Genomic DNA, 44,079 nt, shown 5'->3' on the forward strand with positions numbered 1-44,079 from the left:
CTGGGTTTCAGCCGTGTGCTCTTCCGATCTCAGAAAGACGGTGTCCGGTGGCGTGCGCAGGATGGCTGAGAGAAAGAAGAAGTGAAAAAGCGCCGAACGTTCACCCGTTCGGCGCTTTTGCAGATACCGCGACAACGCTCAATCAGTGCGTTCGATGATCGCCGAGCCCCACGACAAGCCGACGCCAAAACCACTGAGGGCAACGCGCTTGTGGGTCGAACCCAGCACATGCTTCTCCAGCAGCAACGGAATGCTGGAAGAAACGGTGTTGCCGGTCTCGACCATGTCCTTGACGAACTTGCCCTTGTGCTCGCCCTCATCGAAGCGCGCCGACACCGCATCGACGATAGCTGCGCTGCCTTGATGCAGGCAATACAGGTCGATGTCGTCAGCCTTCAGCTGGCTGGCTTCGAGCAACTGGTTCAGGTGCGCTGGCACCTTGACCAGGGCGAAGTTGTAGACCTGACGACCGTTCATGAAGAACTTGCCATCGGTGGTGCGCAGGTGCTCAGCCCCGCCACCGTCACTGCCAAACAGCGACTTGCCCAGTTGCCAGGCGGCATTCTCGCCCATCCAGGTCGCGGTGGCGGCATCGCCGAACAGCATGGTGGTGTTGCGGTCTTCTGGGTCGACGATCTTCGAGTACGGATCGGCGGTGATCAGCAGGCCATTCTTCAAGCCCGCAGCTTCCATGAAGCCTTTCATCGCGTACAGGCCGTAGACATAGCCCGAGCACCCCAGCGAAACGTCGAACGCCGCGACATGGGTCGAAAGCCCCAGCTTGTGCTGGACGATCGCTGCGGTGTGCGGCAGCCCCTCGGCGTCGCCATTCTGGGTGACGACGATCACTGCATCGATGCTGGCAGGGTCGAGCGAAGGATTGGCGGCGAACAGATTGCGTGCAGCCTCGACGCACAGGTCGGAGGTTTCCTGCTCGCTGTCCTTGCGCGGCAAGAAGGTGGAACCGATCTTGCCGAAGATGAAATCCTGGTCCTTGCCGAATTTTGCGCCCTGGGCGTAGTTGTCTACCCCTTGAGTCGGCAGGTAACTGGCGATGCTTTTAATGCCAATCATGTGGCTTCCCGTTCAATAACAGCGAAGTAGCCCACGGCGTACGCAACGACGAAACGCCAGGAAACACGGGACGCCCCTGTTCCTGACCACGTTTATGGCTGCGCGACGGCGGCTCCTAGTTCGGACAATATACAGTGAAGATGCGCGAAGTGACTCTCAAGTCACGCGTTTTTTGTCGAATGGACACTACAGCGTCACATCCTCACTGCAGACCACCCCTTCAATCGGGTAACCAGGCCCGGCACCAGCTCTCCAGCCGCGCACCTTCGAGCAGCCACTGCCCACGCACAGCCGCCTGCAGCGCATCGCCCAGTGCCGCCGAAGCGTCACGGTCCGACAGGTGCAGACGGATCGCCTGCAGCCATTCGTCGGGCTGGTTGCCCGCGCGCGACAGCGGCAAGGCATCGCCTGCGGCAAAGCCCGGCACTCGGCTGCAGATCACCGGATGAGCACAGGCCGCGTGCTGCAACACACGCAGGTCACCGGAACAGGCGTTTTCCAGGGAATCGGCCATGGGCACCAGCGCCAGATCGAGGTTCAACGCCGCCAGGGCCTCGCCCAGATGCTCAGGCTCGACCGCTGGGTGCGACTCGCTGACGAACGGCCTCAAGCTACCGGCACACTCACCCAGCACCACCCACTCGACTTCACCCGACAAGGCCGGTACTACCTGCTCGAGCAACTCGTCGTCCTTGCCGGCGATCCAGCCAAGACGTGGCAAGGCCCCTGCCTGCCGCTCGCCCTTCAGGCGGCCCCAGCCGACCGGCAAGGCGTTCTCCAGCACCCGGATATCCTGGTGCAGCCCCTGCAGCCACTCGGCCAACGCAGGCGTCGGCACCAGCACGCGGTCAGCCTGGATCAACGCGGCCTGCAGGCGTTGCAGCAGATCCTCGCCGGACTCGAACTGCGCAGGTTCGGGATAACCGTCAAGCGTCACTACCTTCAGCGCTTGGGAGAATGCACTCAGCCGCCGCAAGGCCAGCAGCCCTGCATCATCCAACGGTCGCTGCAGGATCACGCTGGTCGGGGCAAAACGCTCCAGCTCCACCGGCGACAGCAGCCCCACGGTTGCCGCGCCGTCGAGCAACGCGTTTTCGCACAGCGCCCCCAACGGATGGACCAGACGCGACAATGCCCGGTCATCCTGCTCGGCAATGCAAGCCAATACCCGCGGCACCTTGCCCAGCAAGGGTCGCCAGCTCAGGTCATTGCTTTGCAGCATGAAGCCTTGCCCGTCACGCAGCGAGAAATTGCCGTTGTAGGCCGGGTCGTGCGCCAGACGCGGCAACCAGCGCGCATACAACGCATCGTGCTGCTCTTCGCTGGCCAGCACATCGCGTGGCGCATCCAGCAGCAGGCGCGCATGCGGCGTCCAGACATTCAGATAGCCCGCCTGGTGCAGCTTCAGGCACAGGTCGACATCGGCCCAGGGCGCCAGCAACTCGCTGGCATCGAAGCCGCCAGCCTCGAGGAACAGCGCGCGCCGCAGCATCAGGCACTCGCCACCGACCGCAGCGAAGTTCTGCTCCAGCGCCAGGCGCGACATGTAGCCTGTCGACTGCGCAGGCAGACCGGCGAACGCCGCGCCCACCGAACCGTCGATCCCCAGCAGCAGGCCAGCCTGGCGTACCGTGCCGTCACCGGCCAGCAACTTGCCGCCGACTGCACCGACTTCAGGGCGCTGGGCGTGATTGAGCAGCGCCGGCAACCAGTGGCCATCGAGTACCGCGGCGCGGCCGTCGAGCCAGAGCAGATAATCACCCCGCGCCTCCTGCGCAGCCGCGTTGCACAACGCAGCCCATGGCTGGCCAGGCATATAGCGCAGCACCTGGAAACGCCCCTCACCGATCTGCCCGACCATGTCCAGCCATTCGAGCAACGCAGGGTCTTCGCTGCCCGCCTCGATCAGCAATACCTCGAACTGCTCATGGGCGGTGTGCGTCAACAGGGTTTCCAGGCAGCGCTGGAAATCGACCAGTTGCCCGCGCAACGGCACCATGATGCTGACCGAAGCGACATGCGCATGACCGTAGTCGATGCGATAACCGCCCGGCACGTCATCAAGGGCAAAGACCTGCGCCTGCTCATAGCCGCGCAGGCGCAGATGATGCGCGATGACCGCCTGCTCGTCGGCACAGGCCGCCAGCGGCCCACCCTTGCCGATCAATAGCGGCTCGGCGACATGCATGACACTGCCCAGCCCGCGTTCGAGCAGCAAGCCCAACTGAAGGCCGAGCTCGAAGGCTCGCCCACAGTCGCCGGCGAACCCTGCTGCCAGCGCCTCGCGCCGATAGACCCAGTGTCGCGACAGGCTGCCCGGCAGTGCCAGCAGCAGGTCCAGGTTAAGGTCCGGGCGCAGCGCCAGCTCGACATCCCCTCCCTCGCGGCGCAGGCCTTCGTCGGCGTACACCGCCAGGCAGTCCTCGGGCGCATCGAGCAAACGCACCGCCAGCGCCAGCAACCCGCTGGCGACGAAAGTCTCGCCAGCCTCGACCAGCAAGTACCAGTCACTTGCGCAATCGCTCAGCAGCGCATTGATCGTCGCCACCGGCTCACGTGGGTCGCACGCCTGCCATTGCACACCGACGCGCTGCGGGTCGCACTCGCCCAGCACATGCACCTGCACCTGTCGATACAGGCCACGGTCAACACTCTCCAAGGTCCGCAACAGCGCCTGACGGTCGCCGTGATCGCGCACCAGCACGGCAAGCTTCGGCGCCTGCGGCCCGGACAGCTCCTGCTGCAGACGTTGCACTTGCTTGGGCAATGGATAGCGCTGACGCAACCAGTCGAGCATGCCGTGCCGGTTGCCCGAGGCTTCAGCCACGGCTGCGTCCTGGGTCTTGGCGATGAAGGTGTCCAGTTGCTGCCAGAACGATGCGGTGCGCTGCACATAGCGCTGCAGACCATCGCCAACGGTAGCCCGGGCCTGTTCGAGGGCGCGGGGCTGGTCGGCCATGGCAAAGCCGACGCAACCGAAGAAGCTGTTGTCGAGCAACTGCTGGTCAACGCCATGTCCCGGCATGAACAGCACAGGGCAACCACACAGCACTGCGATCACACAGGTCATCGACCATTCGTAGGTGTACAGCACCTCGGCATGGCGCAACACTTCGGCCAACTCCGCCAGGCTCAGGGCATTGGCCACGCTGAGCAGGCGAATGCCGGCAGGCAACTGGTCGTAGTCGATCTGCTCCAGCGGGTGACGGTTCTGGTAGAGGCAGGCACCTTCGCGCACGCAATCGGCAGCGCCCGCAGCGAACAGCTCGATGTCGATGGTGGGCAGGCACAGCAGGTCGACGTTGACATCGCCACGGGCCTCGGCAAGGCGCTCGGCGTAGTAGAAGATCAGGTCGGTCGCCGCCGCGTTCATGCTCTTGCCGCTGATGAAACTCTCGAAGTTGAGCATGTAGCGCGCCACCACCGGGCACTCCAGCGGGTTGCCGCTGACCACTTCGGGATAGACCGCGATCGGCACCTTGCCCTCAGCCAGGTGGCGGCGGGCGATGGCCGGGTCGAACAACGGCGTCTTGAGATCGGGATTGACCACGTCGGTGCCGTAGATGTACGCCTCGCGCCCGTTGAGGTTGAGCATGTGGCAGAGGTAGTGCATCGAAACGATACCGGACGAGGTATCACGGTAGGCAGGTGCCAGCAGGTAGTAGGGATGCCCCGGCTTGGTGAACATCAGGCGCAGGCGCGTCAGCGCCTGTTCGAGCGAAAGAGCATCCAGCTGCGCAGCGGTCGACATTGGGGGGCGAACTCCAGGATCAGGGCAGGCCGCTAACCATCGCGGCGGCAGCCTGTCAATAATTTGCCAGCGGGCATGAAAAAGCCGGGCTTAACCCGGCTTTTTTGCAATTAGCGCGCCAGTCATCCCAGCTGTGCTAGCCACTGCGGTGCACCCGCGGCGCCCTGGGCGTCGAGCCGCGCCCGCCCCTGGAACGCGCCAGGCCATTGCTCGGCCAGCGCCTGCACAGCCTGCCCGGCGGGCACCACCAGTTCGTTGCCCATCAGCCTGGCACGCGGCGTCCACACCACCATCAGGCCGTTGCTGCGTACCGCCAGGCACAGGGCCAGGTCTGCCGCACCTGTTGCCGGCAGGCCACCGCACTGCTCGAAGGTTTCGCGGCTGATCATCAGGCAGTCGCCGGACACCGCCGGGCAGTCGCGTACCGACAGCGGCCAGCGCGCCGCAGCACTGCGTGCCGCCGAGGTGCCGGCCCAGGGTGCATTGACCTGTCCGCCGTCGAGCAGCTCGTAGCCTGCATGCAGCAGGATTTCGCCACGACCCCACAAGCTGGCCCCGACAATCCCCACCTCGGGGCGCTGGGCCTCGTTGAGCAGCGATTCGATCCAGGCCGGCGTAATCACATGGCAGCGCTCGGAGAGCAGCACCAGGTAATCGCCGCGCGCCTGCCCGGCGGCCAGCGCCAGCAGTTGCTGGCGCGAGGCATGGGCCTCACCGGCAATCAGCCGCACGCGCGTGCCGAAGGCCTGGGCAATCGACGCCTGTCCTGCGCTGTCGTGCCCCGGCAAGGCCACCACCACTTCGAAGCGCGGGTAACGGGTGCGCTGGAAGATCCCGGTCAGCGATACCTGCAACTGCGCGGTATCGCCCTCGCCTGCCAGCAGGATGCTGACCAGCGGCGTGGCGGTATGACGGAAATCGACGGTCAGGCCTGCGCTGCCTTGGTCACTGATCTGGGCGCGGTAGCCCAGTTCGGTCAGGTGACGGTTGAGGACCTTGGCCGCTTCGTCTGTCAGAGCCTGCTCGGGCTGCTGGCCGATGACCAGGTAGTCATCCATGTGCGCCAGGCAGCCAACACCCTGCTGCTGGACCAGGCGCAGCAACAGGTCGTATTCCTGCGCATGACGGTAGGACTCGCTGTAGCCACCCAGATCGAGCACGGCCTGGCGACGTACCAGCCAGTGCCGCGACATCAGCCCCGGCTGGCTACGCAGCAGGTCCAGGTCGCTGCCCGGACGGATCACGTCGAGCAGGCGGCCATCGCTGTCACGCTGCACTTCGTCAGCAGCGATTGCCTGGCACCCCGGCGCCTGGGTCAACTCCACCGCCAGACGCAGCAGGCCACCGGCCAGCAGCACGTCGCCGGCATCGAGCAGCAGCAGCCACTCGCTGGAAAGCTGTTTCACCACCTGGTTCAGGTGGGTCGCCCAGTTGCCGTCGTTGACCTGGATGAAGTGCAGGGTGTCGCGCGCAGTGGTAATCGCCGGAGGCTTGCCGCCCTTGAGCACCACCAGCTTGAAGTTGCGCAGGCCGCTGGCCAGCAGGCTGTCGAAGGTGGCCTGCAGTGCCTGGTCGTCATTCTCCAGGTCCAGCACCACGAAGGCGATCTGCGCAGCCGGGTGGCGCGCCAGGTAGGCCTGCGCGCGGGCGCGGTCGGCCTCGGCCGGGGTCGCGGCGGCAATCGCGGCCAGCAACTTGCCGGACGGCGTCGTCTCGAGCAATGCGCGGGCATCGGGTGCCGGAACGCTGCCCAGGCGGGTCAGCCAGTCCTGCATTTCGCGAACATGGTGGACGTCCTTGGCACCGGCCAACAGCGGCATCAGGCGCTGGCATACGTCCCGGTTGAACAGGCCCAGGCCCAGCGCGTGCAGGTAGCGCTGCTGCAGGCTGTCGTTGGTGTCGTTCGGATGTACTTGCAGCAAGTCGTGCTGGCGCACCCAGGCGCCTTCGAGCGCATGCAGGTGACGCTCGCCGGTCGGCCAGGCATGGCAGAGGAACTCGATTTCGCTCAGGCGCTGGAACAGCTTGCCGTTGTAGTACGGCAGCTCGACATACTGGCGCGGCTCGAAGGTCTGCTCAGGGTCGTCAATCACGCTGGCCCAGTCGGAGCTGAACAGCAGCGGCGTCTCGCGCTGATCGTAGCTGCTGCGCACGAAGCGGTTGAGCACCACGAAACCTTCTTCGCCGGCACACACACCCGCCGCCTCATCCCACTGGCGCAGGCTGCGTACGGTCTGGGTCAGGCGCTCCTCGCGGGCGGCTGCGCCCAGGTCGTTGTCCAGCAGTTCGCAGACCACATCGGTCTGCTCGAGGCTGCCGATCTCGCCTTGCAGCAGGATCGCGTAGCCCAGCGCTACACGCCAGTCCGCGGCATCCAGCTCTCGCGGCAGGCCTGCCAGCGCGGTCTGCAGGGTAGCCACACGCAGTACGGCACGCCAGGCCTGCTGGCCGCTGTGGCCATAACGACGCAGGCGCGCCAGAGCGTCTTCTGCGGCCTGGGGCGCGACGAATGCACCGAGCTTGTGGTAGCTCAGCTTGCAGTTGCCCGCCGCATAGGCCAGGGCATGCCCCTGCACCCCCTTCACCTGCGGCTGTGCAAGCAGATGGGCGGCAGCCTTGCCCAGCGCATCGGCGAGCACGAAGTCGGCATCCAGCGCCAGGCAGACGAAAGGCGTGTTCACCTGCTCGAGCAGTGCACCGAGTTGGCCTGCCGGCTCCAGCGCCAGGCATGGAACGCCCTGGCTGGCGTAGTAGTGGAGTGCGCGGGCGCGGTGATCCGCCTGGTCATGCCCAAGCAGGACAACGGTCACTTCAGTGTGCGAGCCAGTTGCGGTATCGATCATAAGGCACCTGTTCAAGAGTTCGGTTCTGCGCAGGGCCTGGGCCCTGCGCCTGGATTTCAGTCAGCCAGCCAGGCGTTGGCCCAGTGCTGCAGATGGTGTTCGGTAAGGACATAGTCGCTCAGTACCGCCTCGCGCAACGCATCGCCCTGGCGGTAGCTGGCGGCCGGGTCGTCGAGGTGCATGCGAATCGCTTCCAGCCACTGCGCCGTGGTGTTGTCGGCCACCCGGGTGCACGGCAGGTAGCCGGCATAGGCCTTGGTGTCGGTGCAGATGACCGGGAAGCCGCAGGCGCCATACTCGAGTAGCCGCAGGTTGCTCTTGCAGTCGTTGAACAGGTTCTGCTCCAACGGTGCCAGGGCCAGATCAAGGTTGAGGCTGGCCAGCTTGCGCGGGTAGTCACCGAACGAAATGGCCGGGTGAAACTCCTTCACGTAAGGCAGCAGCATCTCGGGGCACATGCCGAAGAACACCCAGTCGACTTCGTCGGCCAGTGTGCGCACCACCTCCAGCAGCAACTCCAGGTCGCCTCGGTGACTGGTGCCGCCCGCCCAGCCTACACGCGGCCGCGCGCTGGTCTGACGCTCACTGCGAAGGCCCGTCCACAAGGAGGCGGCGAGCATGTTGGGGACCACGCGGATGTCGCTGTGCATGCTCGACAGGGCATCGGCCAGCGGTTCGGTAGAGACCACCACGCGATCGCACAAGCCGATGGCTTCGCTGACCAGCTCGCGCATGTTGCGCGGCAGGTTGCGAGCGTGATCGTTCTTCTTCGGCGGATCGATGATGTAGTCGTCCAGCTCGTAGATGCGCCGGGTGTTGGAGAAGCGCTTGAAGCGGGCGATATCGCGCAGGCTGGCCGGGGTGTAGCGGCACTGCAGGATCACCACATCAGGTTTTTCGCGCTCCAGCTCGATCAGGCTCGGTGCGCTGTAGTCGATGCGCCCCTGGATCCAGCCGGCCTTTTCCAGCTCGGCGAACGGCTGCGATACACGGTAGTGACCGATGGCCGAGGTGCTGCTGGGCAGCCCCATCACCGACGGCATGGCGCGTGCGATGAACGGATCCCAGCCACCGCGCAGGCCCGGCTCGAAGTTGAAGTTCGGCAGCTTCAGGCTGAGGTTGCGATTGTAGGCGGGATCGAAAGCAACCCATGCCAGCCAGCGCTCATACAGCCGCTCCTGATCGGCCAGCAGGCTTTGCGGTGCGGGCTGTTCCTGAGCGGGCACCGGCACCTGGGCGACCCGCGAGAACGGCGTCCACACCGACAGGTAGCCTGCTTCGCGCGCCCGCAGGCAGAAATCGGCATCGAACAGCGACACCTCGAATGCCGCAGTATCCAGCCCACCCAGCTCGGCGAACAGCGCGGCGCGCACCAGCAGGCAGTCAAGGCTCAGCGCGCTCCAGTTCTGTACCAGGCTCAGGCGGTTCATGTAGCCGTCGGCATTCACCGCGCAGCTCAGGAACGGCGTGCCGGCAGTGCCATTCATGCCCATCACCAGGCCGGCCGAGAGCACCGAGCCATTGTTGTCGAACAGCTTGGGGCCAACCAGGCCGACTTCCGGGCGCTGCCCCAGTTGCATCAATTCCTGCAGCCATCGGCCGTCGAACAGCACACAGGCAGCATCGAGCAGCAGCAGGTAGTCGCCACGCGCCTGACGGCTGGCTTCGTTGAAGCTCTGCGCCCGCCCGGTGGCATCCGCCTGGCACACGCGTAACTGGTCACTGCCCAGCCCCTGCAGGCCGCCCAGCCAATCGCGCACCTCGGGGGATGTCTCGCCGCTGGCCACCAGCAGTACTTCGAAATCGGCGTAGGCGGTATGGGCGAACAGCGATTCGACGCAGCGCATCAGCACCGCCAGCTCGCCTGCGGCGTGGATGAGGATCGAGACACTGGCGGCTTGCGGGTGCAGGTAGGTGACTCGCGTCATCATGCTGCCTTCGATACCCGTGACCTGCGCCTGTACGCCCAGACGCTCGAAGTGCGCTTGCAGCACGCGAGGGGCCTGCACATGCGCCTGCGCATCGTTGAGCCAGTCGGCATAGCGGTGGTGACACTGCACCAGCACTTCGGCGATATGCTCGACCACCTGCAGGCCGTGGACCTCGACCATGCGCCAGAGCAGGTCGTGAGGGGCGAGCGTGGCGAAGCTGGCGTCGAAGCCGCCCAGTTCGCGCAGCGCCTTGGCATCGAAGGCGAGCAGCCGACCGACATAGGGCAGGCTGCGCATCAGATCGAGGTTGAAGTCGGGTTTGAAGATCGGACACGACGGCGCCAGGTTGTCGTTGGCGCCTTCGTCGATGTACAGGCACAGGCTATCGCCGCGCAGGGCCACGCGCTCGGCCATGATCACCAGCGCATGAGGGTGCGCGCGATCACCGGCGCGCAGCAGCAACAGCCAGTCGATGTCCTGCGCGGTGGCCAGCCACTGGCCAAGCTCGACAAAGTGATCACCCTGGCTGTGCAGGTGACGGGCCTCGCCCTGTACCTGGGCAGCCAGCGCCGCCGGGCCCAGCACCAAGGTATGGCGGGCTGGATAGGACTGCCCCTGCAGGCTCTGCAAGGTGGTGCGCAAGACCTTCTCATCGCCCGCCTCGGCCAGCACCGCCACCGCGATACGCGGCTGGCGCGGCCACTGCTCGATGCGCTTGGGCAGCAGGCTGACCTGGCCCGCCGACAACTGGCGCGACTCCAGCCATTCGGCATACAGCTCGTCGAAGCTGATGCTGTCGGTACCAATCTGCTGGCCGAGGTTGGCCATCTGCCCGGAGAAGAAACGGCGCAGGTCCATTTCCTCCCAGACCTGATCGGCTGCCCCGGTGTATTCGGCCAGCGGCAGCGTACGCACCCAACCATCGGCCGGCGCTGGCTCGCCGGTGGACTCGGCGAGCATCTGCAGCAGCCATTCGGATTCAGTCTTGGCAGCTTCGACCATGCTGCCCTGGTGGCTCAGGCGTCCGGCATGCATGCGCTCGAGGCTCAGCACCTGATCCAGGCTGCACAGGTGGCCACGGCGCAGCAGGCAGGCGTACAAGGCCAGGTCCAGGCGTGCGGCAAAGCCCTGCCCTTCCCCGACCAGCGCCGGCAGGTAGGCCTGCACCTCGTCACGGCGCAGCAGCGCATGGCTGATCCCGCCGAACAGATTGGGCACGCCGTCGGCGACGCTTTCGAGCAGGTCGGTGCCATTGATCACGGCACTGTTCAGGGAAATGACGAAGTTCAGCGAACGCGCCGGCAGCAGCACATCGTCGGCAGCGCACAGCAGGCGCTGGCAGATGACCATGCTGACCTGGGAGTGATCGCTGAGTACTCTGGCCTGCTGGCTGATGCAGGTGCCGAACAGCACGTCGTCGTCGCAGAGAAACTTGATCAGCTCGCCCGAAGACTGCTCCAGGCAACGCTGCAGGTTGCGGGCAAACCCCAGGCGCTCGGGGTTGCGCACATGACGCAAGGGCACTGTGCAACCGGCACGCAGCTCGTCGCAGATCGCTGCGATCTGGTCACCGCGACTGTCGTCGCAGACCACGATCTCCAGGTTCGGGTAATCCTGGCCGATGGCGCTGGCCAGCGTGGCGCGAAAGAACTCGGGATTGAACGCGGGGATGGCGATGCTGACGAGGGGATGTGCGTTCACTAGGACTCACTCAAGCGATTGAACCGCGGGACCGGCTGCCACCCAGTCCGGCGCTGACCGGCGGGTGGCGAGGCAGGCTCGTGGGACGATCACCCCGCGATCACCCGCACCTGGGTTCAGATGTAGTTGACCAGCGACAGGCCGGCGATCTTGGCATAGGACTGCAGCGAGGCCTGGAGCATGTTGGTCTGCATTTGCAGGCGCAGCATCACCGTGGCCGGGTCGCTTTCGCGGATCGAGCTTTGGGTCTTGCTGTTTTCATTGCCCAGTGCTTCGTTGGTTTCGGCCTGGACATCCAGCGCCGCGCCGCGACCACCGATGGCGCTGATCGAGGAGCTCACCTGGTTGGTGGCGCTGGCGATGTTGCCGATTGCCGAGTCCAGCGAGGCGAGGAAGTTCTGGCGCGCCTTGGGATCATTGTCCATCGGCACGCTCAACGCGGTGCGCAGTTGGCCAATGGTGTTGAGCATGTTCTGATTCTGGTGGGTGTCGACCTTGATCGCGAACGAGTCACCAGCATTGGGTGCACCGGACAACTGGAAGCTCACGCCCGAGGCCGTGGCAGTGTTGCCCGCCAGGGTGCCGGTGGAGATCGGCCGGCTGTTGTCGGTGAGCGGCGCTGCATACAGCTCGAAGTCGGTAGCGCTGGTGAACTTGAGCACCGCGCCGCCACCTGGGAACGAGGCGTTGTACTGCGCCTGGTTGCTGATGGTGGCGTTGTTGACCTGGGTGCCGGAGGTGTTGCCTGGGCTACGCGAGCCAGCGATGGCATCGGGCTTGGAGCTCAGGTTGAAGGTGTGGCCGGCAATCGCGGTGTCCGGGTTGTCACCCGGCTGCAGGGTGATCTTCAGGCGCAGGTCGACACCGCGGAAGGAGATCGTGCCATTCTCGGCATTCGGGTTATAGGTCCCGCCCTGCGAGGCTTCCAGGGTCACGTCGTTGTTGCCCGAATCGAGGATGCGGTACTGAGTGCTGCTGAGGAACTCGATACGGTACGGCTCGCCACTGCGGAAACGGTCGTTGAACGTCGCGCTGCCGGATACCTGGCCGTTGGACAGGCTGACCCGACCATCGTCCACCGCCGGAGCGGTCAGGGTGGTCTGGCTGCGGCTGGTGTTGAGCGCCTGCTCGAAGGCGTCGAAACCGGTCTCGTTGGCCGCCAGGCTGAGCATGTCGCCCACCTGCAGTTTCAACTGGCCCTGGTCGCCCTGATAGCTGTAGGTGCCGTCGGCGTTGCGCACGTAGGGCGGGGTGTCGCCCTTGGAACCGGAGAACAGGTACTTGCCGTTCTCGTCCTTGCTGTTCATCAGCGAGAACAACTGCTCTTCCAGCGAGCCCAGCTCGTCGGCGTTGGCCTTGCGGTCGGCGTCGGTAAAACCGGCGTTGCCCGAGCTGATCGCCAGCTCGTTGACCCGCTGCAGCACCTTGCCGATGGCATCGAGGGTGCTTTCGGAGGTGCTCAGCGAGTTGCGCACATTGGTGATGTTGCTCTTGTACTGGTCGAGCATGTTCTGTTGCTGCTCGAGCTGCAGCAGGCGCGAGGCGCCCACCGGATCGTCGGCTGCAGTACGCACGCGGATGCCATCGCTGGATTCCTGCTGGGTTTTCACCACGTTGCTGAAGCCGCGCTGATAGTTGGCGCTGCTGGTGTTGTAGAACTGCGAAGTGGAAATGCGCACGGTCTACGGCTCCTTAAAGGCTGTTGATCAAGGTGGCGAAGGTTTCCTGGGCCGCCTTGATGATCTGCGACGACGCGGTGTAGTACTGCTGGAACTTGATGAGGTTGCCGGTCTCTTCGTCGATCGACACCCCGGAGACAGCGTTGCGGCCATCGAGCGCCGACTTCTGCAGGGCATTGGTGGCGTCGGAGTCCATGCTCGCCTGGCCAGCCTTGCCGCCGACGTTGGACACAAGCTTGGCGTAGGCATCGGTCAGGCTGATGCCCTTGCCGTCGGCGCCGACTTCCACGGTGGACTTGGTCTGCAGGTCGATCACCGACTTGGCGTTGCGGTTGTCGGAAGAGCCTGCACCGGTCAGCGAGACGGTGAAGCTGTCACCGTTCTTCGGTGCGCCGGCCACTTCCATCTCGAAGGTGAACGAACGCTGGGTGGCGCCATCCATGATCGGGTTGCCGGCGCCATCGACCATCGGCACCGAGAGCTGCAGCTTGTTGCTCTGGCCGGGCACGATGGTGCCGGTGCCGATGGAGTTGCCCTTGGCGTCGTACAGGGTGTAGCCCTGCGGAGACGCGCTGTCGTCGCCGAACACCAGCTTGACCGGGGTCGAATATTTCAGGCCGGTCTGCAACTGAGTGCGATCGGTGGCGTTGTAGATGTCCAGCTTGGAGGTCAGGTTAGGCTGGGTGATCTGCCCGGTGCCCTTGTTGCCCGAGCCGCTCACTGCACCCAACGGCGCGGACAGCGCCAGGCGCTTGGGATCGGTGAGCACCGACTCGATACCGGCTGCGGCGTTGCGGGTCGGGGTGATCTTGAAGCTGTCGCCAGCGGCAACGGCGCCACCATTGAGCGAGAGGCTGAAGCCATCGATCACTTTCGGTGGGTTGTCGTTGAGGTCGAAGTTGCCCATGTCGGTGCCTTCGGGCAGCTTGCGCACGTTGTAGCCGGTGGCACTGGTGAAGGTCACCTGGTAGTCGCTGGTGCCCAGCTTGCCGGTGTCCTTGATGGTCACATCGAGGTTGCCGGAGCCTGCACTGTTGCCCTGGCGGGCGATGCTGCGCTCGCTGATGGCCTTGGCGCTGTTGATGTCGCCGAACAGCAGCGCGCCGAATTCACCATTCTTGTCGACGCCTTGGCCGAGCTGGCTGTTGATCGCATCGGACACCACCAGTGCCACCCGGCCCAGCTCGTTGAGCGCAGGATCCAGGGTGTCCTTGCGGTAGCGCAGCAGGCCACCGAGCTCGCCACCGGTGGTGGTGTCGGTGATGTCCATCTTGGTGCTGCCGCGGTTGATCATCAGGCTCATGCGCGTCGGATCGTTGCGGTTTGGCGCGACCTCGAGGGTCTGGGTGGTCTTGCCCAGTACCAGTGCCTGGCCGTTGGGCAGGTAGATGTCGTAGTTGCCTTCGCGCTCCACAACCTGGCTGCCGATCAGCTTGTTCAGTTCGCGCACGGCGCCGTCGCGCTGGTCGAGCAGATCGTTCGGCTGGCCCTGGATCGCCGACACGCGCGCGATCTGGTCGTTGTACTGGGCGATGGTCGAGGTGAGCTTGTTGACCTGGTCGGCGATCGACGCCATGTTGGCGTTGATGTTGCTGTTCTGCTGGTTGAGCTGCGTCGACAGGCTGTTGAAACGCTTGGCCAGCGATTGCGCGCTGGTCAGCAGCAACTGGCGAGAGGCATCTTCGTTGGGCTTGGCCGCCGCGTCCTGCATGGCGGTGAAGAAGCCTTTCAGGGCAGCCGTGATACCGGTGTCAGCGCTCGACAGGGCAGTGTCGAGCGGATTGATCTGGTTCAGGTACGAGTTGGCATCGCTGGACAGCGAGGTGGTGGTGCGCAGTTGGTTCTCGAGGAACGAGTTGTACACTCGACGCACGTCGGCCAGCGTGGTGCCGCTGCCGATGAAGACGTTGCCGTTCTGCTGCGAGCCCTTGGTCTTCTGCACGTTCTGCTGGCGCGAGTAACTGTCCACATCGGCGTTGGCGATGTTGTTACCCAGGGTGTACATCCCCGACTGCGCGGCGCCCAGCCCCGACATGCCAATATTGATCAAGCTCGCCATGATTCGCTGCCCTTAAAGTTGCGTGGTGGTCCCGAGCATTGCGTAGCTCGTGTCCGACTTCATCTGTCTTGCGATCTGCGAGATCTTGCTGGCGTAGTTCGGGTCGGTGGCATACCCGGCCTTCTGCAGCTCTCGCACAAACTGCTCTGGGTTATCGGCAGACTTCACCGCATCTTGATAGCGCGCATTGTTCTGCAGCAGGCTGACCAAGTCGTGGAAGCTGTCCTGGTAGGAGTCGTAGGAACGGAACGCTGCCGTTTCCTTGACGAACTGACCGTTGCGGAACTCGCTGGTGATCGCCCTCGCCTCGCCGCCCTGCCAATTGCCGGTGGCCTTGATGCCGAACAGGTTGTGGCTGCTGCTGCCATCGGTGTTGCGCATGACCGATTTGCCCCATCCGGTTTCGAGGGCAGCCTGGGCGACCAGGTAACGCGGGTCGATACCGATGCGCTTGGCGGCCTGCTCGGCCATCGGCAGCATGGTGGCGACGAACTCGTCGCTGTCGGCGAAGGCTTTCTTCGGCGCCAGCGGCGGCTGGGCCACGGCGCGCCCAAGAATCTGCATGCCATGCCCCGGTGCGGCGAAGGCCTGGGCCGGCTCCCAGTCGCCGGTGGCCACGCCACCGGGGGGAATATCGCCACGACCCGGCAATGCCGAGGTGTTGGTCGCAGCCGGATTGCCGGCCGACGGCACGATGCCGGCGAGCAGGCGGTCGGTGAGCTTGCCCGGCAGCGCCAGACGCCGCGCATTGAGCGCCGCAACGTCGTTGCGGGTGGACGTCGATTCGGCGGCGTGGGCAGGTGCGACCACTTTCGTGCCCCACAACGCCGGGGCATTGCCGTCGATACGCGGGAAGGGGCTGGTGTTCGGGCGCACGGCCTTGTTCTTGGACAACTGGCGCACCAGCACGTCCTGCAGGCCGATACCGCCGCCTTCGCGGGACATGCTCACGGCCAACTGCTGGTCGTACATGTCGCGGTACTGCTTGACCGTCTCGGTGTTCATCGGATCGTCGGCAGCCAGCACATCGCCGGCCTTGCGCGAGGCCTTGAGCATTTCGCCGATGAACAGCGACTCGAACTCCTGGGCCACCTTGCGGATGTTGGCATCGCTGTCGCGATCCCCGTGCTTGAGCGAGCTCAGGCGGTTGAGGTCGGTGTAGGCGCCGCTGTCGGCGGCACTTGAAACAAGGCTCTTCGGATTCATCGCCAGCGTCCTCAGATCACGATCAGGTCGGCCTGCAAGGCGCCGGCCTGTTTCAGGGCTTCGAGGATCGCCATCAGGTCGCCCGGTGCCGCGCCGACCTGGTTCACTGCGCGGACGATTTCATCCAGCGTGGTGCCTGGGCCGAACTTGAACATCGGCTTGGCTTCCTGTTGCGCATTGATCCGCGAACGCGGCACCACGGCGGTCTGGCCATTGGAGAACGGCCCCGGCTGGCTGACGATCGGGTCTTCGGTGATGGTCACGGTCAGGCTGCCGTGGGTGACGGCGGCCGGCGATACCTTGACGTTCTGGCCAATGACGATGGTGCCGGTACGCGAGTTGATGATGACCTTGGCCACGGCCTGGCCAGGATCGATCTCCAGATTCTCGAGGATCGACAGGTAGTCGACCCGCTGGCTCGGGTCCATGGGCGCGGTGACGCGCACCGAACCGCCGTCCAGCGCCTGGGCAACACCCGGGCCGAGCAGTTCGTTGACCTTGTCGACGATGCGCTTGGCGGTGGTGAAATCAGGACGGTTGAGGTTCAGGGTCAGGCTGTTGCCCTGGTTGAAGCCGCTCGGCACCGCTCGCTCGACCGAAGCGCCGCCAGGGATGCGACCGGCAGACGGCACGTTGACGGTGATCTTCGAGCCATCGCGACCTTCGGCATCGAAACCACCGACCACCAGGTTGCCCTGGGCAATGGCGTAGACGTTGCCGTCGATCCCCTTGAGCGGGGTCATCAGCAGGCTGCCGCCACGCAGGCTCTTGGAGTTGCCGATCGAGGACACGGTGATGTCGATCACCTGCCCCGGCTTGGCGAAGGCCGGCAGGTCGGCGTGCACCGACACTGCAGCGACGTTCTTCAACTGCACGTTGCCCGAACCTGGCGGCACCTTGATGCCGAACTGCGACAGCATGTTGTTGAAGGTCTGCAGGGTGAACGGGGTCTGGGTGGTCTGGTCACCCGTCCCGTTGAGCCCCACCACCAGGCCGTAGCCGATCAACTGGTTGGCGCGCACGCCGGAAATGCTGGCGATATCCTTCAGGCGCTCGGCGTGGGCGCCGAACGCGAAGGACAGGAGCAAGGTCGCGGCAATCAACTGCCTGGCGTTGAACATGGTCATCCGTACTCAGAAGGGCCAAAGCGGGCTCATGAAGAAGCGGTCCAGCCACCCGGGCTGGCTGGCATCGGCGAAGGAGCCGGTGCCCGAATAGGTGATGCGCGCGTCGGCCACACGCGTGGACGGCACGGTGTTGTCGGTGGCGATGTCGTCGGCGCGGATCAGGCCGGCGATGCGTACCAGCTCTTCGCCGGTGTTGAGGGTCATCCACTTCTCGCCGCGCACGGCGATGATGCCATTGGGCAGCACATCGGCCACGGTAACGGTGATGGAGCCGGTCAAGGTATTGCCCTGGCTGGCCTGGCTGGCACCTTTGGTGGCGCGTTCACCCTTGTACCCGGCGTTGAGCGACAGGTCGCCACCGCCGAACGGGTTGTTGGTGTTGGGCGTCGTCCCGAACAGCGAGGTCAGGCCGATATTGGCGTTGCTGTCCTTCTGGATCTGGGAACCGGCGTTCTTGCTCGCCGAGGTACGCTCGTTGAGGGTGATGGTGATGATGTCACCAACACGAAACGCCTTGCGATCGCCATACATGTTCTGCTCGAAACCGGCCTGGTAGATCGAACCGTTGTTGGCCGCCGACGGCAAAGGTGTACGCGGCAGTACAGGCGCGTAGTACGGGTCGTTGGGCTTTGCCGTCGGCGCAACGCAACCGGCCAGCAACACAGCCCCTCCCAGGGCGACGACGGACAACAGACGATTCATGACGCTTACCTCACGGTGTAACAGGCGCTGCAACAGCGGCCGGGTAGCTAGAGCCAGGACTTACAGTTGCTGGGTGACGAACGACAACATCTGGTCGGCGGTGGAGATGACCTTGGAGTTCATCTCGTAGGCGCGCTGGGTGGTGATCATGTTCACCAGCTCTTCGACGGTGCTGACGTTGGAGTTTTCCAGGGTCTGCTGCAGAGTGGTGCCGAAACCGTTCAGGCCCGGGGTGCCGACCTGCGGCGCACCGCTGGCGGCGGTCTCGAAGAACAGGTTGTTGCCGATCGCCTGCAGGCCGGCCGGGTTGATGAAGTCTGCGGTCTGGATGTTGCCGATGATCTGCGCAGCAGGGTTGCCGGTGGTGGTGATCGACACGGTGCCGTCCTGGCCGACGGTGAAGGTCTGGGCCTCCGGCGGCACGACGATGGCAGGCTCGAGGGCGAAACCGTTGGCGGTCACGACCTGGCCATCGGAGTTCAGGTGGAAGGTGCCGTCACGGGTGTAGGAGACAGTGCCGTCTGGCTGCAGGACCTGGAAGAAACCACGACCGTTGACCGCGAGATCCAGCGGGTTTTCGGTGGTCTGCAGGCTGCCAGTCTGGAAGTTCTTCTGGGTGCCGACGATGCGCACACCGGTACCGACCTGCAGGCCCGAAGGCAGCTCGCTGTCCTGGGTCGACTGGGCACCAGGCTGACGCTTGGTCTGGTACAGCAGGTCCTGGAACTCGGCACGGTCGCGCTTGAAGCCGGTGGTCGAGACGTTGGCCAGGTTGTTGGAGATGACCGTCAGGTTGGTGTCCTGTGCGGACAGGCCGGTTTTAGCGACCCAGAGAGCCGGAAGCATTTAGTGTTCTCCTCGTGCGCCTGTTTTACGGCACCCGTTCAAAAGTGATTAGCTGATTTGCAAAACCCGAGCCATGGCTTCGTCGCCCTGCTCGGCGGTCTTCATCATCTTGACGTGCAGCTCGAACTGGCGGGACAGGGCCAGCACCGAAGTCATCTCTTCGACGGCATTGACGTTGCTGCCCTCGAGGAAGCCCGACACCACGCGGACATTGACGTCCGCATCGGCCGGCTGGCCGCTGTTGGTATGGATCAGGCCATCGAGGCCTTTGCTGATGCTCTTGATATCGGGGTTGACCAGCTTGATCCGATCGACCTCGGCCATGACGCGCGGGTCTTCACCCATGGCGCGGATGCTGATGGTGCCATCGTCACCGACCTCGACCTTCTGCTCTGGCGGAATGGCGATCGGGCCACCGTTGCCGATCACCGGCATGCCATTGCCGGCACGCAACACGCCGAGGGCGTCGATGTTCAGGCTGCCAGTGCGCACATAGGCTTCGCTGCCATCCGGGGCCTGCACGGCGATGAAACCGTTGCCGCTGACCGCCACGTCCAGCTCGCGACCGGTCTCGATCATCGGGCCTGCGGTAAAGTCGGTGGCAGGCCGCTCGCTCATGGCGAAGGCACGCGCCGGAAAGCTGTCGCCGAACACCGGCATCGAGCGCGCCTGCTCCAGGTCACGCTGAAAACCGGTGGTGGAAACGTTCGCCAGGTTGTTGGCGTGGGCCTTCTGTGCCACCGCGTTCTGGGCGGCGCCGGTCATGGCCACGTAAAGCATCTTGTCCACAGTCATCCTCCACTGCACTGGCGATCGATTGCCGCTCACCGTTGCTATGCAGGCTGTAAAGCAAGTTCCGAACCAACTTTTCCCGAGGCAAGAAAAAGCCCGTGGATACGGGCCTTTGGTGGTTTTCGTCGAGGGTGCAACGTCGGTTATCCGGCGCTGCTTTGCCGCTGGCGGCAAGGGGGTGCCAAAGTTCAGCAGTGGCGGTATTGCTAATCGCGACACCCACCATTGTTGTACGGCCCGGCAAACCGCTTCCAGCCCTCCCCCGGCGACCACTGCGAACACACCAGTCGCCCATCCACCTGGCTTTCCCAGCGCCACCACGGCGCAGTACCGGCCTGAGCCTGGAGCAGGCATGCCGCCGCCAACAGCGCGACAGTCAGTTTCCTCATGATCCCTCCTGCAAAAACGACGAACCCCTTCACGGGAAAGGGGTTCGTCCAGACACGCTCAGCCAGCGACCATCAGGTCATCTGGATGATGGTCTGCATGATGGTGCTTTCGGTGGAGATGGTCTTGGCGTTGGCCTGGTAGTTGCTCTGCGCCTTGATCAGCTCGACCAGCTCCTGGGTCAGGTTGACGTTGGACGCTTCCAGCGAGTTGGACTCGACCGAGCCCAGGGTGCCGGTCTTCGGCGCGTCGATGCCTGGAATACCCGAGGAGAAGGTCTCTTTCCAACGCGTACCGCCGATCTGCTGCAGGCCCTGGTCGTTGGCGAAGCTGGCAATCGCAACCTGGCCGATGGCGCGAGACTGCTGGTTGCTGAAGCTTGCGAACATCACCCCGGTCGAGTCGATCGACAGGCTCGACAGGATGCCGGTGGCATAGCCGTCCTGATTCTGCGACATGCGCGCGGTCTCGGTGTTGTACGAGGTGGTGCTGTTCATGGCCAGGCGCATGCCGTCGGCATTGCCATCCGAACCGTTGGCCGCCCAGTTGCCTGCGGCATCCTTCGCGGCCGGGATCCAGCCCTTGAGGCTGAAGGTGTTGTTGGTCACGCTCCAGTTGGCCGCCGGCACCGTGGTGTTGTCGGTGGTCATGGCCTTGATGCTGCCGTCGGAGTTGAAAGTCATGGTGCCGGTCAGCGGCGTGGTGCTACTCGGGTTGAGCGGGTTGCGACCATCGACCAGGGTGTACATGGTCCACTCGTTGGTGCCGGTCTTGCGGTAGAACTGCTCCATGGTGTGCTCGTTACCCTGGCTGTCGTACACCTTGGTCGGGAAGGACTTGGTGTAGGTCGACTGGTCGGCCGGGTCGAACGGCTTGTTCGGCACCATCACCGGTGGGGTCGCGCCGTCGGACACCTCCAGCGGGATGGTGTCGGCGGAGGAGTTCAGGTTGATGCCCTGGTCGATCAGGGTAGTGGCCTTGGGGGCCAGCGCCGAGGTATCGATCTTCAGGTTGGTGAGGATGCCCTTCTGGATCTTGCCGGTGCTGTCGGCAGCATAGCCTTGCAGGTTCAGGCCGTCGGAGGTCACCACGTTGTTGTCCTTGTCGGTGCGGAAGGCACCGGCACGGGTGTAGGTCAGCGAGCCGTTGTCGGACAGGACGAAGTAGCCCTGGCCCTGGATCCCCATGTCCAGCACGTTGCCAGTGTTGTTCACGTCACCCTGGGTGAACTGCTGCGACACGGCCGCCAGGCGCACACCGTTACCGACCTGGTTCTGGCCCACGCCCAGGCGGTTGGCGCCGGCGTAGACGTCGGCGAACTCGGCACGCGACGACTTGAAACCGGTGGTATTGACGTTGGCGATGTTGTTGCCGGTAACGTCGAGTTGCTTGTTGGCTGCGTAGAGACCGCTAAGGCCGATATTGAAAGACATGCATTGCTCCTTCTGCCGAACAGGCCGGCCTTAGATTCCGATGGTTTGTACTTTGGAGATGCCGACCTTGCCGATACCGGCCAGGTTGAGCATCATCTCGCCGCCAGTGCCACCCACGGTGACACTGGTGACGGTGGCTGGCAGCAGCGTGTACATCTCCTGAGCCTTGCCATCGACGGTGGTAGTCGCGGTAAAGGTGTAGTTGCCTGCAGCGACCTTCTCGCCCTTGTCGTTGGTGCCATCCCAGATGAAGTCGGCAGTGCCCTTCTTCTGTTCGCCCAACTGGATGGTCTTGACGACGTTGCCATCCTTGTCCTTGATCGTGACCTTGCCGCTCTCGATGTTCTGCGGCACCACGACCTGACCATTGAAGCTCTTGGTCGGATCGACCAGCGCCTTGTCGTTCTGCACGATCACCGAGCGGCCGACCAGCGACGATGCCTGCAGCGCCTGGGACGAACCCAGCGAACCGGTAATGGCGTTGACCGACTCGTTGAGGGTCTGGATACCCTCCAGGCTGCTGAACTGCGCAAGCTGGGCAACGAACTCACCGTTGTCCTGCGGATCGAGCGGGTTCTGGTGCTGCATCTGGGTGACCAGCAACTGCAAGAAGGCATCCTTGCCGAGCGCGTTCTTGTCGGTCGGCTCGCTGGCTGGCTTCTTGGTGCCGTTGCTCACACCGGAGTTGGCGAGCACATCATTAACATTGACTGCCATGCTTTGCGCTCCTCAATCACTGACCCAGGGTCAGCACCTTCTGCATCATGGTCTTGGCGGTGTTCATCAGCTCGGCGTTGGTCTGGAACGCACGGCTGGCGGAGATCATGTCAGCCATCTCCTCGACCACGTTGACGTTCGGGTAGTAGACGTAGCCGTCCTTGTTCGCCGCCGGATGATTGGGCTCGTAGCGGGCTTCCAGGTTGCTCTGGTCCTCGATGATCCCCTTGACCTGCACACCCTGGCCGGCCTGGCCCTGGTCGTCGAACAGCGACTGACCGGCGCCGTTCTGGGCCTGTTCGAAGGTGGTGGCGAACACCGGGTGGCGCGCGCGGTAGGTCTGGTCGATGCTCGAGGAGACGGTCTCGGCGTTGGCGATGTTCGAGGCGACGGTGTTAAGGCGCGTGTTCTGCGCGCTCATGCCGCTACCGGCGATGTTGAAGACACTGGCAAGGGACATGGTCACTCTCCACGCAGGGCCGATACCAGCCCTTTGAATTTACTGTTGAGCAAGGTGAAGCTGGCCTGGAAGTCGATCGCGTTCTGCGCATAGTTCGACTGCTCGATCTGTGCATCCACGGTGTTCTGGTCGATCGACGGCTGCATCGGCGTGCGGTACTTGAGGCTGTCGTCGCCCATGGCCAGGCCTTCGGCCTCGATGTGGTGGCCGTTGGTGCGGGTCAGCGAAATACGCCCATTGCTTTGTTTGTCTGCCTCGGCGGCAAGCACCGAGGAGAAGTCCATGTCACGCGCCTTGTAGTTGGGCGTGTCGGCGTTGGCGATGTTGTTGGCCAGCACCTCGGCGCGCTGGGCGCGGAAACCCAGTGCCTTTTCATGGATGCCGAGGGCCTTGTCGAAGCTGATGCTCATGTCGGGGAACCTTCGAAGGTTGACCAGCGTTGCGTTGGCCAAGCTATAGCAAGGCCTGTGCCAACAGCCGCAACCCCAGCAATACCGGGCATCAGCTGCCTCCGCGAACAACGGCAATGCCAGAAAAGCGGCAAAGTGCTTCCGCTTGATGGCGGGCGAGCGGCAATTGCCGAGCGGCAAAAGCGGCAATCCAAAAAATTGACGTCAACAGGGAAGTGTTATTTTGCCATCACTGCGAGTAGCATTCGCGACCGCGCAGAGATGTGGCATGAGGCCACTGGTTACGGTTTCAGGCACAGCATGGATGCGCACTGTCCCTATTGCCTTCCAAGGAAGAAACCGTGTCCCCGCTGACCTACCGCAAGACCCTGCTTGCCCTGGCAATTGCCACCAGCGCCCTGCCCGCCCATGGCCAGACCATCCAACTGACCGATGCCGGCTTCACCTCCAGCCACCAGAGCTACGCGAATGGCCTCGAGTTCGGCGGCAGCTTCACCAATATTTCCCGCAGCGCGATCGTGCTCGACGACGCCAACGTACAGGGCGACCTGACCTTCAACAGCCCGATCAACGACAACGACCGCACCACCGTGGACATGGTCAATCGCAGCGACGCCCTCACCGTGCGCAACAGCCAGGTGACCGGCGACCTGATGAACCAGGCCTTCGTCAGGAGCACCAGCCTCGATGGCAACGCGCTGAAAATCAGCAATACCACCATCGATGGCAACCTGATCAACCAAGGCACGCTCCAGGCCGGCACCGGTATCGGCATCATCAACCGGCGGGAGGCCTACGGCATCAACCTGGCCAGCGCCAACGGCCAGTCGACCTTGATCAAGGGCGACCTGGTCAACGCCCAGAACGCCAAGGTCCGCGCCTATGGCTACAACGCGATCACCCTCAACCTGGCCGGCGCCACCGTGCAGGGCAAGATCGTCAACCGCGGCGCCATCGAAAGCAGCGGCCCCAATGCCATCAGCGTCAACGCCACGTCGCGCGGCGGCGCCACCGGCATGCCAACCCGCCTGGACAGCATCGAAAACTACGGCAATATCGTCGCCAGCGACACGAACAGCCAGGCCATCGCGCTCGATGGCGCAACCCTGACCAGTAGCCTGGGGCGACACATCGACAACCGTGGCTCGATCTACGCCTTGAGCGGCACCGGCATTCGCATCGGCGATGTCGCATTCGACGCCCCCGGCCAGCAACCCTGGTACCGCGACCACGGCGACCTGAACATCTTCAACAGCGGCATCATCATGGCCCAGGTCGCCATCGACGCCAGCCACAGCAATCGGCCGGTCGAGCTCATCCTGCGCGAGGGCAGCCAGATCACCGGCATGCTCGACGGGCTGAGCAACATCGAGGTCGAAGGCAACAGCGAGTTCCAGTCCCACTACCTGCCCCACACCACCCCGGACATCCGCCTCAAGCCCGGTGGCTGGATCGAAGTCGGCAACCTGGGTGACGACACCCGTGCGACCCTGTCACTGACCGCTGCCCGCACCGCGATCGACGGCAACCTGTCGATCGCCGGCAACTCGGCACTGGGCCTGGAATTGTCCAGCGAAACCGACCCGAGCGTGGCGGTACTCAAGGTCAGCGGCACCAGCAAGTTCGAACAAGGCTCGCGCATCGCCCTGCACGCCGACGAAGAGGACTTCCAGCCGTCCGGATCGCGCTACCTGCTGGTCGAGGCCGGCCAGGTACAGCTGGTGGACACCGCCGGCCACAACCTTGACCCCAACGGCATCCAGGTCACCAGTACCTCGGCACTGCTGCGCGTGCAGAGCAGCGCGGTGGAAGACAACAAAGTCTACGCACAGGTCACGACCAAACCGGTGGAAGAAGTCACCGAGATCGTCAAGGAAAGCGGCGGCAACGACAATGCCCAGGGTGCCATCGGCAACGCGATCGGTAACGGCCTGCTGGCTCAGTTGCCCAAAGGCGACCCGCTGCTGGCCTACGCCGCCAACGCCGACCAGGCCCAGGTCGCCAGACTGGCTCGCCAGCTGACCCCGGAGGTCAACGGCGGCGCGCGCCAGGCAGCCACCGGAGCCCAGCGCATGATCGGCAACGCCATCAGCAGCCGCGCCAGCAACCTGCGTGGCGCCTCTTCGGGAGAAGGCTTCAGCCAGGCCGGCGTATGGGTTCAATCGCTGTACAGCGACGCCACCCAGAGCACCCGTGACGGCGTGGCAGGTTACAACGCCTACAGTCGCGGCATTGCCGTCGGTGCCGATGGCAAGCTCAACGACCAGCTCACCCTGGGCCTGGCGTACAGCTTCCTGGACACTGACGTCAACGGCAGCAGTGGCAACAAGACGTCGGTCGAGAGCCATGCCTTCACCCTGTACAGCGCCTATACGCTGGGCAACTACTTCGTCGACGCCAGCCTGACCTATGGCCGGGGCGACAACCAAGGCAAGCGTGAGATCGCCGACACCCGGGCCAAGGCCGACTACGATAGCAACCAGTTGGCCGCGAACCTGGTGGGTGGCTACACCTGGCACATCAACCCGCAATTGCTGGTCGAACCACGCGTGGCCGCTCGCTACAGCCGTGTCGACATCGATGGCTACCGCGAGAAAGGCTCGTCCGCCGCACTCAAGGTCGAAGATGAGCGCTACGAAGCCCTCGAGCTGGGTGCAGGTGTGCGAGTGGCGGGCAGCTATGCCGTTGGTGTCGGGACCCTGGAGCCGCAATTCAAGCTGATGGGCTACCACGACTTCGCCGCCGACCAGACCAACAGCACCTCGACCTTCCTGCTCGGCAACACGCCATTCGTGACCCGCGGCGCAAGTGCGGTGCGCAACAGCTACGAAGCAGGTGTCGGTGCCGACTACAAGCTGGGTGCAGTGACCCTCGGGGTCAATTATGACTACGTGGGCAAGTCGGGCTTCAATGCCGACGTATTCTCGGCGAAGGTGCGGTACGACTTCTGACCGCGACCTCGATCGATCCTGACCTTGCCGCCTGAACACGCTGGCAAGGTCCGGTGTTCGCAGGCGCGAAAACGAGAAGGCCGGTATCTCTCGATACCGGCCTTTACATTCACTTGGCCTGATAGATGATCCCTGGACTGCACTGAACCATCTGGTAATGATCCGGCAAGCCATTGAGCGCCTCCGAAGCCCCCAGGAACAGATATCCCCCTGGCTTGAGCGTTGCATGGATACGCATGAGGATGTCTTTCTTCACCTGCGCGGAGAAGTAGATCAACACATTGCGGCAGAACACGATGTCGAACTTGCCCAGCGCCGCATAGCTGTCGAGCAGGTTGAACGAGCGGAACTCCACCCGACTGCGAATTGCCGGCTTAACCGCCCACCGCCCCGGCCCTTTCGGGTCGAAGTAGCGCTGCAGGCGCTCCTGCGACAAGCCGCGGGCAATCGCCAGGCTATCGTACTCACCCGTCTTGCAGTTATTGAGCATGGCACCGGAAAGATCGGTGGCGACGATCTGCGCCCCCATCTTCAACTGGCCCAGGTTGCTGCGCTCGAACTCATCGATAGCCATCGAGATCGAATACGGCTCCTGCCCCGACGAGCAGGCCGCCGACCACATGCGCAGGCGCTGGCCAGGGTTGGCGCGGATGAACTCGGGAATCACCTTGTTCTTCAGCACTTCGAACGGATAGGTGTCGCGAAACCACAAGGTCTCGTTGGTGGTCATGGCGTCGACCACCTGCTCGCGCAGGCCACTGCGGGGCTGGGTCTGGATGCGCTGGACCAGCTCACCCAGGCTCTTGATGCCCTGCTGCTCCATCAGCTTGTTGAGACGGCTGGACACCAGATACTGCTTATTTTCGCCCAGCAGGATGCCACAGGCTTTCTCCAGGAAGACCCGGAACTGTTCGAAATCCAAATTACCCGTAGACAATGCTGCCGCCTCTTTTCAATCACTTGCGCCGGGGCTCGCCCCGGCCGTTTCAATGCGTTGCCTTGATCCGATCGACCACGCGCTGGGCCAGGTCGTCCGGCTTGAACTTGGCCAGGAAGTCGTCAGCGCCGACCTTCTTGACCATCGCCTGGTTGAACACGCCCGACAGCGAAGTATGCAGGACGATGTGCAATTTTTGCATGCGCGGATCGTTACGAATCTCGGCGGTGAGGGTATAGCCGTCCATTTCCGGCATTTCAATGTCGGAGATCATCATCAGGAACTCTTCTTCCGGCCGCTTGCCCTCATCCACCAGCTTGCGCAGGTAGTCCAGCGCCTGGCGGCCGTCGTTGAGCGCCACCACCTCCACGCCCACGGTCTGCAGGCAACGGCTGACCTGCTTGCGCGCCACCGACGAATCGTCGACGGTCAGCACCCGCAGCAACACGGCCTTGTCCTGCACCTCGGCATCGACCACGCCAGCGGAGACCGACTCCGAGGACGGCGCCACTTCGGCAAGCACCTTCTCGACGTCGACGATCTCGACCATGCGGTTGTCTACCCGGGTAACCGCCGTCAGGTAGTGATCGCGCCCGGTACCCTTGGGAGGTGGATGGATCTCTTCCCAGTTCATGTTGACGATGCGCTCGACCGAGTGCACCAGGAAACCCTGGGTCTTGGTGTTGTACTCGGTAATGATCACGAAACTGTTACGGGTCTCTTCTTTCAGGCCCGGTAGCCCCGTCGCCATCGACAGGTCGAGGATGGGGATGGTTGCCCCACGAATGTTCGCTACACCGCGCACCACCGGATGGGACTTGGGCAACAGGGTCAGCTCCGGGCACTGCAGCACCTCACGGACCTTGAACACATTGATGCCATAGAGTTGATCGCCATTGAGACGGAACAACAGCAGCTCGAGGCGATTCTGTCCAACCAGTTGCGTGCGCTGGTTGACCGAATCCATAACGCCAGCCATGCCAGACTCCTTCTATTTTTCTGCTCGCTTGCCAACAAGTCGGCACGGGCTTTGCTTTTTTGAGCGTATGTACACGAAAACGACATTTTTCCGACGACTGACGCGCCTGCTGGCCATCCCCCTGGCCATTGCATGCCTGCTCGCATCCGGCGCTCGCACGCTGGCGGATTCGTTTACCTTGCCTGAACAGCTTATCGGTGTCACCCAAGGGTTTCTTGAATTCACCGTCGAAGACTACATGACGCGCACCCAGACCGTGGGACGTTATGACATCCAGGTCAACAATCTCGACCCACGCCTGCGCATGCCGGTGTGCAGCCAGCAACTGGACGCCTCGCTGGAAAGCCCGGCACAGCCGCTTGGGCGGGTGACGGTGCGGGTACGTTGCGACGGCACCTCGCCCTGGACGGTATTCGTGCCGGCACAGGTGAAGCTGTTCCGCGACGTTGTGGTCATGACCCGCCCACTCAAGCGCGAAAGCGTGATCACTGAAGGTGACGTGGCCCTGCGCGAGCGTGACGTCAGCACCCTGGGCCAGGGCTTTCTGAGCGAACTCGACCAGGCCGTGGGCATGAAACTGCTGCGCCCGACCATCCTCGACCAGGTCCTGACGTTGCAGCAACTGGAACAAGCGGACGTGATTCGCAAGGGCGATCACGTGGTGATCACCGCCCGCAGTGGCGGCCTGAGCGTACGCATGCCAGGCGAAGCCCTGAGCAAGGGCGGCCTGACCGAACAGATCCGCGTGCGCAATCTCAACTCCCAGCGCGTGGTCAAGGCCACGGTGGTCGGGCCGGGCCAGGTCGAAGTGGCGATGTAGGAAGGATGTAAAAGGCACCGGCGGTTCATCGCCGACGAAATAATGCAGGACCCCGGGACTGGCGGCGAGGAACCGCTTTTCCTAAACTGTGTCAGAAATCGGGATATGCGGGTTTGCTGACGGACGGCAGAACATTTGTGCCTAAAGTTTGTTTCGGGTTGGCCGAAACAAAGGCAAGCGTCCTATTCACCCAGAGGTTTCTGATCATGGTCATCGACTTCAGTCGTTTGAATAACTCTCCGTCCATCACGGGCGGTGTTCGCGGCAATGCCGCATCGGGCAACACCGAAAAAACCGGTGGTGCCAGCGATGCAGGCAAGCCTGCCAGCGTCAGCGGAGAGGCGGTACACCTCAGTCAAGAGGCCCAGCAGTTGCAGAAGATCAGCGACAAGCTGCGCGATCAACCGACAGTCGACAGCGCCCGCGTGGCCCAGTTGAAGCAGGCGATCGCCGACGGCAGCTACCAGGTCGATGCCGGCCGGATCGCCAGCAAACTGCTTGATTTCGAAGCTCAGCGCTAACCTTACGGTGCGCTGACTTCCAGGACGCCAGAGCCAAGAGCCAGCCATGCACGACACCACACTGCTGCAACTGATCGAAGACGACATCGCGCCGACCCAGGAACTGCTCGACCTCCTCCAGAAGGAAACGGTCGCCCTGCACGGTCGGGACATGCAGGTGCTGGAGACCATCCTCGCCCGCAAGCAATCGCTGATCGTCTTGCTCGAGCAGCAGGGCATGCGGCGCAATCACCTGCTCAACGGGCTCGGCCTCAGCGCCGACCGGGCAGGTGTGCAGGCCGTTGCTGCGCAATCGCCAAACGGCGAGATCATCCTGCAGCAACTCGATGTGCTGACCCAGTTGATGGATACCTGCCAGAAGGTCAACGAGACCAATGGCCGGGTTATCCAGGTGCAGCAGCACGCCACGGCCAACCAGATCAGAATCCTCAACGGCGGCGACTCCCCGTCGCTGTACGACAGCCGTGGTACCACCTCCCCCATGGACAAGCCCCGGGCGATCAGCCAGGTGTGATTATTCCTATTCAAGGCACGGAACATACTGGCAAAATGCCGTTACTTGCGTGTGTCGTTTTTGCCTGGAGATTGATTACCCGTGTTCAATGAGTCCGATGCTCCTCAGCCACCAAAAGTGCTGACCACTCCTCTGGAGATTTCGGCGAACCTGCGCCAGCTGATGGAAAGCCACGATCCGCTGATCATCAGCTTCCATGAACGCAGCCAGCGCTTCCAGAGTTACGTGGTACAGGTGGACCGGGACGCCAACGTTCTGGCACTGGACGAAATGATCCCGCGTGACGGCGAGAAGTTCATCGAGAACGGCGAACCCTTCCGCGTCGAAGGTTTCCACGATGGCGTACGCATTGCCTGGGAGTGCAACACTGCGCTGGCCATCGGCGAAGTCGATGGCCACCGCTGCTACCGCGGCACTCTGCCCACCGAAATGACCTACCATCAGCGTCGCAACGCCTTCCGCGCTGCGCTGAAACTGTCGCAACTGGTCGACATCATCCTCGACGGCACCCACCTCAAGGGCAACGGCGCGCTGCGCGGCAAGCTGCTGGACGTGTCCGCCACGGGCTGCAAGCTGCGCTTCGATGGCAATGTCGAAGAGCGCCTGCAACTGGGCCAGGTGTATGAGCGCTTCAAGGCCGCAAACCCGCTGGGCCTGAGCGACGTGATGGTGGAGCTGCGTCACCTGCACTTCGAAGAGCGCATCAATACCACCTTCGCCGGCGTGCGTTTCCACAACCTCAACGGCCAGAACCAGCGCAAGATCGAGAGTTTCGTGTACCAGCTGCAGCGTGAAGCGCGGCGGTTCGATAAAGACGACTACTGATCGCCCCTTGAAAGACATCGACGCCACCCCTCGGGTGGCGTTTTCGATTCAGGCGGTCGGTACATTCGCTGAAAATTTTCCTCATGCTCCTTACGCCTTGAACCCACTACGGTGACGGCTATCGCCCCAACAACCCGGGCGCTCAACAGGAGCATCGCCATGATTCACCGCAACTTCACAGCCGAGCTGCATTGCAGGCATGGCCAGGTCGGGACCTCCCGCTGGCTGTCACCGTCCAAGCCGGACGGTGAAACAGAACGGGAGGGATGGCTGCTGACCGAAGCGGCCTATCAACACCCGCTCAGTACCTTCGTGCCACTCACGTTTCATTTCGAGTACCTGAAAGAAAAACAGACCGCCACCCGATCTCATTATCGGATCAGTTGCCTGAATAACTTTACAGTCAGCAGCTTCGAATATGCCGGCGCCAGAATGGAACAGAACTATAAGGGATGGCTCGGCCTGTATGGCACCGGCTTGTTGGGCAAAGCGATCGACAGCATCACCAGGCCCCTGCTCGGCCCTGGCGAAAGCTTGTGGAAGATCGAAACGCTCACAAATTGGGATGGCAATCCGAACAGCGCGCCGAACATTCCGTTCTACCTGCGTGACGCCCTGGGGCACAGGGTTTCCCAACTGAAGATCTGGGATGGCGCCTACCTCAATGCCGGAGAGTTGAACGGCGAGATTCTCGAGTTTCGACTGCAAAACATTCAGGACGCCTGAGCCATCAAAAAATGAACGATCCCGACCAGGAAGCCTGGCTCCTGGTCGGGCATCACTCAATTCGCCTTGTCGGTTTCCGGCTCGACCTGACTGCCCTGGACCTGCCCTGGCTCATCTTCGGTATCCTCCGCCGCCACCGGCGCCTGCATCACGTCCTGCACGGTCTGCTCATCGACCCGTGGATCGAGCGCCGCAGACAACGGCGAACCTGCCGCAGGCATCGCCACGTGGCCCAGCGGTGCATCCTGAACCTGGTGCAGCCCGGTGACCGCCTTCGGTCGAATACGCCACACCAGCACCAGGGCAAAGAAGGTGAAGAAGGCATAGAGCATCTGTGCGCCCAACGCCTTCATCAGCACGCCCGCCACCAGCGGACCGATGCTCGCACCCACGCCATAGGTGACCAGCAGCATCGCCGTCAACGATACCCGCCGCTCACTTTCCACATGGTCATTGGAGAACGCCACGGCCAATGGATAGAGGCAGAACTGCAACAACGAAACGATGAAGCCAGCCGCGAACAGCAACTCCAGCGGCACACTGGGCAGCAGCGCCAACGGCAGCGACACCACCGCCAGGCCGATCGACACGCTGCGGATCAGCACCGCTCGATCATAGCGATCCGACAGCCAGCCCAGGGGCCACTGCACTAACAGCCCGGCGAAAATACAACAGCCCATGAACAGACCGACCTGCTCGGTGCTCAGCCCCTGGCGCGCCGCATACAGGGGGGCCAGACCATAGAAGGAACCGACGATCAGTCCCGCGCCAAGCACGGTACTCAGCGACTGCGGCACCCGCTTGATGAAGAATTTCGGCTCCATCGGCGCCGGCCGCAGCGGTGCCGGGTGAATGCGCCGAGTCATCGCCACCGGCACCAGGCACAGGGCAAAGCACATGGCGACCAGCATCAGCAGCTCAGGCCCCAGTGCCGGATGCACCACCAGGATCAACTGACCCAGCACCAACCCAAGATAGGACGCGATCATGTAGCCGCTGAATACCGCACCGCGCTGCTTGGCGTCGGCCTGCTCGTTGAGCCAGCTCTCGATGACCATGTACTGGCACATCATGCCCAGGCCGACGATCATGCGCAGGCCGATCCAGGCCGGTACGTAATCGGTCAGCCCATGCCCCAGCACCGCCGCACCGACGATGCCGGCGCAGGTGGCATACGCACGAATGTGCCCGACCCGAGCGATCAATCGGTGACCGACCTTGCCGCCTACGGCCAGACCGAAATAGTTGGCTGCCATCAGCGCACCGACCCACAGGCTGTCGACATGGTCGGCAGCCAGGCGCAACGCCAGGTAGGTACTCAACAGGCCTGAGCCGATCAGCATCATCAGGGCGGCGAAGTACAACGAGCGAAATGACTTCCAGATCTGGCGCATGCGTCCCCGCGGGCTCCTTGGGCAGGTGTGGTGCTGCTGGCAAGCATAAGGGCAATTTCCCGGACGCGGGCCCCTGGCAATGAAAAAAAGCCAGGAGCGGCGCGCCGGGCAAAGCTTCTGTCGCGATCAGGCCTGCGCGGCCAGCACCCTACGCTCCCACGGCGTGATCTCATCGAAGAAATCCGTCAATTCCAGGGTCTTGGTGGCGACGTATCCTTCGATGAACTCCTCGCCAAACAGTTCCCGCGCCAACGTGCTGCGACGCAGGCGCTCGATGCCCGCGTGCAGCGTGCACGGCAGGCTCAGGTGCTCGGGCACCACGAACTCGCCCTGGATCGCCGCAGTGGGCTGCAGCTTGCGCTCGATGCCATGCAGCCCGGCCGCAAGGCTTGCGGCAATCGCCAGGTAGGGGTTGGTGTCGGCGCCCGGCAGACGATTTTCCACACGCCGCGCTACCGGTGAACTGGCCGGGATGCGCAGGCCAGCCGCGCGATTGTCCTCTGACCAGCAAGCATTGTTCGGCGAGGCGTAAGGGTGGCACAGACGCTGGTAGGAGTTGACGTTGGGCGCGAACAGCGCGGTGAAGTCGGCCATGCACGCCTGCAAGCCGCCGATGAAGTGATGGAAGGTGTCGGTTGCCCTGCCCTGCTCGTCACTGAACACGTTACGACCGGTGCCGATCTCCACCAGGCTCTGGTGGATGTGCATCGAGCTGCCGGGGGTATGCGCCAGCGGCTTGGCCATGCACACCACGGTCAAGCCGTGTTTGAGTGCAACTTCCTTGAGCAGATGCTTGAACAGGAAGGTCTGGTCGGCCAGCAGCAGCGGATCACCGTGCAACAGGTTGATCTCGAACTGGCTGACGCCCATCTCGTGCATGAACGTGTCGCGCGGCAAGCCCAGTGCTGCCATGCACCGGTAGACCTCGCTGAAGAAAGGCCGCAGGCCATTGTTGGAACTGACGCTGAAGGCCGAGTGGCCCAGCTCGCGGCGCCCGTCCCTGCCCAGCGGTGGCTGGAACGGTTGGCCCGGATCACTGTTCGGGGCGAAGACGAAGAACTCCAGTTCGGTGGCCACCACCGGCGCAAGCCCCAGCGCCGCATAACGAGCGATCACCGCCTTGAGCAGACCACGGGTGGAGAGCCCCGAGGGCGTGCCATCGAGCTCGACCGCATCGCAGATCGCCAAGGCCCGTGGGCTGTCGCTCCACGGCAGGACATGAGTTTGCGCAGGATCAGCGACCAGTGCCAGGTCGCCGTCATCACTGCCATAGAACCTTGCCGGCGGATAGCCGCCCATGATGCATTGCAGCAGCACCCCACGCGCCATCTGCAGGCGCCGGCCTTCGAGGAAGCCCTCGGCGGTCATCACCTTGCCGCGTGGGACGCCGTTGAGGTCAGGGGTGACGCATTCGATTTCGTCGATGCCGGTCAGGCGCTCGGTCGTCATGACGCTGGTCCTTGTTGTTGTAGGCATGCCGCAAAGGGCGACAGCCACAACATAGGCCGGGGGTGTTTAAAATATCAAGCACCCTGTCGGGCGGTGGCGACGCGATAGGGCCTGAACTGACAACTACTCGCGCAAGGTCATGCCATTGGCCGGTAACGGCAACGCGGTCTTGTAGCGCACCTGCTTCAGCGCAAAACTGGAGCGGATATTCGCCACCCCCGGCAGCCGCGTCAGGTAATCGAGAAACCGCTCCAACGCCTGGATGCTCGGCAACAGCACGCGCAGCAGGTAATCCGGATCGCCTGTCATCAGGTAGCACTCCATCACCTCGGGCCGCTCGGCGATCTCCTCCTCGAAGCGATGCAACGACTGCTCCACCTGCTTCTCCAGGCTGACATGGATGAACACGTTGACATCCAGGCCCAGCGCTTCGGGCGACAGCAAGGTCACTTGCTGGCGGATCACCCCTAGTTCCTCCATCGCCTTGACCCGGTTGAAACAGGGGGTCGGCGAGAGGTTCACCGAACGCGCAAGCTCCGCGTTGGTGATCCGGGCGTTCTCCTGGAGGCTGTTGAGAATACCGATATCCGTACGATCAAGTTTACGCATGAGGCAAATTCACCTGATTCTTGTGTTTATTCAGAATGTTTATCTGCGCTGCGCGATAAAGGCAATGAACTTGAGAGAAAAATTCTCCGGCCCAGCCTCTAAGATGTAAATGACGCTGACCTACCAGTCACAAGCCGGTAGTCAGCGGCGGCCGCTTCAGAGCTCACAAAAACAACATTCGAGCGAGCGTAAAAAGCATGAACGAGTACGCCCCCCTGCGTTTGCATGTGCCCGAGCCCACAGGCCGGCCAGGCTGCCAGACCGATTTCTCCTACCTGCGTCTGAACGACGCCGGTCAAGTCCGTAAGCCACCTATCGACGTAGAGCCCGCCGACACTGCGGACCTCTCCTATAGCCTCGTGCGTGTGCTCGACGAGCACGGCAATGCTGTCGGCCCCTGGGCCGAGGGCATCGACCCGCAGGTGCTGCGCCAAGGCATGCACGCCATGCTCAAGACGCGCATCTTCGACAGCCGCATGGTGGTCGCCCAACGCCAGAAGAAGATGTCCTTCTACATGCAGAGCCTGGGCGAGGAAGCCATTGGCAGTGGTCAGGCATTGGCCCTGAACCGCACCGACATGTGCTTCCCCACCTACCGCCAGCAGAGCATCCTGATGGCCCGCGACGTGTCGCTGGTGGAGATGATCTGCCAGCTGCTGTCCAACACCCGCGACCCGCTCAAGGGCCGTCAGCTGCCGATCATGTACTCGGTGCGCGAGGCGGGCTTCTTCACCATCAGCGGCAACCTGGCGACCCAGTTCGTGCAGGCGGTCGGCTGGGCCATGGCGTCGGCGATCAAGGGTGATACCAAGATCGCCTCGGCCTGGATCGGTGACGGCGCCACTGCCGAGTCCGACTTCCACACTGCCCTGACCTTTGCCCACGTCTACCGCGCCCCGGTGATCCTCAACGTGGTCAACAACCAGTGGGCAATTTCCACCTTCCAGGCCATCGCCGGTGGTGAGTCGACCACCTTCGCCGGCCGTGGCGTGGGCTGCGGCATCGCCTCGCTGCGGGTCGACGGCAACGACTTCGTCGCCGTGTACGCCGCTTCGCGCTGGGCCGCCGAACGTGCGCGCCGTGGCCAGGGCCCGACACTGATCGAATGGGTCACCTACCGTGCCGGCCCGCACTCCACCTCGGACGATCCGTCCAAATACCGCCCGGCCGACGACTGGAGCCACTTCCCGCTGGGCGACCCGATCCTTCGTCTCAAGCAGCACCTGATCAAGGCCGGCCACTGGTCCGAAGAAGAGCACCAGGCCGTCAGTGCCGAGCTCGAGGCCGAGGTGATCAAGGCACAGAAGGATGCCGAACAGTTCGGCACCCTCGCCAATGGCCATATCCCCAGCGCCGCCTCGATGTTCGAGGACGTGTACAAGGAAATGCCCGATCACCTGCGCCGTCAACGCCAGGAACTGGGGGTTTGAGATGAACGATCACAACAACAGCATCAACCCGGAAACCGCCATGGCCACCACTACCATGACCATGATCCAGGCCCTGCGCTCGGCCATGGATGTCATGCTCGAGCGCGACGACGACGTGGTGATCTACGGCCAGGACGTCGGCTACTTCGGCGGCGTGTTCCGCTGCACCGAAGGCCTGCAGACCAAGTACGGCAAGTCGCGGGTGTTCGATGCACCGATCTCCGAGAGCGGCATCGTCGGCACCGCCGTGGGCATGGGTGCCTACGGCCTGCGCCCGGTGGTGGAAATCCAGTTCGCCGACTACTTCTACCCCGCTTCCGACCAGATCGTCTCGGAGATGGCTCGCCTGCGGTATCGTTCGGCCGGCGAATTCATCTCGCCGCTGACCCTGCGCATGCCCTGCGGCGGCGGCATCTACGGCGGCCAGACCCACAGCCAGAGCCCCGAAGCGATGTTCACCCAGGTCTGTGGCCTGCGCACGGTGATGCCATCCAACCCCTATGACGCCAAGGGCCTGCTGATCGCGTCGATCGAATGCGACGACCCAGTGATCTTCCTCGAGCCCAAGCGCTTGTACAACGGCCCGTTCGACGGCCACCACGACCGCCCGGTAACACCCTGGTCGAAGCACCCGCACAGTGCCGTGCCCGACGGCTACTACAAGGTGCCGCTGGACAAGGCGGCGATCACCCGCCCCGGCAACGATGTCACCGTGCTGACCTACGGCACCACGGTCTACGTGGCCCAGGTGGCTGCCGAGGAGAGCGGCGTCGACGCCGAGGTCATCGACCTGCGCAGCCTCTGGCCGCTGGACCTGGAAACCATCGTCGCCTCGGTGAAGAAGACCGGGCGTTGCGTGGTGGTCCACGAGGCCACTCGTACGTGCGGCTTCGGCGCCGAGCTGGTGTCGCTGGTCCAGGAGCATTGCTTCCATCACCTCGAAGCGCCGATCGAGCGCGTCACCGGCTGGGACACCCCCTACCCCCACGCACAGGAATGGGCTTACTTCCCAGGTCCTTCGCGGGTAGGTGCGGCATTGAAACGGGTCATGGAGGTCTGAATGGGCACGCACGTCATCAAGATGCCGGATATCGGTGAAGGCATCGCGCAGGTCGAACTGGTGGAATGGTTCGTCAAGGTCGGCGATGTGATCGCAGAAGACCAGGTGGTGGCCGATGTCATGACCGACAAGGCCACGGTAGAAATTCCCTCGCCGGTCAGCGGCAAGGTCTTGGCCCTGGGAGGCCAGCCCGGCGAGGTCATGGCGGTCGGCAGCGAGCTGATCCGTATCGAAGTCGAAGGCAGCGGCAACCACGTCGACGCGCCGCAGGCCAAGCCGGCCGAGCCGCACGTCGCGCCGGCCCCTGCGCCAGCCCAGACAAGGAGCGAGCCGCAGCCCGAAAGCCGTCCGCAGCCGGCCACAAGCCACGCCGTCGCGCCCATCGTCCCGCGCGAGGCGCATGACAAACCACTGGCCTCACCCGCCGTGCGCAAGCGTGCGCTGGATGCCGGTATCGAGTTGCGTTACGTGCATGGCAGCGGCCCGGCCGGGCGCATCCTGCACGAAGACCTCGACGCCTTCATCAGCAAGCCGCAGACCGCCCTCGGCCAGGCGCCAGCCGGCTACGGCAAGCGCACCGACAGCGAGCAGGTGCCGGTGATCGGCCTGCGCCGCAAGATCGCCCAGCGCATGCAGGATGCCAAGCGCCGCGTCGCGCACTTCAGCTATGTCGAGGAAATCGACGTCACCCAGCTCGAAGCCCTGCGCCAACAGCTCAACGCCAAGCATGGCGAGAGCCGTGGCAAGCTCACGCTGCTGCCGTTCCTGGTACGCGCCATGGTCGTCGCCCTGCGCGATTTCCCGCAGATCAACGCCACCTACGACGACGAGGCCCAGGTCATCACCCGCCACGGCGCCGTACATGTGGGCATCGCCACCCAAGGTGACAACGGCCTGATGGTGCCGGTACTGCGCCATGCCGAAGCCGGCAGCCTGTGGAGCAACGCCAGCGAGATCGCCCGCGTGGCCCATGCCGCGCGCAACAACAAGGCCAGCCGCGAAGAGCTGTCCGGCTCGACCATCACCCTGACCAGCCTCGGTGCCCTGGGCGGTATCGTCAGCACGCCGGTGGTCAACACCCCGGAGGTGGCGATCGTCGGCGTCAACCGCATGGTCGAGCGCCCGGTGGTGATCGATGGCCAGATCGTGGTGCGCAAGATGATGAACCTGTCCAGTTCGTTCGACCATCGCGTGGTCGACGGAATGGACGCCGCCCTGTTCATTCAGGCCGTGCGCGGCCTGCTGGAACAGCCCGCCTGCCTGTTCGTGGAGTGAGCATGCAACAGATTCTTGATACCACCCTGCTGATTGTCGGTGGTGGCCCCGGCGGCTACGTGGCCGCCATCCGCGCCGGGCAACTGGGCATTCCCACCGTGCTGGTCGAAGGGCAGGCGCTGGGTGGCACCTGCCTGAACATCGGCTGCATCCCATCCAAGGCGCTGATCCACGTGGCCGAGCAGTTCCACCAGACCCGCCGCTACGCCGAAGGTTCGGCGCTGGGCATCAGCGTCTCGGCACCGCACCTGGACATCACGCGCAGCGTCGAATGGAAGGACGGCATCGTCGACCGCCTCACCAGCGGTGTGGCTGCCCTGCTGAAGAAACATGGCGTGAAGGTGCTCCATGGCTGGGCGAAGATCCTCGACGGCAAGAACGTCGAGGTCGACGGCCAGCGCATCCAGTGCGAACACCTGTTGCTGGCGACCGGCTCGAGCAGCGTCGAGCTGCCGATGCTGCCGCTGGGCGGGCCGGTGATCTCCTCTACCGAGGCCCTGGCACCGAAAAGCCTGCCGCAACACCTGGTGGTGGTCGGCGGCGGCTATATCGGCCTGGAGCTGGGCATCGCCTACCGCAAGCTCGGTGCGCGCGTGAGCGTGGTAGAAGCGCGTGATCGCATCCTGCCCACTTACGACGCCGAGCTGACCGCACCGGTGGCCGAGTCGCTGAAAAAGCTCGGCATCGCACTGCACCTGGGACACAGCGTGGAAGGCTACGAACAGGGCTGCCTGCTGGCGCGCGACGGCGCAGGCGAACAGTTGCGCCTGGAGGCCGATCAGGTACTGGTCGCCGTTGGCCGTCGGCCACGCACCCAGGGCTTCGGCCTGGAGAGCCTGGCACTGAAGATGAACGGTGCGGCGATCGCCATCGACGAGCGCTGCCAGACCAGCATGCGCAACGTCTGGGCGATCGGTGACGTGGCCGGCGAACCGATGCTCGCACACCGGGCCATGGCCCAGGGCGAGATGGTCGCCGAACTTGTCGCTGGCAAGACTCGGCGCTTCGAGCCTACTGCGATTGCCGCAGTCTGCTTCACCGATCCGGAAGTCGTGGTGGCCGGCAAGACCCCGGACCAAGCCGCCGCGCTGGGCCTGGACTGCATCGTTGCGCAGTTCCCCTTCGCCGCCAATGGCCGGGCGATGAGCCTTGAGTCGAGAAGCGGTTTCGTGCGTGTCGTCGCGCGTCGCGACAACCACCTGATCCTTGGCTGGCAAGCAGTCGGCGTAGCGGTTTCCGAACTCTCCACTGCCTTTGCCCAATCCCTGGAAATGGGCGCGCGGCTGGAAGACGTGGCCGGCACCATCCATGCCCATCCGACCCTGGGCGAGGCCGTGCAGGAGGCTGCATTGAGGGCATTGGGGCACGCACTGCATATCTGAACAGCACTGAAGCGGCGAAAGCCGACTTGACCCGTCGCACCTTGGGTGCGGTGGGTCTTTTTTTGCCGGCAGCAAGGCACGGGTGTTGCCACCAGCCTGTTTGCCGATAGCGGCAAGCCACTTCCTCCTGCGGGCAATCCGCTGCCCTGGCGCTCAGCGCAATCCAGCTACAGCCCTCGCCGCTTCTGGCTTCGGTAGTCTGGCACAGGTTTTGCCGCTAGCTCTGCGCGTTTTACCATCCAAGGAGGAAACACATGATGATCAGCCTCAATGGGCTGGGCTGGCAGACTGCGGTGCAACAACCGCACCGGGTCAACCATGACACTGTCCAGGCCGATATCCTGCCGCAGCGTCAGGCCCTGGCCACCAGCAACACGACAGCCCAACAGAACAGCCAAGGCAACACCTCGCAGCAGAACGCCGAGGACGCCCGCCAGGAAGCCTTCGCCAAGCTCAAGGTCGCCCTGCAGAACCCCGATATCGCCGCGCGTCAGCAAGCCAGTGCATCTAAGCAGCCGGCCAGCAACGCCCTGCAGGAGTTCCGCGACTACATGTCCAAGTCGCCGGAGGAAAAGATCAAGGAGAAGATCCTGCAGGAGCTTGGGATGACTGAAGAGGACTACAACGCCCTGCCTCCGGAGAAGAAACAGAAGATCGACGAACAGATTGCCCAGCGCATGAAAGAAGACGTCGAACTCAAGACCCAGGCCAAGCTGCAGCAGCAGGCTGAACGTGCAGCCGCCAACACGGCCGACATGGCACAGGCCAGCGAGACCAGCAAGCAGCAGGAAGACAAGGAAAAGGCACTGTCGGTCTGAACGACATGATCACGGTGGCCGGTGTAATACCGGTCGTCGTGCGTCGTCGCGAATCTCTGCGATTCGTACAGCGCTGGAAAGACGGCAACAGGGAGTGGTAGGCGGAATTGCGAAGGATGTGTCCCCTGCTGGAATCGAACCAGCATCTAGCCCTTAGGAGGGGCTTGTTCTATCCGTTGAACTAAGGGGACATCACGTCGCGCATTCTACGCAAATTCAGTGGCTTGGAGAAGCCATCCGAAACGGCGCAGGCGGTCAGCGGCGAGCATGGTAACCAGCGCTCGACCGTTTGTCATGCCCGAGGCTGGCATTTCGATGTAGTCCATTTCTGCGTTTTCTCGCCGTCTCCACGCTGCCCGGCGATTCAATTGCATATTAATGGCATCGTCAGGGAATTTTTTGCGTAGGCGCGGTCAAAACGTGAACGTCGGGCGCTTCGGCCTGATGGGGAACGCTTGCGTCATGTTGCATAGCCACTATGCTCAAGGATAGGGAAATCTTGCGAGTTTGATGATTTTCCCCAGGCCTTTGCCAAGTTTTACAAGATTTTGACAGCAAAGGCCTGACAGAGGGTCGAGATGGGAAAGAGTAAAACTTTTCAAACCAGTACTCATTTCTGATAATTGGTACTGGCAGAAAGCCTTTACCCGGATCACTATTTGTCACAGAATTGACGCCAAGGAAACGGCGACCATGAGGCAAGATGAGCATCCAAAATCACATCACGGTTGAACATTTTGTCGTCGCGACGGTCGTACCGACTACCGTGCGGCCAATTTGAGAACCGCTTCCCCTGAACCAGAACAACCGGTCAATTTATATGCGCCCAATGAAACAGGCTATCTACTCCAGCCGCACCGCTGACAAATTCGTCGTCCGCCTGCCTGACGGGATGCGTGAGCGCATTGCCGAGGTAGCGCGCAACCATCACCGCAGCATGAACTCCGAAATCATCGCCCGCTTGGAGCAAAGCCTCATCCAGGAAGGTGCACTGGGCGACGAGTTGAGCATGCGCCTGGACAGCCCTGAACTGTCCCTGCACGAACGCGAGTTGCTGCAACGCTTCCGTCAACTCACCCACCGCCAGCAGAACGCGCTGGTCGCCCTCATCGCTCACGATGTGGAAATGGCAGCCGACGCCTCCTGAGGTTTCCAACGCCCACGAAAAAAGCCAGCGCAAGCTGGCTTTTTTCGTTTGAGCCGAATCAGCCCTTCCTGGCGCTGCACACTGCCCATCAGAGCAGGAACAGTGTCGCCAGGCCGAGGAAGATGAAGAAGCCGCCGCTGTCGGTTACGGCGGTAATCATCACGCTCGACCCCATCGCAGGGTCGCGCCCGAGGCGTGCCAGGGTCATGGGGATCAACACCCCCATCAACGCCGCCAACAGCAGGTTCAAGGTCATGGCTGCGGTCATCACAACACCCAACGACCAGCTGCCGTAGAGCAGGAACGCGACCATCCCGATCACCCCACCCCAGATCAAGCCATTGAGCAAGGATACCGCCAGCTCCTTGCGCATCAGGCGACGCGTATTGCCTGGCGAGACCTGGTCCAACGCCATGGCGCGCACGATCATGGTGATGGTCTGGTTACCCGAGTTGCCACCAATACCGGCCACGATGGGCATCAATGCCGCCAACGCCACCAGCTTCTCGATCGAACCTTCGAACAGGCCGATCACCCGCGAGGCGACGAAGGCGGTGATCAGGTTGATCGCCAGCCAAGCCCAACGGTTGCGCAGCGAGCGCCAGACCGAGGCGAAGATATCTTCTTCTTCGCGCAGACCGGCCATGTTGAGCACTTCGCTCTCGCTCTCCTCACGAATCAGGTCGACCATCTCGTCAATGGTCAGACGACCAATGAGACGATCGCTCTTGTCGACCACCGGTGCGGAAACCAAGTCGTAACGCTCGAAAGCCTGGGCAGCATCGTAGGCATCTTCCTCGGGCTTGAAGCTGACAGGGTCGGTCGCCATGACCTCCGCCACCTTCTTGTCCGGGTCGTTGACCAGCAGACGCTTGATCGGCAGCACACCCTTCAGAATGCCGCCGTAATCGACCACGAACAGCTTGTCGGTGTGCCCCGGCAGCTCCTTGAGCCGACGCAGGTAACGCAGTACCACTTCCAGGCTGACGTCTTCGCGGATGGTGACCATCTCGAAGTCCATCAGTGCACCGACCTGCTCCTCGTCGTAGCTCAGGGCAGAACGCACGCGTTCGCGCTGCTGGGCATCGAGGCTTTCCATCAGCTCGTGGACGACGTCACGCGGCAGCTCAGGCGCCAGGTCAGCCAGTTCGTCCGCGTCCATTTCCTTGGCCGCAGCCAGCAGCTCGTGATCGTCCATGTCGGCGATCAACGTCTGACGCACGGCGTCGGAGACTTCGAGGAGGATGTCGCCGTCGCGATCCGAGCGCACCAGTTGCCAGACCGTCAGGCGATCTTCCAGGGGCAAGGCTTCGAGGATGTAGGCGATGTCGGCGGGGTGCAGATCATCGAGCTTGCGCTGCAGCTCGACCAGGTTCTGGCGGTGGACGAGGTTTTCCACCAGGTCGTTGTGTTGACCTTCCTGACGATGAGTCAGGTCTTCAACGACGCGCTGGCGCTGCAGCAGTTCGATCACCTGGGCGAGGCGAGCCTGCAGGCTCTCTTGGACTTTCTTTACTTCGACTTCGGTCATAGGCGAACTCCACTCCCAGCAGCGGAGCACGCCGGGAGAATCAATCGGTCAGATCTGGCTTGATAACGCGTATTAAGGGGTAACTACTGGGTAAGTCCATGGTGGTATTCCACAAGCCCCGGCGGGGCTGACGGGCGCAATCATACACTGCTCAAGCTGTCAGATCGCTTAAATTTTTGGCCGGAACAATCGTTTGCGCGATAAAGCTGTGACAACGCTCGAAGCCAACAGTGCGACGGCAGGCAGCAGCGAAAAAGCACATCGATGTGCAGTGGTGTTCATACGGAGTCTAGCCGTGTGGCATTGACAAATCCGTGAAACGGCAGAAAAGAAAAAGCCCGCTACAGGAGCGGGCTTTTTGGTGTGGCGGACTCAGGAGGATTCGAACCTCCGACCGCTCGGTTCGTAGCCGAGTACTCTATCCAGCTGAGCTATGAGTCCGTGGTTGGTAGTTTTAGACCAGATTACCACTGGTTTTTGAAGCTGCCTTGACAAGCAAAACCACTTCAGAAAGTGGCGGACTCAGGAGGATTCGAACCTCCGACCGCTCGGTTCGTAGCCGAGTACTCTATCCAGCTGAGCTATGAGTCCGT

General features: G+C 63.1%; 34 protein-coding genes and 3 tRNA genes. 12 read left to right on the plus strand and 25 right to left on the minus strand.

Annotated features, from left to right (window positions below):
* Positions 1-138: 138 nt before the first annotated feature.
* The 16 genes from ACPZMI_RS09990 to flgB all read right to left on the minus strand — a co-directional run bounded on the left by ACPZMI_RS09990 (position 139) and on the right by flgB (position 23,118).
* Complete coding sequence (locus tag ACPZMI_RS09990) at positions 139-1,074, minus strand: ketoacyl-ACP synthase III (RefSeq protein ID WP_186666441.1); 936 nt, start codon at positions 1,072-1,074, stop codon at positions 139-141.
* Positions 1,075-1,294: 220 nt separating this feature from the next.
* Positions 1,295-4,825 carry a glycosyltransferase gene (locus tag ACPZMI_RS09995; RefSeq protein ID WP_426352148.1) on the minus strand — a complete coding sequence of 1,177 codons (3,531 nt, stop codon included), beginning with the start codon at positions 4,823-4,825 and terminating at the stop codon, positions 1,295-1,297.
* 122 nt (positions 4,826-4,947) lie between these two features.
* The gene (locus tag ACPZMI_RS10000; protein ID WP_426352149.1) at positions 4,948-7,668 is read right to left on the minus strand and encodes a glycosyltransferase family protein; all 2,721 of its coding nucleotides are present in this window, start codon (positions 7,666-7,668) and stop codon (positions 4,948-4,950) included.
* A 56-nt stretch (positions 7,669-7,724) separates the two neighbouring features.
* Positions 7,725-11,300: a glycosyltransferase gene (locus ACPZMI_RS10005; RefSeq protein ID WP_426352150.1), complete on the minus strand. Its 3,576-nt coding sequence runs from the start codon at positions 11,298-11,300 to the stop codon at positions 7,725-7,727.
* A gap of 116 nt (positions 11,301-11,416) precedes the next feature.
* Entirely contained in the window at positions 11,417-12,979 is a 1,563-nt protein-coding gene (locus ACPZMI_RS10010; RefSeq protein WP_186666446.1) for a flagellar hook-associated protein 3, read from the minus strand.
* A 13-nt stretch (positions 12,980-12,992) separates the two neighbouring features.
* Positions 12,993-15,038, minus strand: coding sequence for a flagellar hook-associated protein FlgK (gene flgK, locus ACPZMI_RS10015; RefSeq protein ID WP_426352151.1), 2,046 nt, complete (start codon positions 15,036-15,038; stop codon positions 12,993-12,995).
* Positions 15,039-15,050: 12 nt separating this feature from the next.
* Positions 15,051-16,244, minus strand: a complete 1,194-nt coding sequence (gene flgJ / locus ACPZMI_RS10020) for a flagellar assembly peptidoglycan hydrolase FlgJ (RefSeq protein ID WP_186711014.1) — start codon at positions 16,242-16,244, stop codon at positions 15,051-15,053.
* Positions 16,245-16,255: 11 nt separating this feature from the next.
* Positions 16,256-17,365: a flagellar basal body P-ring protein FlgI gene (locus ACPZMI_RS10025; RefSeq protein WP_054891996.1), complete on the minus strand. Its 1,110-nt coding sequence runs from the start codon at positions 17,363-17,365 to the stop codon at positions 16,256-16,258.
* Positions 17,366-17,377: 12 nt separating this feature from the next.
* Positions 17,378-18,073, minus strand: coding sequence for a flagellar basal body L-ring protein FlgH (gene flgH / locus ACPZMI_RS10030; RefSeq protein ID WP_054891899.1), 696 nt, complete (start codon positions 18,071-18,073; stop codon positions 17,378-17,380).
* A gap of 60 nt (positions 18,074-18,133) precedes the next feature.
* Positions 18,134-18,919, minus strand: a complete 786-nt coding sequence (gene flgG / locus ACPZMI_RS10035; RefSeq protein WP_063545695.1) for a flagellar basal-body rod protein FlgG — start codon at positions 18,917-18,919, stop codon at positions 18,134-18,136.
* Positions 18,920-18,967: 48 nt separating this feature from the next.
* A complete protein-coding gene (locus ACPZMI_RS10040) occupies positions 18,968-19,708 on the minus strand; it encodes a flagellar basal body rod protein FlgF (RefSeq protein ID WP_054891901.1) in 741 nt (246 codons plus the stop codon).
* A 209-nt stretch (positions 19,709-19,917) separates the two neighbouring features.
* Complete coding sequence (locus ACPZMI_RS10045; protein ID WP_186666449.1) at positions 19,918-20,100, minus strand: hypothetical protein; 183 nt, start codon at positions 20,098-20,100, stop codon at positions 19,918-19,920.
* A 72-nt stretch (positions 20,101-20,172) separates the two neighbouring features.
* Positions 20,173-21,531 (minus strand): flagellar hook protein FlgE, encoded by a 1,359-nt coding sequence (gene flgE / locus ACPZMI_RS10050; protein WP_186711013.1) that lies wholly within the window; start codon positions 21,529-21,531, stop codon positions 20,173-20,175.
* 30 nt (positions 21,532-21,561) lie between these two features.
* Positions 21,562-22,248: a flagellar hook assembly protein FlgD gene (gene flgD, locus ACPZMI_RS10055; protein WP_186666453.1), complete on the minus strand. Its 687-nt coding sequence runs from the start codon at positions 22,246-22,248 to the stop codon at positions 21,562-21,564.
* A gap of 16 nt (positions 22,249-22,264) precedes the next feature.
* Positions 22,265-22,708 (minus strand): flagellar basal body rod protein FlgC, encoded by a 444-nt coding sequence (flgC, locus tag ACPZMI_RS10060; RefSeq protein WP_054891905.1) that lies wholly within the window; start codon positions 22,706-22,708, stop codon positions 22,265-22,267.
* A 2-nt stretch (positions 22,709-22,710) separates the two neighbouring features.
* Positions 22,711-23,118 (minus strand): flagellar basal body rod protein FlgB, encoded by a 408-nt coding sequence (gene flgB / locus ACPZMI_RS10065; RefSeq protein ID WP_186666455.1) that lies wholly within the window; start codon positions 23,116-23,118, stop codon positions 22,711-22,713.
* A gap of 341 nt (positions 23,119-23,459) precedes the next feature.
* On the opposite strand from flgB, the gene ACPZMI_RS10070 reads away from it, so the two are divergent.
* Positions 23,460-26,069, plus strand: coding sequence for an autotransporter family protein (locus ACPZMI_RS10070; RefSeq protein WP_426352152.1), 2,610 nt, complete (start codon positions 23,460-23,462; stop codon positions 26,067-26,069).
* Positions 26,070-26,178: 109 nt separating this feature from the next.
* Here ACPZMI_RS10070 and cheR read toward each other — a convergent pair whose 3' ends face one another.
* Positions 26,179-27,006: a protein-glutamate O-methyltransferase CheR gene (gene cheR, locus ACPZMI_RS10075; RefSeq protein WP_186666457.1), complete on the minus strand. Its 828-nt coding sequence runs from the start codon at positions 27,004-27,006 to the stop codon at positions 26,179-26,181.
* A gap of 49 nt (positions 27,007-27,055) precedes the next feature.
* Entirely contained in the window at positions 27,056-27,985 is a 930-nt protein-coding gene (locus ACPZMI_RS10080; protein ID WP_063545699.1) for a chemotaxis protein CheV, read from the minus strand.
* A 67-nt stretch (positions 27,986-28,052) separates the two neighbouring features.
* Between ACPZMI_RS10080 and flgA the strand changes: the two genes are divergently transcribed.
* The 5 genes from flgA to ACPZMI_RS10105 all read left to right on the plus strand — a co-directional run bounded on the left by flgA (position 28,053) and on the right by ACPZMI_RS10105 (position 31,391).
* Positions 28,053-28,805 carry a flagellar basal body P-ring formation chaperone FlgA gene (flgA, locus tag ACPZMI_RS10085; protein WP_186666458.1) on the plus strand — a complete coding sequence of 251 codons (753 nt, stop codon included), beginning with the start codon at positions 28,053-28,055 and terminating at the stop codon, positions 28,803-28,805.
* 206 nt (positions 28,806-29,011) lie between these two features.
* Positions 29,012-29,326, plus strand: a complete 315-nt coding sequence (flgM, locus tag ACPZMI_RS10090; protein WP_426352157.1) for a flagellar biosynthesis anti-sigma factor FlgM — start codon at positions 29,012-29,014, stop codon at positions 29,324-29,326.
* A gap of 46 nt (positions 29,327-29,372) precedes the next feature.
* The gene (locus ACPZMI_RS10095) at positions 29,373-29,840 is read left to right on the plus strand and encodes a flagella synthesis protein FlgN (RefSeq protein ID WP_054891911.1); all 468 of its coding nucleotides are present in this window, start codon (positions 29,373-29,375) and stop codon (positions 29,838-29,840) included.
* An 81-nt stretch (positions 29,841-29,921) separates the two neighbouring features.
* The gene (locus ACPZMI_RS10100) at positions 29,922-30,665 is read left to right on the plus strand and encodes a flagellar brake protein (protein ID WP_186711870.1); all 744 of its coding nucleotides are present in this window, start codon (positions 29,922-29,924) and stop codon (positions 30,663-30,665) included.
* 159 nt (positions 30,666-30,824) lie between these two features.
* Positions 30,825-31,391: a hypothetical protein gene (locus tag ACPZMI_RS10105; protein WP_186711686.1), complete on the plus strand. Its 567-nt coding sequence runs from the start codon at positions 30,825-30,827 to the stop codon at positions 31,389-31,391.
* 56 nt (positions 31,392-31,447) lie between these two features.
* Here ACPZMI_RS10105 and ACPZMI_RS10110 read toward each other — a convergent pair whose 3' ends face one another.
* The 3 genes from ACPZMI_RS10110 to bkdR all read right to left on the minus strand — a co-directional run bounded on the left by ACPZMI_RS10110 (position 31,448) and on the right by bkdR (position 34,843).
* Positions 31,448-32,785, minus strand: coding sequence for an MFS transporter (locus tag ACPZMI_RS10110; protein WP_186666461.1), 1,338 nt, complete (start codon positions 32,783-32,785; stop codon positions 31,448-31,450).
* Positions 32,786-32,911: 126 nt separating this feature from the next.
* Complete coding sequence (locus ACPZMI_RS10115) at positions 32,912-34,153, minus strand: glutamine synthetase family protein (RefSeq protein ID WP_186666674.1); 1,242 nt, start codon at positions 34,151-34,153, stop codon at positions 32,912-32,914.
* A 204-nt stretch (positions 34,154-34,357) separates the two neighbouring features.
* Positions 34,358-34,843 carry a Bkd operon transcriptional regulator BkdR gene (bkdR, locus tag ACPZMI_RS10120; RefSeq protein WP_027593063.1) on the minus strand — a complete coding sequence of 162 codons (486 nt, stop codon included), beginning with the start codon at positions 34,841-34,843 and terminating at the stop codon, positions 34,358-34,360.
* Between the two features lie 197 nt (positions 34,844-35,040).
* On the opposite strand from bkdR, the gene ACPZMI_RS10125 reads away from it, so the two are divergent.
* The 5 genes from ACPZMI_RS10125 to ACPZMI_RS10145 all read left to right on the plus strand — a co-directional run bounded on the left by ACPZMI_RS10125 (position 35,041) and on the right by ACPZMI_RS10145 (position 40,808).
* Complete coding sequence (locus ACPZMI_RS10125; protein ID WP_426352153.1) at positions 35,041-36,273, plus strand: 3-methyl-2-oxobutanoate dehydrogenase (2-methylpropanoyl-transferring) subunit alpha; 1,233 nt, start codon at positions 35,041-35,043, stop codon at positions 36,271-36,273.
* 1 nt (position 36,274) lies between these two features.
* Complete coding sequence (locus tag ACPZMI_RS10130) at positions 36,275-37,333, plus strand: alpha-ketoacid dehydrogenase subunit beta (RefSeq protein WP_186666465.1); 1,059 nt, start codon at positions 36,275-36,277, stop codon at positions 37,331-37,333.
* Positions 37,334-38,608, plus strand: coding sequence for a dihydrolipoamide acetyltransferase family protein (locus tag ACPZMI_RS10135; protein ID WP_186666467.1), 1,275 nt, complete (start codon positions 37,334-37,336; stop codon positions 38,606-38,608). It begins immediately after the preceding gene.
* A 2-nt stretch (positions 38,609-38,610) separates the two neighbouring features.
* Positions 38,611-39,990: a dihydrolipoyl dehydrogenase gene (gene lpdA / locus ACPZMI_RS10140; protein ID WP_426352154.1), complete on the plus strand. Its 1,380-nt coding sequence runs from the start codon at positions 38,611-38,613 to the stop codon at positions 39,988-39,990.
* A 254-nt stretch (positions 39,991-40,244) separates the two neighbouring features.
* Entirely contained in the window at positions 40,245-40,808 is a 564-nt protein-coding gene (locus ACPZMI_RS10145) for a hypothetical protein (protein ID WP_426352155.1), read from the plus strand.
* Positions 40,809-40,927: 119 nt separating this feature from the next.
* Here ACPZMI_RS10145 and ACPZMI_RS10150 read toward each other — a convergent pair.
* A tRNA-Arg gene (locus tag ACPZMI_RS10150) sits at positions 40,928-40,999 on the minus strand.
* Positions 41,000-41,628: 629 nt separating this feature from the next.
* On the opposite strand from ACPZMI_RS10150, the gene ACPZMI_RS10155 reads away from it, so the two are divergent.
* A complete protein-coding gene (locus ACPZMI_RS10155) occupies positions 41,629-41,955 on the plus strand; it encodes an Arc family DNA-binding protein (protein WP_029613963.1) in 327 nt (108 codons plus the stop codon).
* An 88-nt stretch (positions 41,956-42,043) separates the two neighbouring features.
* On the opposite strand, the gene mgtE is transcribed toward ACPZMI_RS10155, so the two are convergent.
* The 3 genes from mgtE to ACPZMI_RS10170 all read right to left on the minus strand — a co-directional run bounded on the left by mgtE (position 42,044) and on the right by ACPZMI_RS10170 (position 44,077).
* Positions 42,044-43,486: a magnesium transporter gene (gene mgtE / locus ACPZMI_RS10160; protein ID WP_426352156.1), complete on the minus strand. Its 1,443-nt coding sequence runs from the start codon at positions 43,484-43,486 to the stop codon at positions 42,044-42,046.
* 364 nt (positions 43,487-43,850) lie between these two features.
* Positions 43,851-43,927 (minus strand) — tRNA-Arg (locus tag ACPZMI_RS10165).
* 73 nt (positions 43,928-44,000) lie between these two features.
* Positions 44,001-44,077 (minus strand) — tRNA-Arg (locus ACPZMI_RS10170).
* Positions 44,078-44,079 lie beyond the last annotated feature (2 nt).

The organism is Pseudomonas wayambapalatensis (assembly GCF_049942315.1).
Lineage (GTDB): Bacteria > Pseudomonadota > Gammaproteobacteria > Pseudomonadales > Pseudomonadaceae > Aquipseudomonas > Aquipseudomonas wayambapalatensis.

Excerpts from the sequence above, each read along its gene's own strand:
- ACPZMI_RS09990 (WP_186666441.1), bottom strand. The coding sequence starts at position 1,074 with ATGATTGGCATTAAAAGCATCGCCAGTTACCTGCCGACTCAAGGGGTA.
- ACPZMI_RS09995 (WP_426352148.1), bottom strand. The coding sequence starts at position 4,825 with ATGTCGACCGCTGCGCAGCTGGATGCTCTTTCGCTCGAACAGGCGCTG.
- ACPZMI_RS10000 (WP_426352149.1), bottom strand. The coding sequence starts at position 7,668 with ATGATCGATACCGCAACTGGCTCGCACACTGAAGTGACCGTTGTCCTG.
- flgK (WP_426352151.1), bottom strand. The coding sequence starts at position 15,038 with ATGGCGAGCTTGATCAATATTGGCATGTCGGGGCTGGGCGCCGCGCAG.
- flgJ (WP_186711014.1), bottom strand. The coding sequence starts at position 16,244 with ATGAATCCGAAGAGCCTTGTTTCAAGTGCCGCCGACAGCGGCGCCTAC.
- ACPZMI_RS10025 (WP_054891996.1), bottom strand. The coding sequence starts at position 17,365 with ATGTTCAACGCCAGGCAGTTGATTGCCGCGACCTTGCTCCTGTCCTTC.
- flgH (WP_054891899.1), bottom strand. The coding sequence starts at position 18,073 with ATGAATCGTCTGTTGTCCGTCGTCGCCCTGGGAGGGGCTGTGTTGCTG.
- flgG (WP_063545695.1), bottom strand. The coding sequence starts at position 18,919 with ATGCTTCCGGCTCTCTGGGTCGCTAAAACCGGCCTGTCCGCACAGGAC.
- ACPZMI_RS10045 (WP_186666449.1), bottom strand. The coding sequence starts at position 20,100 with ATGAGGAAACTGACTGTCGCGCTGTTGGCGGCGGCATGCCTGCTCCAG.
- flgE (WP_186711013.1), bottom strand. The coding sequence starts at position 21,531 with ATGTCTTTCAATATCGGCCTTAGCGGTCTCTACGCAGCCAACAAGCAA.
- flgD (WP_186666453.1), bottom strand. The coding sequence starts at position 22,248 with ATGGCAGTCAATGTTAATGATGTGCTCGCCAACTCCGGTGTGAGCAAC.
- flgC (WP_054891905.1), bottom strand. The coding sequence starts at position 22,708 with ATGTCCCTTGCCAGTGTCTTCAACATCGCCGGTAGCGGCATGAGCGCG.
- flgB (WP_186666455.1), bottom strand. The coding sequence starts at position 23,118 with ATGAGCATCAGCTTCGACAAGGCCCTCGGCATCCATGAAAAGGCACTG.
- ACPZMI_RS10080 (WP_063545699.1), bottom strand. The coding sequence starts at position 27,985 with ATGGCTGGCGTTATGGATTCGGTCAACCAGCGCACGCAACTGGTTGGA.
- flgA (WP_186666458.1), top strand. The coding sequence starts at position 28,053 with ATGTACACGAAAACGACATTTTTCCGACGACTGACGCGCCTGCTGGCC.
- flgM (WP_426352157.1), top strand. The coding sequence starts at position 29,012 with ATGGTCATCGACTTCAGTCGTTTGAATAACTCTCCGTCCATCACGGGC.
- ACPZMI_RS10095 (WP_054891911.1), top strand. The coding sequence starts at position 29,373 with ATGCACGACACCACACTGCTGCAACTGATCGAAGACGACATCGCGCCG.
- ACPZMI_RS10105 (WP_186711686.1), top strand. The coding sequence starts at position 30,825 with ATGATTCACCGCAACTTCACAGCCGAGCTGCATTGCAGGCATGGCCAG.
- ACPZMI_RS10110 (WP_186666461.1), bottom strand. The coding sequence starts at position 32,785 with ATGCGCCAGATCTGGAAGTCATTTCGCTCGTTGTACTTCGCCGCCCTG.
- ACPZMI_RS10115 (WP_186666674.1), bottom strand. The coding sequence starts at position 34,153 with ATGACCGCCGAGGGCTTCCTCGAAGGCCGGCGCCTGCAGATGGCGCGT.
- bkdR (WP_027593063.1), bottom strand. The coding sequence starts at position 34,843 with ATGCGTAAACTTGATCGTACGGATATCGGTATTCTCAACAGCCTCCAG.
- ACPZMI_RS10125 (WP_426352153.1), top strand. The coding sequence starts at position 35,041 with ATGAACGAGTACGCCCCCCTGCGTTTGCATGTGCCCGAGCCCACAGGC.
- ACPZMI_RS10130 (WP_186666465.1), top strand. The coding sequence starts at position 36,275 with ATGAACGATCACAACAACAGCATCAACCCGGAAACCGCCATGGCCACC.
- ACPZMI_RS10135 (WP_186666467.1), top strand. The coding sequence starts at position 37,334 with ATGGGCACGCACGTCATCAAGATGCCGGATATCGGTGAAGGCATCGCG.
- lpdA (WP_426352154.1), top strand. The coding sequence starts at position 38,611 with ATGCAACAGATTCTTGATACCACCCTGCTGATTGTCGGTGGTGGCCCC.
- ACPZMI_RS10145 (WP_426352155.1), top strand. The coding sequence starts at position 40,245 with ATGATGATCAGCCTCAATGGGCTGGGCTGGCAGACTGCGGTGCAACAA.
- ACPZMI_RS10155 (WP_029613963.1), top strand. The coding sequence starts at position 41,629 with ATGCGCCCAATGAAACAGGCTATCTACTCCAGCCGCACCGCTGACAAA.
- mgtE (WP_426352156.1), bottom strand. The coding sequence starts at position 43,486 with ATGACCGAAGTCGAAGTAAAGAAAGTCCAAGAGAGCCTGCAGGCTCGC.